General features: G+C 43.2%; 36 protein-coding genes and 3 pseudogenes. 21 read left to right on the top strand and 18 right to left on the bottom strand.

The window, feature by feature from the left end:
* Positions 1-188: 188 nt before the first annotated feature.
* The 5 genes from mtnN to L865_RS0115420 are packed head-to-tail and all read left to right on the top strand — an operon-like array spanning position 189 to position 3,458.
* Entirely contained in the window at positions 189-887 is a 699-nt protein-coding gene (gene mtnN / locus L865_RS0115440; RefSeq protein WP_028774058.1) for a 5'-methylthioadenosine/S-adenosylhomocysteine nucleosidase, read from the top strand.
* Positions 888-895: 8 nt separating this feature from the next.
* Positions 896-1,876: a cobalamin biosynthesis protein CobD/CbiB gene (locus tag L865_RS0115435; RefSeq protein WP_028774057.1), complete on the top strand. Its 981-nt coding sequence runs from the start codon at positions 896-898 to the stop codon at positions 1,874-1,876.
* A gap of 35 nt (positions 1,877-1,911) precedes the next feature.
* Entirely contained in the window at positions 1,912-2,340 is a 429-nt protein-coding gene (locus L865_RS0115430; protein WP_051484647.1) for a DUF2721 domain-containing protein, read from the top strand.
* Positions 2,337-2,963, top strand: coding sequence for a trimeric intracellular cation channel family protein (locus L865_RS0115425; RefSeq protein ID WP_028774055.1), 627 nt, complete (start codon positions 2,337-2,339; stop codon positions 2,961-2,963). Before L865_RS0115430 ends, L865_RS0115425 begins: the two co-directional genes overlap by 4 nt.
* 3 nt (positions 2,964-2,966) lie before the next feature.
* Positions 2,967-3,458 (top strand): nuclear transport factor 2 family protein, encoded by a 492-nt coding sequence (locus tag L865_RS0115420; RefSeq protein WP_028774054.1) that lies wholly within the window; start codon positions 2,967-2,969, stop codon positions 3,456-3,458.
* Between the two features lie 68 nt (positions 3,459-3,526).
* Here L865_RS0115420 and tyrS read toward each other — a convergent pair whose 3' ends face one another.
* Entirely contained in the window at positions 3,527-4,723 is a 1,197-nt protein-coding gene (tyrS, locus tag L865_RS0115415) for a tyrosine--tRNA ligase (protein WP_028774053.1), read from the bottom strand.
* A gap of 126 nt (positions 4,724-4,849) precedes the next feature.
* On the opposite strand from tyrS, the gene L865_RS0115410 reads away from it, so the two are divergent.
* Entirely contained in the window at positions 4,850-6,283 is a 1,434-nt protein-coding gene (locus L865_RS0115410; protein ID WP_028774052.1) for a peptidoglycan DD-metalloendopeptidase family protein, read from the top strand.
* Between the two features lie 12 nt (positions 6,284-6,295).
* Positions 6,296-7,405, top strand: coding sequence for an anhydro-N-acetylmuramic acid kinase (locus tag L865_RS0115405; protein WP_028774051.1), 1,110 nt, complete (start codon positions 6,296-6,298; stop codon positions 7,403-7,405).
* 22 nt (positions 7,406-7,427) lie between these two features.
* On the opposite strand, the gene L865_RS0115400 is transcribed toward L865_RS0115405, so the two are convergent.
* Entirely contained in the window at positions 7,428-9,569 is a 2,142-nt protein-coding gene (locus tag L865_RS0115400; RefSeq protein WP_028774050.1) for a winged helix-turn-helix domain-containing protein, read from the bottom strand.
* 378 nt (positions 9,570-9,947) lie between these two features.
* Between L865_RS0115400 and L865_RS0115395 the strand changes: the two genes are divergently transcribed.
* From L865_RS0115395 to L865_RS0115385, 3 genes are all read left to right on the top strand, one after another.
* Entirely contained in the window at positions 9,948-12,692 is a 2,745-nt protein-coding gene (locus L865_RS0115395; protein ID WP_245608450.1) for a TonB-dependent receptor domain-containing protein, read from the top strand.
* Between the two features lie 80 nt (positions 12,693-12,772).
* On the top strand, positions 12,773-15,202 hold the full coding sequence (locus L865_RS23995; RefSeq protein ID WP_051484646.1) for an alpha/beta hydrolase family protein: 2,430 nt from the start codon (positions 12,773-12,775) through the stop codon (positions 15,200-15,202).
* Positions 15,203-15,218: 16 nt separating this feature from the next.
* On the top strand, positions 15,219-16,562 hold the full coding sequence (locus L865_RS0115385; protein ID WP_157577609.1) for an alkaline phosphatase: 1,344 nt from the start codon (positions 15,219-15,221) through the stop codon (positions 16,560-16,562).
* 244 nt (positions 16,563-16,806) lie between these two features.
* Here L865_RS0115385 and L865_RS0115380 read toward each other — a convergent pair whose 3' ends face one another.
* Positions 16,807-20,340, bottom strand: coding sequence for an amino acid adenylation domain-containing protein (locus L865_RS0115380; RefSeq protein WP_037471325.1), 3,534 nt, complete (start codon positions 20,338-20,340; stop codon positions 16,807-16,809).
* A 248-nt stretch (positions 20,341-20,588) separates the two neighbouring features.
* Here L865_RS0115380 and L865_RS0115375 point away from each other — a divergent pair, with 248 nt between their 5' ends.
* Positions 20,589-20,960, top strand: coding sequence for a DUF2750 domain-containing protein (locus L865_RS0115375; RefSeq protein ID WP_028774046.1), 372 nt, complete (start codon positions 20,589-20,591; stop codon positions 20,958-20,960).
* Between the two features lie 86 nt (positions 20,961-21,046).
* Entirely contained in the window at positions 21,047-21,436 is a 390-nt protein-coding gene (locus L865_RS0115370; protein WP_157577611.1) for a hypothetical protein, read from the top strand.
* A 78-nt stretch (positions 21,437-21,514) separates the two neighbouring features.
* Here the strand turns inward: L865_RS0115370 and erpA are convergent, their stop codons facing one another.
* Both erpA and L865_RS23990 read right to left on the bottom strand, forming a co-directional pair.
* Positions 21,515-21,865: an iron-sulfur cluster insertion protein ErpA gene (gene erpA / locus L865_RS0115365; RefSeq protein WP_028774044.1), complete on the bottom strand. Its 351-nt coding sequence runs from the start codon at positions 21,863-21,865 to the stop codon at positions 21,515-21,517.
* Between the two features lie 126 nt (positions 21,866-21,991).
* Positions 21,992-22,840, bottom strand: a complete 849-nt coding sequence (locus L865_RS23990; protein ID WP_084632557.1) for a DUF6776 family protein — start codon at positions 22,838-22,840, stop codon at positions 21,992-21,994.
* 73 nt (positions 22,841-22,913) lie between these two features.
* On the opposite strand from L865_RS23990, the gene L865_RS0115355 reads away from it, so the two are divergent.
* Complete coding sequence (locus L865_RS0115355) at positions 22,914-24,623, top strand: chloride channel protein (protein ID WP_028774043.1); 1,710 nt, start codon at positions 22,914-22,916, stop codon at positions 24,621-24,623.
* A gap of 31 nt (positions 24,624-24,654) precedes the next feature.
* Here L865_RS0115355 and L865_RS0115350 read toward each other — a convergent pair whose 3' ends face one another.
* On the bottom strand, positions 24,655-24,855 hold the full coding sequence (locus L865_RS0115350) for a hypothetical protein (protein ID WP_028774042.1): 201 nt from the start codon (positions 24,853-24,855) through the stop codon (positions 24,655-24,657).
* Positions 24,856-25,246: 391 nt separating this feature from the next.
* Between L865_RS0115350 and L865_RS0115345 the strand changes: the two genes are divergently transcribed.
* The 6 genes from L865_RS0115345 (at position 25,247) to hemL (ending at position 30,128) form a co-directional block, all read left to right on the top strand.
* Positions 25,247-25,579 carry a c-type cytochrome gene (locus tag L865_RS0115345; protein ID WP_051484645.1) on the top strand — a complete coding sequence of 111 codons (333 nt, stop codon included), beginning with the start codon at positions 25,247-25,249 and terminating at the stop codon, positions 25,577-25,579.
* A complete protein-coding gene (locus L865_RS0115340; RefSeq protein ID WP_028774040.1) occupies positions 25,576-26,796 on the top strand; it encodes a molybdopterin-dependent oxidoreductase in 1,221 nt (406 codons plus the stop codon). The genes L865_RS0115345 and L865_RS0115340 overlap by 4 nt, the downstream gene beginning before the upstream one ends.
* Entirely contained in the window at positions 26,796-27,179 is a 384-nt protein-coding gene (locus tag L865_RS0115335; protein WP_028774039.1) for a hypothetical protein, read from the top strand. Before L865_RS0115340 ends, L865_RS0115335 begins: the two co-directional genes overlap by 1 nt.
* Positions 27,176-27,556, top strand: coding sequence for a c-type cytochrome (locus L865_RS0115330; protein WP_037471323.1), 381 nt, complete (start codon positions 27,176-27,178; stop codon positions 27,554-27,556). Before L865_RS0115335 ends, L865_RS0115330 begins: the two co-directional genes overlap by 4 nt.
* Positions 27,557-27,794: 238 nt before the next feature.
* Positions 27,795-28,814 (top strand): aspartate carbamoyltransferase, encoded by a 1,020-nt coding sequence (locus L865_RS0115325; protein ID WP_028774037.1) that lies wholly within the window; start codon positions 27,795-27,797, stop codon positions 28,812-28,814.
* Between the two features lie 27 nt (positions 28,815-28,841).
* Positions 28,842-30,128, top strand: coding sequence for a glutamate-1-semialdehyde 2,1-aminomutase (gene hemL, locus L865_RS0115320; RefSeq protein ID WP_028774036.1), 1,287 nt, complete (start codon positions 28,842-28,844; stop codon positions 30,126-30,128).
* Positions 30,129-30,198: 70 nt separating this feature from the next.
* Here the strand turns inward: hemL and L865_RS23985 are convergent.
* From L865_RS23985 to L865_RS0115285, 7 genes and pseudogenes are all read right to left on the bottom strand, one after another.
* Positions 30,199-31,354: pseudogene (locus tag L865_RS23985) on the bottom strand (IS256 family transposase).
* Positions 31,355-31,808: 454 nt separating this feature from the next.
* Complete coding sequence (locus L865_RS0115310) at positions 31,809-32,597, bottom strand: polysaccharide lyase (protein ID WP_028774034.1); 789 nt, start codon at positions 32,595-32,597, stop codon at positions 31,809-31,811.
* A gap of 931 nt (positions 32,598-33,528) precedes the next feature.
* Positions 33,529-34,682, bottom strand: a pseudogene (locus L865_RS25155) (IS3 family transposase).
* 868 nt (positions 34,683-35,550) lie between these two features.
* A pseudogene (locus L865_RS23975) lies at positions 35,551-36,732 on the bottom strand (IS4 family transposase).
* 169 nt (positions 36,733-36,901) lie between these two features.
* Entirely contained in the window at positions 36,902-37,096 is a 195-nt protein-coding gene (locus tag L865_RS0115295) for a hypothetical protein (RefSeq protein ID WP_028774033.1), read from the bottom strand.
* Between the two features lie 280 nt (positions 37,097-37,376).
* Complete coding sequence (locus tag L865_RS0115290; RefSeq protein WP_028774032.1) at positions 37,377-38,423, bottom strand: general secretion pathway protein GspB; 1,047 nt, start codon at positions 38,421-38,423, stop codon at positions 37,377-37,379.
* Positions 38,423-40,042, bottom strand: coding sequence for an ExeA family protein (locus L865_RS0115285; protein WP_028774031.1), 1,620 nt, complete (start codon positions 40,040-40,042; stop codon positions 38,423-38,425). Before L865_RS0115285 ends, L865_RS0115290 begins: the two co-directional genes overlap by 1 nt.
* A 162-nt stretch (positions 40,043-40,204) precedes the next feature.
* On the opposite strand from L865_RS0115285, the gene L865_RS0115280 reads away from it, so the two are divergent.
* A complete protein-coding gene (locus tag L865_RS0115280) occupies positions 40,205-41,434 on the top strand; it encodes a multifunctional CCA addition/repair protein (protein WP_028774030.1) in 1,230 nt (409 codons plus the stop codon).
* Positions 41,435-41,664: 230 nt separating this feature from the next.
* Entirely contained in the window at positions 41,665-41,931 is a 267-nt protein-coding gene (locus L865_RS0115275; RefSeq protein ID WP_028774029.1) for an Lpp/OprI family alanine-zipper lipoprotein, read from the top strand.
* Positions 41,932-42,184: 253 nt separating this feature from the next.
* Here the strand turns inward: L865_RS0115275 and L865_RS0115270 are convergent, their stop codons facing one another.
* From L865_RS0115270 to L865_RS23970, 5 genes are all read right to left on the bottom strand, one after another.
* On the bottom strand, positions 42,185-43,051 hold the full coding sequence (locus L865_RS0115270; RefSeq protein ID WP_084632556.1) for an N-acetylmuramoyl-L-alanine amidase: 867 nt from the start codon (positions 43,049-43,051) through the stop codon (positions 42,185-42,187).
* A 38-nt stretch (positions 43,052-43,089) separates the two neighbouring features.
* On the bottom strand, positions 43,090-43,809 hold the full coding sequence (locus L865_RS0115265) for an EAL domain-containing protein (protein ID WP_028774027.1): 720 nt from the start codon (positions 43,807-43,809) through the stop codon (positions 43,090-43,092).
* An 81-nt stretch (positions 43,810-43,890) separates the two neighbouring features.
* Complete coding sequence (locus L865_RS0115260; RefSeq protein WP_028774026.1) at positions 43,891-44,652, bottom strand: F4 family fimbrial subunit; 762 nt, start codon at positions 44,650-44,652, stop codon at positions 43,891-43,893.
* A 1,727-nt stretch (positions 44,653-46,379) separates the two neighbouring features.
* Entirely contained in the window at positions 46,380-47,159 is a 780-nt protein-coding gene (locus L865_RS0115255) for a F4 family fimbrial subunit (RefSeq protein WP_028774025.1), read from the bottom strand.
* A gap of 31 nt (positions 47,160-47,190) precedes the next feature.
* On the bottom strand, positions 47,191-49,774 hold a 2,584-nt coding region (locus L865_RS23970; RefSeq protein ID WP_037471322.1), incomplete at its 5' end, for a hypothetical protein.

Here is a 49,774-nt window from a genome sequence, read left to right as displayed (position 1 = left end):
GAATTAGTTTGCCCAAAGCGCGCTGAGTAGATCAAATTCTTATACTGATTGGTATTAGAGATAATCTCACACTTTTGCCGTTCATTGTTGCGACAGTGGATCTCGCCAGTTGCCGCGTTTATTGCTATATTAGCGCCCATTCGTCATAGGGTTATTCACACGACAGCCCGCAGTCAAAAGGTCAGTAAATGAAAATTGGTATTATTGGTGCAATGGAGCCTGAAGTTGCTCACCTAATCGAGTCAATGGAAGCGCCGCAATCCGTCACTATCGCCGGCATTGAGCTGGTCTCGGGGACATTAGAAGGCAAGCAAGTGATTGTCACTCGCTCAGGTATCGGTAAAGTCACTGCCAGCGTTGCCACCACCTTACTCATTGAAAAGTTTGCCCCAGACTATGTGATTAACACGGGCTCTGCCGGTGGATTTGTCGATAGCCTTAACATTGGTGATATCGTTATTTCTTCTGAAGTGCGTCATCACGATGTTGATGTCACAGCTTTTGGCTATGAAATTGGCCAAATGGCGCAACAGCCTGCTGCATTTATTCCTGACGCTAAGCTCAAAGCTGCAGCCAACAAAGCCGTTGCAGATCTTGGTGAAGTGAAGGCTATTGAAGGCCTAATTTGTACGGGCGATAGCTTTATATGCGACCCTAAACGTACCGAGCAGATGCTAGCCAACTTCCCGACAATGGCGGCTTGCGAAATGGAAGGTGCGGCAATTGCGCAGGTTTGCCATCAGTTTAACGTGCCTTTTGTGGTGATTCGCTCATTGTCTGATAACGCCAATAACGACTCTCCAGTGGATTTCGACAGTTACATTGTTAAAGCGGGCCATCACTCAGCGCTAATGGTAATGTCACTGCTTCGTCAACTGGACGCGTAATTGACCTAATGATCCCAGACTTTGCCCAACAAGTGTTAAATGACAGCAGTTTTTATCAAGATGCCTTGATACTGCTGGTTGCTATTGTGCTCGCTAAAGCGGCCCCGCTGCCACGAGAAGCACAAGCCTTAGTCTGGTTTAGTCACTTAGCTAAGCAATTAGCCCAAAAAGTTAATCATCCTCAGCGCTCTGCTCAGCAACAATCCATTGCAGGCTTTATGGCGCTGCTGCTGATTATCTTGCCCTTCTGGCTGATCATCAGCTTCTTGTTGGAATTAGCAGCTTTCCCCTGGTTTTTTGAGATTGTCATCTTATATCTCTGTCTATGCGATGAGCACTTTAACCGAGTTGCAGAAGAGGTTCAGCACGCGCTTGAAGATGATGATAAAGCCCGAGCGAGAAAGATTTTAGCGCCGTGGTCTTACCGTGACACCACAGAGCTGTCATCCATTGGTTTGGCCAAAGCCACAATCGAGAAAATGATGTCCACACCTATCTATGGTTCGGTGGCGACCATTTTGTTTTTCTCCGTTGGCGGCGCAGCGCTGGTGCTAGGTGCACGCATGGTTAAACAAGTGGAGTATTGCTGGCCGAAAGTTAACTCTCAGTATCAGCACTTTGGCAAAGCCAGCCACTTCTTAAGCTCAGTGCTGTATTTTATACCAACAGCGCTGTGGAACTTCACCCTAGCAATTCAGGGTGGCCCCAAAGCTATCCGTCTACTTTATCAGCTAAAACCTAGCCGTCACCCCATCAATAATCACCTCAAAACCTGTCAGCTGTTTGCGCAAATTCTCAATTTAGAGCTTGCGGGGCCGATGAAATTCAATGGCAATAAGGTGACACTTGAACGGGTAGGCAGCGGCAGATTGCCCGCAGCAGAAGATATCAATAGGGCAATTAAGCTAACTCGCTTTACCACCTTAATCTGGATTAGTACCTTAGTGACCTTCCCTGCAATATGGGCGCTACTGCGGTATTTCACCTAAGCTGGTGACTAGACATAGTGACACTGCTTGGTATCATGCCAGCTACCACCACAGATTTTATTGAGATAGCTAACTTGTTTGACAATCTACACGTATCGCTAACGACACCAGCTCTGCTGTTTCCAGCGATTTCACTATTGCTGTTAGCCTACACCAACCGTTTTTTCTCATTGGCGGCACTCATTCGCAATTTGAGTACCGAGGGCAAACCGGTACACAGTGCTCAGTTAGCCAATCTAAAGAAACGCATTGTCATTATTCGCCGTATGCAAGAAGCCGGGGTTTCAAGTTTTGCCTTGTGCGTCCTGTGTATGATTTTTATCTATATTGGCTTTAACCAAACTGGCTCGATTATTTTTGGCTGTAGTTTGTTGCTGTTATTGTATTCACTGTTGTTGTCAGTGATTGAAATTCGTATCTCTGTGGTCGCACTTAATCATCACTTAGAAGAGCTAGATCAATGAGCCATTGGATCTATTTCTTTGACTTATGCGGCACCGCCGTTTTTGCTTTGTCAGGCGCACTAGCGGCTGGCCGTCACCGCATGGACCCATTTGGCGTAATCGTACTGGCTTCAGTTACGGCGGTGGGCGGCGGCAGTATTCGCGATGCCCTGCTCGGCACCACTCCCGTTTTCTGGATAAAAGATCCCAATTACATCATCGTCATTCTGACCACCGTGTTGCTAACGTTAATCTTTGTGCGTAAGCCCAAACGGGTACCGCAATACACTTTGCCGGTTGCCGATGCACTCGGATTAGCGCTGTTTACTGTTATCGGTGCAGAAAAAGCACTGGGTTTAGGCTTAACAGGCATGGTTGCGGTGATTATGGGCTTGATAACTGGTGTCGGAGGAGGCATTATTCGAGACTTACTTTGTCGCCAAGTGCCAATGATTTTACGAACCGAAATCTACGCCACAGCTTCGATTATGGGCGGGATCTGTTATACCTTGTCTATCTATTGGGGCGCAGCAGATAAAGTGGCGCTGTTGTTAGCGCTAAGTACCGCATTAACCATAAGGTTAGCGGCCATAAAATGGCATTTATCCTTGCCTGCTTTTGACTTAAAAAAGAAAGTTTCATGATTTATGATTGCTAAATATCTACGCCTAATATTGACCTTATTTGCTGCTTGTAGCTGCGCGCCAGCGCTGGCTAACTCAGGCGAAATGCCAAAAGAGCAGCAAATGGCCGTGCGTTATATTAAAGCATTAACCGATCATGATTATCGATTGCTGAGCACCTTTTATAATCGCGAGAGTGTATTTAGCGACCGCACAGCCAGTAAAACCTATACCGGTAAGCGCAATATTCTACAGTTCTTTGAGCGCGCCCATCGCGGTGTCATGGAATACGATTTCAATATTGAACACATGTACAACTCAGGCTCGTTAGTGGTCATGATAGGCAACTACCATTACCGTGGTCCCGGTGCACAATTTGGCAAGCCCGGAAAAATTATCGAACTGGCCATCCCAGGGGTCACAACGGTTAAACTTGATATGAGCAATCACAGAGTCACTGAGCATGAAGACCTTATGGACTATCAAACCATGGCCGATCAGTTATCCACGCAGTAAGCGCATTTAGCCAATTTTGAACACAAAAAAACCCGCTTATCGCGGGTTTTTGTTTATGCAGTGTATCACTACACTAAGGTAATCTTAGCAAACTTACGTTTGCCTACTTGGAATACCCCGGTGGTGCCAGCAGACAGTTGTAACTTAGTGTCTTCAATTTTAGCACCATCAATCTTAGCCGCGCCTTGCTTAATCATACGCATGGCATCTGAAGTTGAGTTCACCAGCCCAGCCTGTTTAAGCAAGTTGGCAATTGCGATACCTTCGCCAGCAGCAATCTCTAGCTCTTCAATATCATCCGGAATCGCCCCTTTTTGGAAACGATTGATAAACTCTTGATGCGCTGCTTCTGCCGCTGCATCATCGTGGAAACGCGCAATGATCTCTTTCGCTAGCGCAATTTTGATATCACGTGGGTTAGCACCGGCTTCTACATCAGCTTTAAACTGCTCAATTTCAGTCAGTGGACGGAATGAAAGCAGCTCAAAGTAACGCCACATCAGTTCATCTGAAATTGACATGATTTTACCGAACATTTCACCAGCAGGCTCACTCACGCCAATGTAGTTATGTGCCGATTTAGACATCTTCTTCACGCCGTCTAAACCTTCAAGCAAAGGCATCATAATCACGGTTTGTGGCTTTTGCCCTTCAGCCTTTTGCAGCTCACGGCCCATCAGTAAGTTAAACTTCTGATCGGTACCACCTAGCTCAACATCAGCTTTAAGTGCCACTGAGTCATAGCCTTGCAATAATGGGTACATAAATTCGTGGATCGCAATCGCCTGACCCGAGCCATAACGCTTTTTAAAGTCATCACGCTCCATCATACGTGCAACGGTCTGTTGCGAAGCAAGACGAATCATGCCTGCGGCCCCAAGCGGCTCTAGCCAGCTTGAGTTGAACTCGATGCGCGTTTTAGCTGGATCAAGAATTTTATAAACCTGCTCTTTATAGGTTTCCGCGTTAGCAAGTACTTGCTCTTTTGTCAGAGGTGGGCGAGTACTGTTTTTACCACTTGGATCACCAACCATACCGGTAAAGTCACCAATCAAGAAGATCACTTCATGACCTAACTCTTGGAAAGTTCTTAACTTATTAAGAATTACAGTGTGGCCAAGGTGAATATCGGGTGCGGTTGGATCTGCCCCGAGTTTAATCCGCAGTGGGCGGCCTTCTTTTAACTTTTCTAGCAGATCTGACTCAAGTAAAATTTCATCGGTTCCGCGTTTTATTTCTGCAAGTGCTTGGTCTAAATCAGCCATCTTGGCAACTACCCCTAAGAGCCTAGTGTAAAATTAAGGACAGTAATGTTACTTGTTAGCCAGCACAATTGAAAGGGTGTACACTAAGGGGAGCAGCACGATTATGCAAAATTGGTATCGAGGTCAATGGGAAAGCTCATAACGTTATTAAAATTATTGCCTAGAATGCATCAAGTTCTACTGAGTGTATTGGTGGTAGTCACGTTAACTATATTGTTATTACCCGCAGACACTGCCCAGGCATCAAAAAACACCAATACCAGCTTATCTGGTCGCATTGAAGGCTTTAACGATGCAGCACCCAGTGATGCTACTCAGCCGCAAGCGCGACCTCAGCAGGTACCTTTAGCTTTTCGCAAGCCCACGCCTCCATCACAAAATCAATCAGACGCGCCGCAAACTGCGTCGGCACCAACTCAGCCCAATGACTCATCAACAGAACTTGATACCGCAGCGAGTCCAGCAGTCACCCCCGCATTACTGATTGATAAACGTTTTGAAGTGAAACGCGGTGATACCTTGGCAGCTTTATTTAAACGCGCCGGCTTAACCCCGCGAGATGTGCATGAAATCACTTTGCTGCCTAAGGCGAAAAAGAACTTACTGCGCATCATGCCCGGCGAAGAGATAGTGATCAGTAAAACTGACACCGGCGAGTTGGCCAAAGTAACCTATCATTTAGATGCAATTTCAACCTTAGTCATTGAACACAATGCTGATGGCTATCAAGAGTCGGTCATCGTCAAAGAGGTTGAAGTAAGAAAAGATTTCGCCAGTGCCACCATAAGCAGTAACTTTTGGAATGCGGGTGTGGGGGCTGGTTTAACCCCGAATCAAATTATGCAACTGGCCACTATATTCGGTTGGGATATCGATTTTGCACTCGACCTGCGTGAAGGCGATCAATTCTCTATCTTATTTGAGCAAGAATATGCCGATGGTGAGTTTCTGCAAAACGGCAATATCTTAGCCGCTGAGTTTACCAACCAAGGCGATCGCTATACTGCAGTACGCTACAGTGATGGTAACTATTATTCAGAAGAAGGCCGCAGTATGCGCAAAGCCTTTTTGCGCTCTCCTGTAGACTTTAAATACGTCAGCTCCAGCTTTAACCCTCGCCGCCTTCACCCAGTGACCGGCCAAGTTAGGGCCCACCGTGGTGTCGATTATGTCGCGGCGGTAGGCACTCCCATTAAAGCCGCAGGTAAAGGCCGCGTGATTAAGTCAGCCTATAACAAGTACAATGGTAATTACGTGTTTATTAAACATAATGACACCTATACCACCAAGTATTTGCACTTGAAAAAGCGTAACGTTAAACAGGGAGCCACCGTAAAACAGGGCCAGATCATCGGTACATTAGGTGCCACGGGTCGAGTCACCGGTGCACACTTGCATTACGAATTTATTGTCAATGGCGTACACCGCAATCCAAGAACGGTCAAACTCCCTAAGTCTATGCCGATTGCTGCAGATCAAAAACAGCAGTTTTTAGCCCTAAGCGAACAACTTATGGCTCAACTTGAGCAGAACAAACAGCTCAGACTCGCAGCACAATAGGATTGAAATCCAATGAGTAAATCATATTATATCGGCCTAATGTCAGGCACCAGCATGGATGGTGTAGATGCCGTGCTCGTTGAATTTGAACAGCAACAACCGCGACTCATCGCCAGCCACAGTGAGCCCATGCCACGCTCGCTGCTTAAAGGCTTAACCCGCTTATGCTTGCCCGGTAATGACGAAATAAACTTGCAGGGCAATTTAGACCGCGCCGTGGGGCAACTGTTTGCCCAAGCGGTAAATAATTTGTTAGCCAATAACGCCATACCTGCTGAGCAAATCACCGCCATCGGCAGCCACGGACAAACCATCCGTCATATGCCTAACTTAGATATGGGCTTTACCCTGCAGATTGGTGACCCCAATACCATTGCCGCGCTAACCGGCATCAATGTTATCGCCGATTTTCGCCGCAAAGATATCGCCTTAGGTGGCCAAGGTGCGCCACTAGTACCAGCATTCCACCAGCAATTATTTGCTCAGCCCGGCAGCCCTAGAATCATTGTCAATATTGGCGGCATTTCAAATATCACCTTCCTGCCTGGTGGTGCCGACGAGGTAGTGGGTTTTGATACGGGGCCGGGAAATACACTGATTGATGCTTGGATAAACCATGTGCACAACAAGCCCTATGATGAGCACGGCGCATGGGCGGCCACTGGCACCACCAACGAGCAATTACTTAATCATCTGCTGTCCCATTCATACTTTGCGTTAGCCGCGCCGAAAAGTACCGGCAGAGAGCTATTTAATCAAGCGTGGTTAGAACAGCAGGTGGCCAACTTTGGCTACTTAAGCGAAGCCGATATTCAATCGACCTTACTCGATTTGACCTGCCATAGTATTGCCAATGACTGCGCTAAGCTGTCAGATAATGCTGAATTATTTATCTGTGGCGGCGGCGCGTTCAACGATGAACTTATGCGGCGTTTAGCTAACTTACTGCCTAATCATAAGATACTGACCACCAAAGATATTGGCATTGCCCCGCAGTGGGTTGAGGGCATTGCTTTTGCGTGGTTAGCTATGCGTCATCATCATGGGCTAAGTGGTAACCTACCAGCGGTAACCGGCGCGAGCCGCGAAGCCATTTTAGGTGGCTTATTTCCAGCACCGTAAATCGATTTCGACGCAACAGCGCTTATTGCAGTAAGCGGTGTTGCAAGCGAATCACATCGCGTTTGTAATTCTCAGACTCTGTTAGCAACAAGCTTTCATTATCAGCCACATAACTAATGGCTCCATGGCGCGGTAAGCTGGAGGGCGGAAGCTTTAAAATAGGCGTAACCAGTTGCGTGCTGAAACGCCAAAATGCAATGAGCTGATGGCTACTGCCATTTTGACGAAAGTACACACCTTTGTCGGTCACATCCCAATTGTATCGCTCAAAAAATTGCTCTGCAGCAATCACCTCTTCAATGATTAAAGGCTTATTAATATCCATCGACCACAGACCCAATTTATCCGCCCGTGAAAACAGTAAGATATTGGCGTTAACCATCTTGCCCAACCGCATATCGACACCACTGATGACTTCAGGAAGGCGATTATCCAGATAAAAGCGAGTAATGCCGTCGTAGGTATTTGCCACTATAAAACTGTCATCCCAGCCCCAGCTAGGACGCTGATGGTCGAGATAAGCGGTGGCCAATACGGTAATATTCCCTGATGCCACATCTAACACATGGATTTTATTGCCTTCACTCTTATCATCAGGGGCAAGAAACGCCACTTTCTTGCCGTCGTGGGACCAGCTCGGATAAGCGACTCGACGTTTTAAAGCAGTATGTTGCTTACGTTCATTACCCTCGATGTTCGCTGACCAAATTTCATTAAAGCCCGTTTCATTGGAAACATAGACAAGCCTTTTTGATATGGTTGAATAATCGGGATTACGATAGCTGTATTCTACTCTCAGCAAGGGAAATGGCGTTGTGGGTACATGTTGGGCTAAATCTAAGCGGCTAAGTCGATGGTCGCGCATATAATTGGCATAAACAATATCGTGGCTAAGGGGCACAAACCTGGGATAACTCAGTCCCTCCACATGCAATGGTTCAACCTTTTTGCTGGCCACAGTCACAATAAATCCGTTGCGCACGCCGGAATTTTCACTACTAAACACTAAACGCTTGCCATCTGGGTGCCAACTTAAGCCCCGCATATCCTCAAACCCGCGGGTCAACCTATGTTCAATACCGCTAGCCCATTCGCGCATAAACAGATCCTCGGAAATGTTGCCAAATCGACGAGCGATAGCTAACCAGCGTCCATCTGGGCTAAAGGCTAAATCGCGATCACGGTAGCTGCATTCAGTATCGCAAGAGATGCGCACAGCCTGCGGCGTTTGCTCCGATAAGTCGAGCTGGTATAACCCGGAGGCAGGTACTTGCTCATCAGCAGAAACAAACACTAAATAGCGGCCATCTGGAGACACATCAAGCCCAGCGCTGTAGGTATCACACGCGGCGAGAGTGTTGGTCTGATTGCTATCAAGTTCTAACCGAGTAATGAAACACTGCTTATTGGCACGCAGCTCAGAGGCAAAATATAAAGCACTGCCATCGGGGCTCCACACTGCGCGAATCTCTTTACTGTTACTCGACGTCAATTGCTTGGGGGTATCACTCGGGGTATGCAAGTCCTTAAGATATAGACTGGCATAACCATCAACGCCACGCGCACCATAGACTAACCAGCGCCCATCTGGCGAGACCACCGGATACAGCTCCGAGCCCGCATCAGACGTCAGCCGCGTCTGCAATTTAGGGGTGTAGCGCACGCTATCTAAATACAGGTGCGTCAGTACAAAGCCAAGGATAACAACCAATAATGCACCAAATATGGCGATGATTCGACGATTAAGCTGACTAAGGTGGGCGATTTTATTATCGGCTTTTTCTAGCAAGTCAGGTTCATCAACTAAGTCCGCGGCATCGAACTCTGGTGCAATCAGTAATCGGTAACCGGTTTTGCGCACGGTATCAATCGCCGCTTCATCACCCGCGACCCCTTTCAATTGCTGACGCAGATGCCAAATAGCATTGGTTAAGGCTTTCGATCCCACATAATGATTACCTTCCCAAATATCTTCTATTAGCTCCTCTCTGGTCACCACTTTTGGATGGTGACGTGCAAGGTAACTGAGCACTTCGATAAATTTAGGTTGTAAAGAGACGCTCTGCAAAGCTTGATTTGTGTCGGTAGCAAAATAGAGACTGTTATCAGCAGGAGACACTCTGCAGCCATTTAGCGCAAAGCTTGCATGCTTAGAAATCTTCATAAATCGCCCCCTAACACCCTCAAGACCAGCCAGGCCCATCACTACAATTAAGACAGATAATACGTTTTTAACCTAAGTTTCACAAGCAGCAAGAAGAGATCTAAAAGATATTTAAGTTACTGATAAAAATCACAATAGATATTTAATAGATAAATAAACTACTAATAAACGACCCCGCATTGATTGCCTCGCAATAACAAAATAGTTACATCTTTAAGCCAGCAACAACGTGGCAATATTCATTGGCGCTAATTCAGGCGTTAGCCCCTAAGTGTCTGCCACTAGAACCTATGATCCAAGCGTTAATCCAAGCGCTAAAGGGACACAAATAGGTCACTAACTACAAAAACTAAGGACTGTATCGAGATGAGATCAACAATGAAATTATCAGCACTCTCCGTAGCCATCACGCTTGCTTCGCTAGGCACTACTCACGTTCAAGCTGCAGAGCAAACTGGCGCGGATGAAAAAATCGAAAAAATTGCTGTCACCGGCTCACGCATTAAACGGGCAGACTTTGAAGGCGTTGCCCCAGTTACTGTCATTACGGCTGACGACATAGCCAGTAGCGGCCTAAGTTCGATCTCCGAAGTCTTGCAATCGTCGGTAGCTAACACCGGCGGCTCGCTCAATGGCGAAAGCGATGGTTTTACCGATAGCGCTAGCTCAGTCAACTTACGTGGCATGGGAGCGAACCGCACCTTAGTCCTCATCAACGGCCGTCGCCAAGCTGCATTTCCTTCTGCAGTAGGTGGTACATCAAACTTTGTTGATGTATCAGATATTCCTAGCGCCGCAGTTGAAAGAATTGAAATTCTTACCGGCGGCGCGTCGGCAATTTATGGTTCAGACGCCGTTGGTGGTGTCGTCAACATTATTCTTAAACAGCAATATGACGGCGCGAAAGTAGAAGCTAAGTATTCAGATACCACCCAAGGCGGCGGTGAGCAGCTGGATCTATCCTATCTACAAGGGTTCAATACAGAAAACAGCCAAACTTTGGTTATGCTTGAATACCGTAAAGTTGAAGAGATTAAAACCTCAGATCGCGACAGCCTTTATAACCCTGGCTACTATGAAAATAGCGACGGTGAATTAACATGGGGAGCAGGCCCATTTGGCGATGCTGCGCCGTCAAGCTGGTCATCGCGGATCACCGATTACAGTGGCATCTATCACGATGACAAATACGTCAACCTCGATCAGCAACAGTGTAGTGATCTGTTTGGCGACAAAGGCATTTACCGACCTGATTATAAGTACGGTTGTTACTACGACAAGTATGCAGATCGCGGCCTTCAATCAGCTTATGATCGCTTAAACTTAGTCGTTAACACCACCTACGATTTAAACGATGATTGGCAACTGTATGCCATGCTTAACGCCTCATACAAAGAAAGTACCAAATACAAAGACGAAAAAGGCTTTGGCACCTACCTCTATGAAGACGAAGTCAGCGGGGCCTACAGCTATGATAGATACGAATTTGAGGATTATAACCGCTACTATCTCGCCCGCCGCATGGAAGAGTTTCCAGGGCCACGAACCTATGACACCCAAAATACCAAAGCCTCGTTAGCGTTTGGCGCCAACGGCACCTTAGGTGACTACGAGCTAGATATCTCATGGTCTAGCGGCTATGCCCTTTATGAAAAACAGAATCACCACATGGTCAATGGTGCCAAGATGTTAGATATCGTCACCATGGATCCCAGCCAAGGTGGCACTGAGAAATGGTACCCTAATCAAGCAATGACAGCCGAGCAAGCTGATTATCTTATGGGCGATTCAACTAAAGAGTCAGACTCGACCATGCATCAACTGCAAGCCGTTTTCTCTGGTGATTTAATGGAAGTTTCAGCTGGGACAATTGGATTTGCGACCACAGCTGAGTGGGCCCGTGAAAGCTATGAAGATACCTTAGATCAAATCACTATGGACGGCGGCTACATAGGTATGGGCGGCACAGGCGGTGAAGGCGACCGTGACCGTGTGGCCATTGCTGGTGAGATCCAATGGCCATTGCTTGCTAATATGCCAGGCGTACGTTCACTGGAGTTATCAGCCGCATTGCGATATGACCATTACCTAGATGACTCTGATGTTGGCGGCGCGACCACTCCGCAGGTTGGTTTGAGTTACCGTCCAATTGATGAAGTCATGGTGCGCGCGAATTGGGGACGCAGTTTCCGCGCCCCAGACATGCATCGTTTATATGCTGGTCAAACTCGTGGATATAGCAGTATCGACGTACCACACCCAAGTGATCCAAATGACATTTATGAAGATGATTACGTTTCATATAACTCAGGTAACCTAAACCTTGAAGAAGAAAAAGGTGAGTTTTGGAATGTTGGCTTAGTGGCGAATGTAACTGACAATGCTGATTTGACCATCGACTGGTGGAACATTGAATTAGAAGGCGCAGTGAAAACCATCTCTAGCTACGATGTGATTAACGACCCTAAATATAACAAAACGGGTCAATACAACGACTGCACTGAGATGACAGAAGTTGGCTACCTCAATGAGTTTGACGATGACGGCATTGAAAATATCGCCTGTATGCGTAAAGGCCCAATCAACAGCGCCTATGAAGCCTCAGAAGGTATCGATGCTAGTTTCAACTATAACTTCCCAGAAACCGCAGCGGGCGAGTTCAAACTGAAACTTGCCGCCTCTTACCTGATTAAGAAAGAGTATTTAGAGCAGGCTGGCGGAGAAGTTGAAGAACAAACTGAAACTGACTACTTCCCTAAATGGAAGGGTAATGCCAGCTTCAATTGGAGTTATGAAGATTTTCGCGCCACTATCGCCTATTACTACACAGGCGAAGCCAAAGGTGTTGACCTGTTTGAGTACACTGACGTCAATGGAGACGATGTCGAATCAATGGAAACGGATACCCTGGACCCGTACCAAACCATTAACCTGACGCTCAGTTACTCAGCCCCATGGAAAGGTAAGTTCACCGCCGGCGTGAGAAACCTAACCGATGAAATGCCGCCACTGTATGACGTACGCAACGACAAACATAACGACTGGCCTTTCTATGAAGATGACAACAGCAGCTATTCTGCAAAGGGTCGTAGTTACTTTGTCGGCTACTCACAGAAGTTCTAACTGCTAGCGCAGCCCTTCCCTTGGCGCCCATCTTGGGCGCCTCTTTTTACTGCTGTCGCACTCTCTATCAGGAGAAACCCATGCAATTTATTTTCATCTTGTTCACTGCCCTGATCTGGTTTTGCAGTGCCCAAGTCATGAGTGGCGAATATCAACATCCAAGCCCTGCCATCGAGCAGGTGCTCAATCAATCCAAATCGGTCACAACACGCTTATCTGCAGATAACCAATATATGGTGGTGCTTAAACCCATCTCTCAGGTTGATATCAAACAGCTGGCACAACCGGAATTAAAGCTGGCTGGATTAAGAATAAATCCCACATCGCTCGCCCCTTCACGCAGTAAGTATCAATACAATGCGCTGGAGATAATCAAACTGGCTGATCAATCTCGGCATATCATTAAAGCGGCACAAGGCCTAAGTTATCATGCCATCAAGTTCTCGCCCGATAGCCAATATTTGAGTTATATCGTAAGCAATCAGCAAGCAACCTATATCGAACTGTTTGATCTGCAGAAAAAGACCACTTTTAGACTGACTAATCAGCGTTTAAACGCAACACTCGGGTTTAACTATCGCTGGCAATACGATAGCCAAGCCATCGTCACTAACTTAGCCATCAGCACGAAAACCCGTGAAAATAGTCCTACTGTATTGAGTCCAAATATCAGTGCTACAAACGGTAAAAAAGCCCCTAGAAGAACTTATCAAGACCTGATTAAAAACCACCAAGATGAGATAACTTTTGCCAATATAACCACAGCTCAACTCAGCAAAATTGCCCTAAATGGCCAAATCACTGCCATTGGCAAACCGGGTATTAACATCAGTTATCAAGTCTCTCCTAGCAATCAATATATTTTGGTTAAGCAAATTGATAGGCCTTTTTCTCGCATTGTTAAATATCGAGACTTCGCCCAAACAGTCAGCCTGTTTGACCATTTAGGTCACCAGGTCATCGCCTTTGGCCAACTTGAAAGCGGTGAATTTAGGCCCAGTGGTAGCGACTCTGTTCGCCGAGGACCGCGTCTTATCCATTGGCGCAAAGACCAGCCACACACCATCGCTTTTGTCACACCACTTGATAACGGCGATGGCAACAGTCAGCCGCAATATCGAGATGAAATAAGCACCCTCAGCGCACCTTTTACCGGTCAAGGTGAGCCTCTAGTCAAAACCACTTGGCGGATCAGTAAGCTCGCTTGGGGCGAGGACAACACGCTTTTCATTACCGAAAAAAACAGCAAGCAGAAACAGCTCAGGGTGAGTTTTTATCAAGATAATCATAGCGCCAAGCCTACTCTGTGGTACCAGAAGTCCCAGCGCGATACCTATAACGACCCAGGGAAATTGCTCTATAACAGGCAAATTGCAGCGCCATTAGTCAACATCGAGTCTGGTCATTTTGTGCATGCTGGGCTCGGTGCATCGCCACAGGGTTATCGCCCCTTTGCTAAACAAACCAATATGGCGGATTTATCCAGCAACATTATTTGGCAAAGCCAGCCGAATAAGCTCGAAAAACTGATCCACCTTATTAGTCGCTCGCCGCTGACTATGGTCATTAGTCGCGAAGATAGTGCCACTGCCAAACAGTACTGGCTAGTTAAGGGTGACAAGCAGACGCTGTTATACCAAACCCAAAACACATTAAGCCAGTATGACGGGGTAAGCAGGCAACTGGTTCATTATCAGCGTCAAGATGGCACACCACTTTCGGGTATGCTTTATCTGCCTAAAGGTTATCATCCAAGTCAAGGGCGGCTACCAGTGCTGATGTGGGCTTACCCCCGTGAATACAAAGATGCCCAAGTCGCTAGTCAGGTCAATTTCTCTAAACATCAGTATCAAAAAATCAGCGCCAAAGGGCCGGTAGCAATGGTCGCTCATGGCTTTGCAGTGTTTGATAAGGTCGCAATGCCAATCATAGGCGAAGGTAAAAAACGCCCCAACGACAGCTTCAGGCAGCAGTTGGTCAGCAATGCCCAAGCCGCCATTGATGTGTTAGTAGATATGGGAGTGGCAGACCCTGAGCGTGTTGCCATTGGCGGCCACTCTTATGGCGCTTTTATGGTGGCAAACCTTTTGGCCCATTCAGATCTTTTCAGTGCTGGTATCGCCCGCAGTGGTGCCTACAACCGTTCACTTACGCCATTTGGTTTTCAGTACGAGAAACGTAACTACTGGGAAGCGCCGGACTTGTACCAACAAATGTCCCCCTTTACCCATGCCGACAAGATTGATGAACCGCTGTTATTGATCCATGGCGAAATGGACGCGAACTCCGGCACCTACCCCATGCAGTCAGAACGACTTTTCAAAGCCATACGTGGACTCGGGGGCACCGCGAGATTAGTCACCCTCCCCTATGAAAGCCATAGCTATGTTGCCCGACAATCGTTAGCCCATATGTGGTGGGAGCAAGAAAACTGGTTGCTGCGATACCTAGGCAAGGCTGACAGCCATAGCGCCCAGACATCTAGCCAATATCAATCACTAGTGCGTTGATTTAAAGGAATATGCAATGAAGTTAGCTCGAATCTCCCTCACCATGACACTAGTGCTAGGGCTTGGTACCTCGCTCGGTTTAGCCCAGGCTAGCACACCGCGCAATATCATCTACCTAATAGGCGATGGCATGGGACCCGCCTATACCACAGCTTATCGATACTACCGCGATGACCCCAGTACCAAAGCGGTGGAAAACACCATTTTCGACCAGCTGTTAGTCGGGTTGTCGAGTACTTATCCCGATGACGATACCTATGTCACCGACTCTGCGGCGGCAGCCACAGCCCTGGCAACCGGCCATAAAAGTTACAATGGGGCGATAGCGGTCGATCATCAACATAGTCCACTTGTTACCATGATGGAACAAGCCAATGAAGCAGGCTATAACACCGGTGTTGTGGTCACCTCTCAAGTGAATCATGCAACACCCGCGAGCTTTTTAGCGCACAACAAAAGCCGGCGAAACTACAATCAAATTGCCGATAGCTATGCCGATAATTTGCTCAAGGGACTTGGTAGCGCAGATATCCTCCTCGGCGGTGGCACTGAGTATTTTCAACGCCAAGACCGCAATCTAGTCGAAGAGTTTATCAACTACGGCTATCAATACGTTGATGACTTGAATCAGTTAACGCAATTGACTGAGTTGCCCGCACTGGGCTTATTTGCCCCCTCCGGACTGCCACCAGCATTGGGCTCGACTAACCCCAATAGGTTGCAAATGATGACCGATAAAGCCTTGAACTTACTCGACAAGCAGCCACAGCCCTTTGTGTTAATGGTCGAGGCGAGTCAAATTGATTGGTGCGGACATAGCAACGATATTGCCTGTGCCATGGCCGAGATGCATGACTTTGCCCTCGCCCTTGCCAGCGCTAAAGCGTACGTTGATAAGCATGCAGATACTTTGCTGGTCGCCACCGCAGACCACTCTACCGGTGGACTCACATTAGGACGCAAAGGTGACTATCAATGGCGAGGTAAACAGCTACCGCAGATCAATACTTTACCTAAAGCCTATGCCAAAATACTGTTAGAAAACCCCAATACTCTGCGCGACATAAAGCAGTTTAGTGCCAGTTGGGTTAAGCATATTAACTTGTCATTAAGCGATAACCAGCTCGCTATTTTGCAACAAACGCTACTGGATGCGAGTCAGTCTAAAACCGCAGTGAAAAAAATGGCCTCGGCAATTAAGCGTCGTATCGATGCGCTGAGCTACACTGGCTGGACGACCACAGGACACGATGGCATTGATGTACCAATATTGGCTTATGGTACTGGCGCTAACCAGTTTGCTGGCCACTTAGATAATACCGAAATAGCCAATAAAATTATCAACTTCATCGTCAAATAATAGCAACTACAATAAAACCGACTATGCTCAAATCAGCGCTGACTCATTAACGTAGTCTCTCTGATTTGAGCAATTTGAAGGTATACGATAAACGGTTGCATTCCCTTTTTATTCAAAATAATTTAGAAAAAACTTTGTCACTATCATCATGGTTGTTTTCTGTTTATAAAGTACATGCACTGCTAAGCAGACATGTACTTTATGAGGTAAATCAACAACTAACCCAAAACCTTTAAACGCTTGTTTAAATAGCTACCATATTATTATCTCGACACTCTACAAAACGAGCAATAAACCAAACAAAAGGCTCAGTCTGGCCATTCAATTCAATAGTCCCCTCAATTATACAGTTTAATATAGCCCGAACATCGTAACTACACAAAGCGGAAATAGCTTCCATTGTTTTCAAATTTATTATACATTCGGATAAATTAAGCTTGGGGCTATTTGTAATAACAACACCATCATTTGTTACCTCCAGTGAAATTAACTCATTACAAAAATCAAATTTCAAAGATAAAACTAACTCAGGGGTTAAAACAGAGTCTTCTGCCAACATACTTTTCAAATAATTAAAAAAACTTTCACGCCAGCCACTTAACAATTTAACAATGTATTCGCTTTCCTTTTCATTAATACTATTGCTCTTTTCTGCTACTGCATACAACTTATTTACTTCAATTTCTGCTTCTATCAATGCCTCTACAGTTTTATCTATATCAGCATGACTATGAGCAGCAGAGCAAATAAATCTCAACCGGCCGCCACCCATTTCAACAATAGGGTAAGTTACTGCTAGTGTTTGAACCCCTTTCTGATACAAACTATGCACGATTGCATAAAGTTTATCTTTATCAGCAAAGTGAGGTGTTACAATGGGACCATCGCCGGTTCCCAAATCAAATCCAGCGTCTTCAAATCGTTTACGCATATATCGTGTTCTATCCCATAATTGCTCACGTAATGACTCATCCGCTTGCAATATCCTCAACGAAGCTAAAGCTGCACCTATATCCGCAGGACTGATTGAGGCTTGGAAAATGTACGCTCGAGATGACGACTTCAACAAATCGATATGTTCTTGACTTGCTGCTATAACTCCTCCAATACTACCTAATGCTTTACTTAGTGTGGTCATTATAAAATCTACATCTTTCGTAACACCTAACTCCGCGCATACGCCTGCCCCCTTTGCACCATAAAAGCCGAATGAATGAGCTTCATCAACTAGCACTAGCGCACCGTATTTTTTAGCAGAAGACACAATATCTCTAACAGGAGCCAGCCCTTCACCCATGCTATAAACACTTTCAAGTACCACAAGCACCGTTTTATATATTGAAATCTCAGATTTCAAAACTGCTTCTAAATCCTCAACATTATTATGTTGAAAAGTTCTAATTGTCGCTCCGCTTAATCTAGCACCATCAACAATTGAAGCGTGACAAAGTTGATCTATTACCACGACATCATTTGTTCCTATAATTCCTGAAATACCACCAAGATTAGCTGTATATCCAGTAGGAAAAAGACAAGCACTAGGCTTTCCAACCAGTTCAGCAAAATCTCTTTCAAAATCCAAATGTTGATTTGTCATACCTGTTGCCGCAGCAGATATTCCCATACCAGTTCCATATTGGCATAATGCATGTGATGCTTCAGAAATAACACGAGGATCACGATTCAAACCAAAATAAAGATTTGTTGACCAGATAATAGACATCCTATCTATATCTTTATTATAAGAATCACCAATAATACCTGTAGCAGAACTCCCAGTTCTCAATACTTTTCCATAGGGGTTTCTGCATGCATCATTAACCATAACGGTCACTTCATGCACTAATACGCTCTTATCTGCTACACTCCAAGAAATAACGTTAGCGCATTGAAAAGTTGGATGAGATGATTGCAACAAAGTCTGGAAACTTGCCAAAGTATCGGGGAAATTCACTGTTTCCATAGAACTTTCTCTCACTTGAACACTTGGTGAGGATAAGCTCGTTACATACTTCGCTAGGCTTACAGGCGATTCATAGTCTAAAAAAACTTGTGGCGAAAGAGAACAATGTAAAACTTTTGTTAACCGGCTACTTAATTCTAGTGAGCTTAATGAGTCCAATCCCAACCTTTCAAACATCAAATTACCATTAATCTGCTTGATATCGCTAAAACCAAATAAAGATGCAATTTCAATTTGAATTTTTTCCAAAATAGCCGCATAGGTATTTTTAGCACTAGCGTTATCTACCAGCATCAAGCTTTCTTGAGAGGATATAGCTAGTTGCACTTCCCTCAAACTTGGCAAATTATTACGATCCAATTTTCCATTAGGTAAATAGACAAGTGAATCCATATGCATTAATAATTTCGGCACCATATGCTTTGGTAGCTTTTTATTAAGATAAGTTTTAATATCTTCATCAAGAACACACCTATCTTGTTTTACTATATACGCCACTAAAATTTTTTGTTCATTATTTGTATTTTTGACAGCCACTGCGGCCGTAGCAATAGCAGGCATACTTTCCAATGCAGCCTCAATTTCACCAATTTCTACTCTGAACCCTCTAATTTTTACTTGTAGGTCTACTCGTCCTAAGAATTCAATTTCATTACCTTCTGTCCATTGCACCAAATCCCCAGTCCTATACAACCTTTCCTCTGGAATATTCGAGCTTGGTTTAATATCTATAAACCTCTCTTTAGTTAACTCTGTTTCATATAAATAACCTCTAGCCAACTTCCCCCCAGCAAGATAAAGTTCCCCTGGCACACCTTTTTTGTCTATTCGCTTTAATTTCTCATCAAGAATATATGAGCGAGAGTTAATAACTGAGCACCCAATTGTTACTATTTTTGTATGAGGTCTAATCTCGCCAATCGTCGAAAAAACTGTGTCTTCAGTTGGTCCATATGCATTTAAAACTCTTAGTTTAGCGTTTTGCCTGTAGAGCTGCTCTACTAATGAAGACTTAACTTCCTCACCACCAAGCACAATACAGCGAAGACTGTCTGGCAGCGATGAAGAAGAAAGTAAACTCTTCATAGAAGAAGGCACCATGACACAGGCTTTTACTTTACATGCATAGGGTAAATTAGGTAACTCAAGAGCATTCTTGGCCAAAATAATTGTGCCACCTAACATCAATGTCCCCAAAATTTCCATAACAGAGGTGTCAAAACAAACAGAAGCTGCTGCTAAAACTCCTTTCAGTTCTTCAGTAGTATAAAGACAGCGTAAAGCTAGACTCATTGCAACAACATTTTTATGCTCAACCGCAACTCCCTTAGGTTTTCCTGTTGAGCCCGATGTATAGATAACATAGGCCAGATCTGAGGCAGAAGGAAAACGAATACTGTCTTGTTTTTTCCTTTGTATCTTGTTAACCCAAATAACTTGTTCTACTGTATGACACAACTTCGCTTCAACCTCACTCTCAACAAAAACAGCTGAAACACCCGCATGCTTCAACATATATTCTATCCGTTCATTTGGATATGATGGGTCCAAGGGAACATAAGCACAGCCAGCCCTTAAGATACCTATCAAAGTAGCTACTAGCATCCAAGAACGTTTCATGCAGACCCCTATTAAGGCACCTTTATCAACTCCATGAAACAACAATTCATTTGCAATCAAGTCAGCCTTTTCCATTAGCTCTTCATAACTAATTTCCGAATAGCCATCTATTATAGAAATTTCATTTCTCTTATTTTGCTTATTCAGGATACTAACAATTGTTTCTTTTTCGTCACAACACCAATGTTCATCCATTTCCAGCTCCAAATCTATCGATATTAAAACCAACATAAAACTAATAATAATTTCAAAAGCAGGAACCAGCGAATTAATATAAATTAAAAAAACAACAAAGAGGTTAATAACCTAGTTCATCGCTGAGAATATTTACCTACTATGATTCATAGCCAGAACATTAAATCAATAAATACAACTTTGCCCACCTTGATACTGATGTTATTATCTGCCACCAAGCAATCACGCCTATTTAATGAGTATTCGCCATGAGCACAAGCGCCAAAGATCCAAGCCAGATGACCCCAGAAGCCCGTTATGACTTTTTAGTTGAACAAGCTAAATCCGAAGAGGTGTTGTGGACACTTCAGGATGCAGATGGTTGTGTCATGCTTACCACCGAAGAGGAAGATTGCATTCCTATGTGGCCCACTGCTGAAAGCGCGCAAGCATGGGCAATTGATGACTGGAAAGACTGCACAGTTTTGGCTATTCCCTTAAGCGAATGGTTGGAGCGTTGGGTACCAGGCATGCAAGATGACGACCTCTTCGTTGCTGTTTTCCCTGTCCATGATGATCTAGGTGTGGTGATCCCACCTTATGAACTTGAGCAGCGCTTAGCACCTAAAAAACGCCACTAAATCTGAAGGGGGAAATTGTGAAGCAACCCAGTTCAGCACAACAACCTGCTGTAGAGGCGGAGCCGAAACAAAACGTTAAACTAGCCATGCCTAAACGTTTAATTGCCTTATTGCTGTTCTTAACCGTCGCCTCAATCAGCGGTTTAATTGCTAATCAAGGCGTGCTATTTTGCGTATTGACCCTATTTATTGTGGTTGCGGTTGCCGGCAAACAAAAAACTGGTTTACTTATGCTGCGGCTTTACACCGTTTTACAGCTCATGTTAGTCAGTATGCTCCCCGTCATGTTGCACGAACCTGACAATCTTGCCAACGGCCCTTCGAGTTTCGACTTGGGTGCTTGGCAAGGTAAATTACCTGATTGGTTAATCTTTTCGGTGTTAATCGTCATTGCGTTGCTGCAAGTATGGATTGCTTTCACGCCGAAGGTCAGTGCCTATTGCAGCACCAAAGTAAACATGAATATTATGAGCTAGAGCCGATAAAGCCCAGCAACAAAAAAACCAGCGCTAAGCTGGTTTTTTATGGGTAACACTAAGTTTAAAACTTAAGCTTTACACTGAGAAGCTAGCACCACAACCACATGTTGTGGTGGCATTTGGGTTCTTAACAAAAAAACGCGAACCTTCAAGGCCTGAGGTGTAATCTACTTCACCGCCAACTAAATACTGTAAGCTCATAGGGTCAACTACTAGCTGCACACCTTGCTTTTCTACAGTGAAGTCGCCTTCATTCACTTTCTCATCGAATGTAAAACCGTACTGAAAACCAGAGCAGCCTCCACCTGTTACATAAACTCGTAACTTAAGCGCATCATTTTGCTCTTCATCAAGCAGTGTTTTTACCTTTGAAGCAGCTTCATCGGTAAACTTGATTGGCATTGTATCTTCAGCTTGTTCTGTCATTACTACCTCTAAACATCAGTTTGCTGAGCGGAATTATCCGATACCTGACCAATTTGTTCAAGTAATATGCGCAGCTATCGAATAATCTGTGAACTCTATGAGTATAAATGTGCCACCTGGCACGCATTACGGCTGTGGTTCTTCAGTTACCTCGCTCTCAGGCTCGGCTGACTGCACGGGTACCAGCTTGCTAAGCTCATCATCTTCAGCTAACTCACCACTACCAATATCAACATGACTGACATCAATCGATTCTAAATCGATGGGGAGAATATCATCTCGCTCAAAAGTCTGCTCAGTTTGAGCCCGTTTAGTCCATCGCGTCGCGGGGACGGTCACATCTACCGTGACCCGGTTTAGTTCAAAGCCCGCCGGTAAAATCACCTCGGTCTCTAACACCTGAAAGTAGCGAAACTGAAAAGCAAACGACTGCTCACTGAGTTCCGTCAGCGGTATATTAACCACTTCGCCCTCTTGCAAGCCGGTAAACACCAACTTAGCCTGACCTTTCAATGACTGTTTACGTTTTTGCAGCTGGGTAAGAATAAGTTTGAGGCGATATTTATTAGCCAACTGACTAGGAATAAGCTCAAGCCCATGTATCGCAACGCCTTCAGCATTATTCTCTGGCGCCATGATACTGCGGTAAAATGCTAATTCACGCTCCAATTGTTGCTGCTTGTTGTGTTGTTCAGCGAACAGCTGCTGCATATTCTTATTGGCTTCTTGCTCGAGTGTTAAAGCTAGATTACGCGCCGCCAAAACTTCCGCTTGTTGCTGCAATTGCCCACGAAGTTGCACTTCGCGACTGTCATCGACTTCAACTTGGGCTGCTTGATACTCTTGCCAGGTTTGCCATACCAAGCCCCCTAATAGGAAAGCCACCATAACCAGTAACAAAAGATAAACACTGGATGGGCGAATTTTTCGCTCATTAGCTTGCATGCGATTCGCCCAGCGATGATAATTTGGCATTAAGTTAAAGCCCCTTATACTCTTTTTAGTCCAGCATCAAAATTAACTTACATGGAATTTGTCGACAGTGACTGTGCAGCGCCTTGTTAAGAAAACTTATCTACAAAGCTGTAAATATCTCCGAACAACTCTCAGAGATAAATTGTCACAGGCAAAAATCAGTGGCCAACTGTGCTTAATTGCACTGCTATTTGCCCTTGCTGCCACCAGCGTCATTCTACTATTTCGCCTATTACTGCAGTGGATGACGGCCTACACCCAAATCCAAAGTCTGAATACTACTGAGTTCATTGATGACTGGCGAGTGTTACTACCACTATTTGGTGCAATTTTAATCTGGCTCGTGGCACAAATGGGATCTTCACGCTATAAACGGATGGGAATTGCCTACGTAATGCACCGCATCAAGATGCATTATGGCAAAATTCCGCTCCCCTCAGCACCGGCGCAATTTTTTCAGGCACTGCTTGCCTTAGCAAGTAATTTTTCGGTGGGCAAGGAAGGCCCTGCCATTCATTTGGGCGCGGTCAGTGCCAGTTATTTGGCCGAAAAATTTAATCTTCCCGACAACAGTGTCCGCATCATGTGTGCCAGTGGCATTGCTGCGGGTATTGCTGCAATTTTTAATTCGCCATTGGCTGCGGTGATATTTGTGTTTGAAGTGTTCCTTAGGGAATATAAGGTGCACTACTTCTTCCCAATAATGATTTCTGCTATTTGTGGCGCGCTCTCTAGCCAACTGGTATTTGGCAACATTCATGAATATGAGCATATTGGTGTTTTGCATATTCCACTGTCGCAATACCCTATTTTAGCGGTATGTGGTATCGCCATTGGCTTTGTTGCTGCCATTTTTAATCGCACCTTACTCGCAGTTACCGATACAGGCCAGCAGTGGCCACTGATATACCGACTCGGCCTAGCTGGCATCGTCACTTGCATTATAGGTATGGTATTGCCACAAGCACTAGGTAGCGGTGAACTGGCCATTGCCGCCAGTATTACTGAGCATCCATCAATGCTATTACTGTTTGGCCTGCTAGTGGGTAAAATCATTGCCACTGTAGCAGCGCTCGGACTGGGTATTCCAGGAGGGATAATTGGGCCACTGTATGGTATTGGCGCGGTATTAGGCACATTACTGGCCATGCTCGCAACTAGCCTATTTCCAGATGTGGCACCTTATATCGGTTTGTACACCATTATCGGCATGAGTGCGATGATGGGAGTTTGCCTTAATGCACCGCTAGCCGCTTTGGTGGGTATGCTAGAACTGACCAACAACGCGTCGATTATTTTGCCTTCAATGGTCGTGGTCATTCCCGCTTTTCTGATTAGCCACCAAGTGCTGCGAACCAAGTCTATCTTTTACCGGCAGATGGAAATCATGGGACTCGACTATAAAGTCTCACCCATAAAGCTCGGCCTACAAAAGCTTGGTGTTAGAGCGATTATGGATCGGCGTTTTGTCATTGTCGGTCACAATGATGAATTACTACTCGAAGTACTAAAACGTGCTGAAGGGCGTTCGGTGCTGAGCCGCGACCAGCAGGGCAATATGCAGATGTTGCAACTGGAATTGCAGGTTAGCAACGAAGTGAGCACCTTAACCCGCCACCCTATTCAAGGGGTCGCAGATACTGCCACATTAAAGGAAGTCTACGATATTCTCTCAAGAGAGCGGCGTGGGGAAGTCTTTATCTATCAAAATAACATCAGCGAAATTGTCGGCGTGATCAGCTGGGCAAGCTTACAAAAACAGATCCGCTCTGGTCAGGTATAGGCAAGCCAACTGATATTCGCTGCGTTGTAGTTTACTTAAGCTTCTCTTGGCGTGCTCGTTCAGCCTTTTCAGCTTCACGTATTTTTTGGTCAATTTGTTGCGACTGACCACCATTAGCATTAGCCATGACATCTTCATCTGAACTGGCGCTCACATGATAGCTGGCACCCGACCCACATCCTACCGCACCCCAAACGAATAATATCATCGTCGATAACTTGATTAACTTCATCACAAAAGTCCCTATTGTTAATATTATTGTGCCAATCATTGGCCATGAAAACAGCCACCAAGATGCCTAAATCTAAATCAAAACTCAAATCAAATGGCATCTTTGTCAAAGCTATCATTTGACAAACTGTACGCTTATCCAACTCAAACACCCACAAACCTTAGCATCTACGAATATTTTTAAGCACCTAATTTAAAAGAAAATAATCTGAGTTTTTATATCTTTTCACAACTTTTTACATGCCTTTGGTCACAGTTATCCGTAAATTGCCACCTACAGCAAGGTCAGCCATAAAACCTTGACCTGAATCAACAACAATAAGATTGACACAATCTGTCGCTATTCAATACCCAGTGAATTTTCTGACTGGGTTGCAACGAAGGAAATCGCTATGTCCGCTTGGAACACCAGCGCCATACCACCAAGGAAATCTTGGCTGCTTTTATTGCTATTACCCTTAGGTATTGGCCATGCCAATGACCAGCCCGAACCTCAGCTGCTTAACATGTGCAAAGCCTGCCACGGTGAGCAAGGTCTAAGCCAATTTGCCACAATCCCCAATCTTCAAGGCCAAAGTGCGCAGTATTTAATTGAGCAACTCAAGCAGTTTAAAAGTGCGCAGCGACAAGACCCCACCATGACCAAAGTAGCCAAGCTACTCAATGAGCAACAAATTAATGCGATTGCTCACTATTTTGCCAATACAGAGGATGAATCCAAATGAGCCTAGACAGACGTAGTTTTCTTAAAGGTGCTGCCGCCACTTCAGTTGCTGCCATGCTGCCAGTCAATTGGGTATTTGCCCGTCCTACAGGTGTAGAACCATTAGATCTCAGCGCAGTAAAATGGTCAAAAGTAGAACACTTACCAGCGCATTTCAAAGTGCTTAACAGCAGCCCATTGAATGCTTTCCCGCCAGAGCATCTGCTCGACCCTGCCACTACGCCATCGGATATCGCCTTTATTCGCTGGAATGGTCAAATGCCAGACTTTGACAACATCGATGCAGATACTTGGGAGTTTACCGTAGACGGAGAATCAATCGAGACCCCAAAGACCTATACCATTGCCGAGCTAAAAAACAAATTCAAAACCCACACACAACAGCTGGTACTAGAGTGTGGTGGTAATAGCCGCGAGAATTTTTACCCCAATGCCAAAGGGAATCAGTGGAGCAATTCGGCGGTATTTTGCGCCGAATGGACCGGCGTGTTAGTGAAAGATGTATTGGCTGACTGTGGCGTTAAATCTGATGCAGTATATACCGCACATTATGGGGCTGATAAGCATATTAGCGGCAAAGGCGCGGCCATTTCTCGCGGCGTACCCATTGCCGCTGCTATGAACGAAAACGCAATGATTGCATGGGCAATGAACGGCGAAGATATTCCTTATATGCATGGCTACCCGCTACGCATTGTCTTTGGAGGTCGTCCGGGTTCAGTCTCGCAAAAATGCGCGACCGGCATCGGTGTCAGAGATCGCGTTCACGACGGTAAGAAAATGGCTGCCCCCGCATACCAAGTGCCAAAGAATCCAGTTGCACCGGGTGAAAAGGTAGCCAACAAAGACTTTAAGATCATTGAAGAGATGATCGTCAAATCACTGATCACCGCCCCTGCCACTGGCGGTGAAATTAGCCTAGGTGAAGAGATTGAAGTGCGCGGTCATGCTTGGGCAGGAACCCGCGATGTGGCAAAAGTAGAAGTCAGTTATGACTACGGCACCACCTGGCAGACAGCATCGCTAAGCAAACCTGTAAACCCAATGGCATGGCAACAATGGCAGCTCAAAGTGAAACTCCCACAGGTGGGTTACTATGAGATTTGGGCGCGAGCAACGGATAGCAAGGGCGATAGCCAGCCCATGGTACAACCGCAATGGAACCCTAAAGGTTACCTATTTAACGGCTGTCATCGCATTGCGGTTAGGGTGGCTTAATGAGCATACGCAATCTCGTTATCGTCCTCGGTTTTAGCACCGCTGTTAGCGTGAGTGCTGCCGAGCCGCAATATCCAATCGATCCTGTATCAGGGCTTATTATGGCACCGGGCTGGCAAGTGGTTAACCAGCAATGTAATGCCTGCCATACCAGCCATATTATTCCGCAAAACCCGGGTAGCAGAGCCGTTTGGAAAGACACTATCGACTGGATGATTGACACCCAAGGCTTATGGGATCTCTCAGAAACTTGGGATCCGGTATTGGATTATCTATCGACATACTACAACGAATCAGGCATCGATATGCGCATCTTCCGTCGGAAACCCTTGTCAGAATCGCAAATGCCACCGATGCCAAGTACCAATAAGGAGCCACTATGATGCGAGCATGCATGTTGATCCTCATCGGTTCGGGCTTACTCAGCGGACAAGTCGCCGCCACACCAACGCAGTTTAATCAAGACCTAGGTAAACTAGCGATATCAATCACTGATGAAGCTACCAATTATCAAGCCGATATCGCCAAAGGTGAACAACTGGCGAACACGCGCTGCGTTGCCTGCCACGGTGAAGCGATGCTGAAAATGATGCCAGCCTATCCAAATCTGCAGGGGCAAAAAGCGGCCTATTTGTTTAAGCAATTGTTGGACTTCAAACAGGGCCGGCGACAAAACCCCTTGATGCAAGGGCAAGCAGCCATGCTGAGCGAGCTTGAGATGAAAGATGTGGCCTATTACTACTCAACACTCACCCCTTAATCATCCATTTTTGCTGTTTTTACTAGGCTAAAAGTTAGGCTTTTAGCCTAGCTTTTCCTATCTCTCCAAATTGCTAACATGAGAATGCTAACTGTGTCGCTATTTCTCTATACTAGGATTTCCCTAATATAGTGTTTCGGGTATAATGCCGCCTCAGCCACCCTACATAATATCTGGGCCTGTATAACACCTAAAACGGTTGTGCAGTTTGCCCCATTGCAATTGGAAATAAAGGCTGATGACTCAGTTTCAAGGTTCTCACATCCTGTCAGTAAACCAGCTCAACTTAGATGCTGTTCAACAAATCTTTAGTGTTGCCACTCGTATGACGCCCTATGCCCTGCGTCAGAAACGCACCACTGTGCTTGATGGCGCCATTTTAGGTAGCTTATTCTTTGAGCCAAGTACCCGCACACGCATCAGTTTTGGCTGTGCCTTCAACTTGCTTGGCGGTAAAGTCAATGAAACCGTAGGTATGGGATCATCTTCACTATCAAAAGGTGAGTCGCTATACGATACTGCGCGCGTGCTCTCAAGCTATTCCGATGTGATTGCCATGAGACACCCTGATGCCTTTTCGGTAAAAGAGTTTGCCGAAGGCAGTCGAGTGCCAGTGATCAATGGTGGCGATGGCTCCAACGAGCATCCAACCCAAGCACTGCTAGATCTTTTTACCATTCAAAAAGAGCTGGCAGCAGGCGGTCGAGATATTAGTGGTATGCACATCGCCATGGTGGGTGATTTGAAGTTTGGACGTACCGTACATTCATTATCACGCCTATTATGCATGTACCAAAATGTCAGTTTCACTTTAGTCTCACCAAAAGAGCTAGCAATGCCTGACTATGTGATCAGCGACATTGAAAATGCTGGGCATAAGATCACAATAACAGACCAACTTGAAGGAAATTTAGATCAGGCTGATATACTCTATCTAACTCGAATTCAAGAAGAACGCTTCCCATCACAAGACGAAGCGAATAAGTATCGTGGCAAATTTAGATTGAACCACAATATTTATACACAACATTGTAAATCGAACACAGTGATCATGCACCCACTGCCACGCGACTCACGCGAGCAAGCGAACGAGTTAGACAATGACCTAAATAGTCATCCTAACTTAGCCATTTTTAGGCAAGCAGATAATGGGTTATTGATCCGTATGGCACTATTTGCACTGACATTAGGTGTTGACTCACAACTTGAGCAATACGAATGCCCAGTGAACTGGTATTCACGCAAAGCCGATTTTTAATTTGGCGACTGACTTAAAGGATTTAGCATGACCCGTTCTGAAACGCTATTTGAACAGGCGAAAAAAACCATTCCTGGCGGCGTTAACTCGCCAGTACGTGCATTTAACGGTGTAGGTGGCTCGCCACGCTTTATCGAAAAAGCAGATGGTGCCTATATCTATGATGCAGATGGTAAAGCTTACATTGATTATGTAGGTTCGTGGGGCCCAATGATTTTAGGCCACAACCATCCAAAAATTCGTGAAGCGGTATTAGCTGCAGTAGAAAACGGCCTGTCTTTTGGCGCCCCAACTGAACTAGAAGTGACCATGGCTGAAAAAGTCATTGAAATGGTGCCTTCAATGGAACAAGTTCGTATGGTGAGCTCAGGCACAGAAGCCACTATGAGTGCCATTCGTCTAGCACGCGGTTTCACTAACCGTGACAAAATCTTGAAGTTTGAAGGTTGCTACCATGGCCATGCTGACTGCCTACTCGTTAAAGCGGGTTCTGGCGCACTGACCTTAGGTCAACCAAGCTCTCCGGGTATCCCTGAAGACTTTGCTAAGCACACATTAACCGCCGTTTATAACGAGCTTGAATCGGTTAAAGCCCTGTTTGAACAGTACCCAGAAGATATTTCTTGTATCATTCTTGAGCCTGTTGCTGGCAACATGAACTGTATCCCACCAATCCCAGGTTTCTTAGAAGGTCTACGCGCATTGTGTGATGAATACGGTGCCCTACTGATCATTGATGAAGTCATGACCGGTTTCCGCGTTTCGAAAAGCGGTGCTCAAGGTCACTACGGCATCAAGCCAGACCTAACCACGCTAGGTAAAGTTATTGGCGGCGGCATGCCAGTTGGTGCTTTTGGTGGCCGTAAAGATGTCATGCAGTTTATCGCACCTACTGGTCCGGTTTACCAAGCAGGTACACTTTCAGGCAACCCGATTGCCATGACTGCAGGTTTGGCACAAATGGAAGCCCTATCAGCACCAGGTCTATATGAAGAGTTGGCAGCAAAAACTAAACTTATCGCCGAAGGCTTTAAAGCTGCAGCCAATAAGCATGGTGTGCCAATGTCTATCAACTATGTTGGCGGCATGTTTGGTTTCTTCTTCACTGATGAAGCGCAAATCACGCGTTTTGACCAAGTTACTCAGTGTAATGAAGAGCAGTTCCGTGTCTTCTACCACGGCATGTTGGACGAAGGCATCTACCTAGCACCAAGTGCTTATGAAGCCGGGTTCTTATCTATGGCTCACGGTGAAAAAGAGCTAGAAGCAACCTTAGCTGCAGCTGATCGTGTATTAGCCAGCATGGCTAAGTAACCAGCGAAGCAACGACACAAAGAAGGAAATACAACGAGGGCATTTAGAACTTTGTGTCAGCTAATTTGAGCTAGAGTCCTAAGACGTCATCATCCAAGCGTCCCCCGAAGTGAATCGCCAGAAGAGACAATGTCATATTCCAGTTCTGAATTGGCATTGTCCATTCCTTGGAAGAATTCCATATCCCAGCGCAAAGCAGCTTTAGCAAGTTATTTTCGTTCGGGAACCTTCCATTAGTTTTAGTCAGTTTACGGAATTGAAGATAAACTGCTTCGATTACATTAGTCGTATAGATGGCCTTACGAACATACTAGGGATACTTAAAGTAAACCGACAAATTAACCCATTTATTACACTAGGAACGCAGCACAATTGGGTATTGCAACTCCACTTGGTCTAGTTCAGCTTCTGCCGTATCTTTACTTACTTCTCGATAAACTGGCTTTAAATCAGCCATAAACTCTTTCTGATACTTAGAAGCTGCGTATTTGAGTAAATTTCAGATTTGATGGATAACACAGCTGAACTTCAGTCTCAGAGCAAATCGTTGCAAAAGCTCTAGGGGAACCTGTTAGGCCATCTACACGGTCAATCAACATATCTTCAACACTACGGTTATGAAGGTTGGTCAGCACAGCAAGCTAGTAATTTCCCCCTTCGGACTCAGAAAGATAAAGCTCGAGTATCTCTTTCTGTCCTACGATAGTTAATCCTAGGATTGTGTAAATAGCCTTGCTAACGTAGCGCCCACCTTCTTTGGTTTTATAATGGATAGTTATCGCGCCAAACAAAGAGGTAAATAGCATCTAGTAACCGCAGCTCAGGTATCAAACGTCTGTCACACCGGTGATAGCGATAGCTGCTTCAGAGACATCAATCCATACATATCTTCGCGAACATCACGGTAGATCATGCCGAGAGAAAACATGGATAAGATTTTATGGTCGCTCTCATCAGCTAGCTTGGTTTAATTTTTCCTAATTAACTTTACTCAAAGAAGCCTGAGCGGTCGTGTGGGTATCCAATTCAAAACGCCCGCTGAAAACTTATGGTCTTTTGGCTAGAACCATGCTTATCAGTCAGGCTGCTCATCATCTTTCAGATGTTGCCCAAGCTCCGCCTTCAAGGCAGCTTTGATGAGCAGTAAGAAAGCACTCTTTACCTGTTAGGTCTTGTCCTGACTGAAGTGCTTTATTGACTTGTGCTAAATCGAAGTCTTTGGTCATGTGTCATTGGTTTATACATATGACTGAAATGACACAGACTCCTAAACAAACTTTTCATACTCAGCCATTATTAAACAATAGCAGCAGATAAAATGTCACACATTAAATACAGCCACTGACAGGGATGATTTTCTAAACTCGCCTCTAAGACTAAAAGCAACAAAATCATCTATATACCTTCTTACAACTACAGATTGAATAAATTCATAACTCCAATTTTACATTCATTAAAAATAAAGATAAAACTCCCGCCTCACTTATATTTTAATCAACTTTATTAACTCAATAATTTCTCATTATAATTTCGTATTCATACATGATTGTTCTAAAAAACATGAAGCCTGTACACAAATATTTTTAAATGGCAATAATTATTTAAAACCTAACAACAGTCACACAGAATTTCGCCACAAGCAACCAAATAAAAGGATTTAACTAATCACAAAGACTAAAATCATTCCATCACTATGTTTTTTCCTTCCATGATTAAAAAGTTATCAAAATATGTAAAGACATTTTTTGTTGGGCTGTAAGAGCTATTAGACCCACCGTGAAATGTATGAAATAAAAATTTATCAATCTTTACATCACTTCGACCTGATAACCTTACTCCATTTGCCGACGCTATTTTTACTCCATCAACATATAGCTCAATAATACCATCTGCAACATTAGGTGCGGAATTCAACGATACGTATAGGCTAACTCTATACGTTTTTCCTGCTTCAAACCGAAAATCTTGAGCAGTCCATCTATCTCCACAGGAACTTACTCTATTTTGATGATACACATAAATACTAGCAACACCATTCACATCCCAAATCACTCGAGCACTCCAACCTCTACTCGTTTTAGCATTACATCCAGTAGTCGCCGAACCTCCACCGAGCCCATGAAGTTTTCCGGTTCTAACAAACTCAAACTTGGAATGAAACCTCACATCATAGTTAAGAGTAGCTGACCTCACCTTTGAACTAAGATTCACCTCATCAGTAATTCTCTCAGACCCTCTAGAAGATGGAACATATTTAGCCTGAAGCTCCCAATTATTCGTACGTTCTTTCAGCGCAAGGTATTGTGTTGACCACCCTGCACGTTGTGATGCATTCTCAAAATGATTGTAGTATAAAACATCCAATGTTCCAGCCTTAACTGTATCTGCAAGTCCTACAAACCCAACGGCAAAAGCAATACACAAACAACAAGATTTATAGACATTTTTGCCTATGTCACGTTTTTTCATTATCGCTCTCCACTCTCCATATTCATATTGACTACACGTTTCAAACTTACATTACCCGTTCATGTGACTCGTCACATCAGGCTCATCATGCAATGCTCAATTCAGTCATTATACTGTCTCATGGAGTGATATTACATAAACTCATTAAAACAAAAAAACACCAAACAATTAATTATAATAATTAATTATTATTAAACCACCTAATTAACACTCTAGTTGACCTTATAACTTCAACACCTCTACTTCACCAGCTACTATCATTACTCCTCGACACCAAATATCTTATAAGAATACTGATTGGTATAGGTGTTTACATTCATGACAGAATTTTACATCTAAGCAAACACAGTTAAACTTCTTAAAGTGATATATAAAAATGCACTTTTTATGAAATAAGTTGATGTTCTCCAACAGCGACAATAACTTTCTAAGTTGATTTGATGGGAGAAAATTGTAACCCACTGCTTATTAACACTCTCTATAGCAGCACCCGGAGTATACGCCGCATGGCAAGAATCAGCTGGTGGGAATTTACTGGCCAGACTAACATTTCAAGATGCAACAACCGATAATGAAACCTTCTAGGTATGGGAAACAACTTAAGGCTTAATCTCAGATAGAAGATGGCAACTATGATGCGAATAGTGCTCCCCCCTTTATGATTGATTTTGAAGGCATGTATGAAATCTTTTAGGGTTGATAAGACAGTAAGCCTAACCGGTAAAACAGGGGTAAAACCTCAAGTGACATTAGAGAAACAGTGAGTGGACTGAATTTATTTTAGCTGAAATAGATACAGTTATGGGTGGCACTGCCTATCCGCACTCAATTTATAGTCAAGAGCCTTACCACTACTGGAATGCCTCTATCTAATGGACTATTTAAAATAAACATTATTGCTCATAGTGCTGTTGCCATGATTATCTAGCAGTCAACTAATATTGGCCACGATCGTAGAGTTTAGCCAGAACAATCGCTCCGACTCATTGGCGTCAGCCCACCATTATATTGGTGCAAGCGAAGCTGGCAGTAATATCCAATAATGTATCTTGTAATTTAGATCTGTACTTCTGTAAAATAACGATACCTTGATCTTCTTGGTATCCATTCTGTCTTAAGGCTTCTAAAAAAGCGTTCCATATGGCTATTACCCCAGCAATTACCACCTCGAGATAAACTTTGTTTAAGCTGGTATAGCCATAATAGTTGCCGAAATTTTCTACTTATATAGTGAGTTCCTGGATCGCTATGGTACATAACACCTTTAGGTTTTCCACGACCATGATAGGCTATTGAAAGTGCTTTATCAGTTAAACTGACTATATGGCGATAATGACATAGCCTGGCCAATAACTTTACGAGCAAATAAATCAACCACAGCAGCTAAATACATCCAGCGGTTACCAGCCCGATATCACCAATCCAGACTTTATTTAGAGTAGTAACAGCGAATTGTCGACCTGGGTGTGATTAGGAATTTCAATATGTCCAGTGTCACTTCTAGATATTTGTGCTTATGATACCTCAAAGCTAACTATAGCAAACTCTTTCATCCGATTATTGACTAATAACGGCTGAGTTAGACACCTTGCTGGCTAACCATATCAGCAATCTATCTAGCACCTCCGATCCATTACTTGCAGTATGTAATTCACTGACAATGCAGTGAGAATTAACCCTCTATGTGTAATGGTAATTGATATTTTCTCCCATACTTGTAGCGGCTGCGATGAGTTCTGAACACTTCGCACAATGTTTTTATGTTGTAGCGCTACCTGAGTTTCTCAATCATTAAGAATTGTTCAGTGAATCCAATATCAACAGAGCTGCGGCACTCTTACATTACATTATGCTCCTGCCGGCGTGTTAATTGCTTCTTCAAGTCACGAATTTCAATCTGTTCTAGGGTGGTAAGAGATGTTTTCAGTATGTTATCTTGACTCTCTTCTCTCAGCTGTCTAACCCATTAATCCTAAATTCATGGCTTGAGCCACTTCAACAATTAAGTAATTTTGATCTAAAACTAATTGAACTGATTCGAGTATAAATTCTGCACTAATAAAGTCTTCTTGTACATTTTGTCATAATGTCACCTCTAACTAGACCAAATTAACCGTACCACTATATTAACTCTAATGGAAATGACGGAATAGTTAGAACTTACCAAGCCATATCTCAGTTTCTAATGAATAGTGTTAAAAATCCCGGCACTCTCTACCTAGCTCCATCGCAAAGAGATACGACATACTCCCTACATATTTAGTCACTACCACGACATGGTCAGCCACTTTTACTTAAAATACAGTGGAAATGATAAGCAAGTAATCTAGGAGAATTCAAAAAATATTAATGAAAAGTATCCCGCTATTTTTATAAAACCGACTACTCAATCAGATTGACACTCAAAATTAATATTATTTATTTAATGTAAAAGCACCGAACCTCATGAAACAATGAGAACATTGACTTCAACATCGATTTAGGTAAACAGCCGTCACTTCATCTAATTACTATTGTGGTTTTAGAAGTGATCTTAAACAAACCTTTGTTTTATCGCAGCAGCTTCTAAACATAAAATAGTTAAACGATTCGGTAACAATTTCCTTTATCGATGTTGAAGTTAATATATAACACATTAGTATTGAGTCGTTTGACTCACGCAACAACTTAACTCTATATGCAAGTCGTAAAAATAGACTTCGATTTCAATAAGTAGACTAACACTTACTAAATAGTGCTGACTTGATTGTTCTTTATTTTAATAACAAAAAATAAAGCAGAGCCAACATTAATAACACAGAAAGAATACAGAAAGAATACAAATGAGCTAAAAAACTTACCTTTGCATTTACATATATTACACAGTTCAAAGATAAATGGAGAGTTAATATATTTAGAAAAACTAAGTAAAAGGGCCCCGTGCTGAGGGATCTCCACGAATTTAATAACATGCTTATGGCTCCTTGATTAACCCCATCAATGATTTGATTGCTGCTTCCCAATGTGCCTTGAGTAACTTCAATTTTCTGTCTTTGTATGCTCGCAAGCCAATAAACTGGCTTGAAAGTAGGTTACGCGATACTTGATTGAATTCGCTTGGCATTGCCGATGTTTGTTTGCGGCTTTTACGGCTAAACCAAGCAAGTAGAGAGTAAACTGAGATAGACAAGCAATAAGCAGCAACACATTGAGCTTGGTGGTGATTCGTGTTCCGCTAGCATTCATCTTTAAGCCGGTTTTAACCTCTCTAAAACTTTCTTCTATCTGCATTCTAGTTGCATAGATTTGAACAATTCGCTTAGCGGTAACATTTGATTGGCAAAGAGAAGTGGCTAATGACCAAGGCTCCTTCTCACGTTCAGCATTGGCGCGAGAGTACTTGCTACTTCGAGATTTATTACCAACAGCATTTTTATCTTTTCGCCCTCTCGGTGTTCGCTTAAAAAGCACTAATCGAGATTGAAATGGTGAGTTCTCACCTAATAGAAATTCACCAAGCCATTTGGCTCTCGAGTTCGCCTGAGTATATAACGCTTTGACGGGATACCAGCTTGATTCATCGAGTTGTTTACAGTGAGCTCGATTTCTAAAGCTTCCAACGTAATCCCAATTCAATGACTGTATCTGCCTGAACCAGGGTATCCGAAAGCCAGCATCGGTAACAATGATTGGCTTACAATCACTAGGCAAGATAGCTTTAAGTCTTTGCATGAATAACAAGTGTGTTTTCGGCTTCTCTTTCATATTCACGAGATGAACTTCTTCATAAAGAGTTAGCGAGCGACCTTGAGCAGCGAGTGAGGCACGGATGAGAAAATGTTGCTTACGCTCATCTAAATCAGACCAATCAATATGGATGATAGGCTGTTTTATCTTCCCCACGAGTAAATAGGCCATGCGGGTGTAAATAAATGCGATATCTGTGTAAATTGTCATTACTGCAAAGCCTATCAACACCTTTGATTTTATGCTTTTCAAGTGTTTTGCTATTAATCTCACGTCCTAACCCTGTAATAGAAAGTACAGCCCCATTCATCGAGCTTTGGATTGCAGCGAATAGGCTCTGTCGACGAGTTTTGTGCATTGATGGGGTGACAAGGGAAAGGCATTTTGATAAAACTTGGTTCGCATTCATGGCATTGACTCGTGATGATTTTTGTTTGGCGATAAATTTGATCACCCAATGCCATGAATGTTCCTCAAATATTTTATCTCATTATTTTAACTTATCTTTTTGTGGGGATTCGTTAAGCCCCAATGTACCTCTTTAATGTCACGATTCGCAGCGCCATCTAGCTTAAATACTAGTATGGGTCGCGTTTACCGCCCATATTCATCCGTAAAATAATCAAAGCCACTACTACCTGCATAAGCAATGAAGTGTGTTCGAATATGACACTAGGGTTATCCATTACGCCCATGTTCAGCAAGCTTTTAGCGCTGATAATTAACCAGATTAATGCGCCCATTAACAGGCCACTTCTGAAGATAAAACTCATAGCGATTCCCAAAACCGAGCGGCAAAAGTGTGCAGCTCAAAACAATATCAGCCGCAGATTACTGTTTATTTATTGCCCGGTCAATATTTTGACTTAGTCAAAATATTGTTTGCTGTAAGCGTTTTAATACTTAGGAAAAAGTTATACAAAATCCAGCAGATTAAGTGGCTATTTTTTCGGATATTTATCCCCGTTAAACAATACAGTTCAGTAGAAAAAATAATCCATAAAAAAACGGATACCTAGGTATCCGTTTCATCATAAAAGCGGCAAAGCTTAACTATATTGCCGGTACTTTAAACTCTGTGCCTGCCACCTCTAACACTACATCGCGCGGACGGATCTCTACAATGGTCATCTTGCCACCAATAAGATCGCCTTGTTGCAGCTCTGCCCCATCAACATTAAGCCACCGATTATTAGGATCGCTAGCATAAACATGGGCCAAGATAGTAAATTCAGGCACCTGTAACTGCACCCCAGCAGGCAACTCTCCATAACGCGGCAGTTCATCGCTTGGGGTTGCAGGGATTGGGTCAAGCTTGGGCTCAGTGACCGGCGTCGCCACAGAGTTTTCCCGCTCCAGCTCTAGCAGCGCGGCTTCAAAAGCAGCGACTAAATTATTGTCAGGCTGCGCTGTTTGACCGCCGCTACTGACCGTCTGTTTCGCGTTATCTTGGCGACGGGCACTATTGACCGTTTCGTCAAATCCCACATCATTGGCAGCGGCTTCCACCTGATACTTCAACGAATCGAGAAGTTGCTGACCACGTTGGTTGCTATTAGCACCTAATATGACGGGCTCTTCGGCAGTGACTGTTTGATCACTCGCAGATGGGGTATTGCGGCTTGAGTTCGACACGTTTAACTGACTGGACATTGACTCACCACCGACTCGCAAGGGTTCATCAACAGCATTAGCCGCGCTAGCTGACTGAGGCACATAAGCCTGGTTGTTAGCCACATAGGGCTGCGCAACTGGCAGTGCAACTTTACCGGCTAAACGCACTGATTGCTGCTGAGTTGGCAAAGCAGGTTCAGCAGCTAAACTATCACGCTTTGGCGCGGTTAGCGGTGTCTTTTCACTCTCAACTTGCACTTGAAGCTTGCTACTCTGCGCTGCGCTGCCTTTAAGTTCAAAAAACTGGCTAAACAACCACGCTCCGCCAATACTCAGTGCTATCGCACCAGTAAGTAATGCCACTTTACCCCAAGGCAAGGTTCGCTCATTCGCCAGTGTCAATTGTGCACGCGGCGCCATAACCGGATCAATTTGACCATCTTGTTGCTGCTTAGAACGTGTCACCGCATCGAGTAGAATCGACATTAGTAACGTCCTCGATTTTCAACCAACCTAGGGCCTTGATCACTCAAATACAAATTAAGCTGCACTAAGGTTTGGCTACCTGCAATCGCATCGGCACGCAGTCCATGAGTACGCTGGAACTCACGCAGTGATTGTTCAAGTTGCTGATCGAAATAACTCACTAATCGAGGCGGCTTGCTGGCAATGGTTGCTAAACTATTTTCAAGCCATTGCAACTGTGCTTGACTGGCATTGCGGCCGATTTCGGTAACATTAGAATTGGGCGACTGCCAGAGTAGTTCAAAGGTGCCGCTAAAGTGACGATTAAACCAATCACGATCAACCCAAAGCTGCTGCTCATTGAGCTGAATTAACATCTGCTCACCTTGACGAGAGACCAGCGTGCCGTAAAAAGGCTGACCACTGTCATCTTGCAGGTAAACCACCGCAGGAAAGTTTAGCTTCACAATAGTATGCCAATTGCCCTGCTGCTGAAAACAGTCAAGACCTTGTTGCTGCGCCGATTGGCACGCCGTTAACCCAACATAAGGCGCTTTGCCCCACAGACCAAGAATGCTGGCATAGGCACTATCGATATCACGACTGGCATTGATGGCGTTTTGCAGCACACGCTGGCTTGCAGAAAGCTGCTGGTTACTGGCAGATTTAGTCACTTGCTGCGTTATAGGCTGTGTTGTAGGCTCGCTCGCTGCTGTTGACGTTTGCTTTACTGGGCCGTCGCCGCCTTGGCTGAACCAGTAAAGCGCACCACTAAAGGTGGTCACAACCGCTAGCCCTGCCACCGCAGGCCACAGGTAGTTAGTTTGCTTAGTCTCTTCACCTAACACTTCACCAGAGGCGGTACGCACCATCTTGGCATCAATCGGCACTTTTGATTGAGCGTAACCCGCCATCAAGGCGCGTTCACACAACAAATTGATTAGCCGCGGGATCCCGCCACTGTGCTTATGCAGGGCTTTTATTGCGCCGCGATTAAATAGTGGCTCATGTCGACCCGCGACCTGTAACCGATGTTGCACATATAACGCGATTTCCTGCTCAGTCAAAGGCAATAAATGGTAACGAGCTGTAATACGTTGGGCAAGCTGACGCAGCTCTTGGCGTTTAAGCAGCTGCTGTAACTCTGGCTGACCGATTAAGATCACTTGTAATAGCTTTTTGGTGTCGGTTTCTAAATTGGTTAATAGCCTTAACTGCTCTAACACTTCCGCACGTAGATGTTGTGCTTCATCAATGATCAGTACCGTATTACGGCATTTCTCATGATTAGCCAATAAGAACGAGCTAAGTAGATCGGTAAGCTGTTTGAGAGTGGGTGAGTCACCAGATTCAATGCCTAACTCATCACATAAGGTGGCGAGCAACTCAAGTTCCGTCAGCGATGGGTTAAGAATGAATGCGGTATCGGTATTGTCAGGCAGCTGGTTCAACAAGGTTCTCGATACTGTGGTTTTACCGGTCCCCACCTCGCCCGTTAGCAACACAAAGCCACCGGTTTCACCCAGTCCGTATGTCAGGTGTGCTAGTGCTTCACGGTGACGATCACTGAGAAAAAGATAATGCGGGTTGGGTGCGATAGAAAACGGGTTATCGCTTAGTCCATAAAACGCCTTATACATGCAGCCTAGAGTCCAATTCAATAAATGAGGCTCCAAACTAATCCCTAGGCCAATCATTGTCAAAAATTACCCCAAATTAATTCTAGCCAATCACAGTTCAGCGCACGCTTTGCTATACAGCCATGCTAAGATATCGCCAAGCAGTTAAAGAGGTGAATCAAGGTGAAAATCTACCTAGTAGGCGGTGCGGTGCGTGATGCTTTGTTGGCGTTACCAATAAAAGATCGCGATTATATGGTGGTGGGGGCAACCCCAGAACAGATGTTGGCACAGGGCTACCAACAAGTCGGCAAAAACTTTCCGGTATTTCTGCACCCCAAAACACAACAAGAGTACGCCCTTGCGCGTACCGAACGAAAAACCGCAAAAGGCTACAATGGTTTCAGCTGCTACGCTGCGCCAGATGTAACGCTTGAGCAGGACTTGATTCGCCGAGACTTAACCATCAACGCCATAGCCCAAGACGATGAAGGCAAGTTGTACGATCCTTACGGCGGCCAACAAGATCTGGCCCGTAAACAGCTGCGACACGTATCAGCGGCATTTATTGAAGATCCATTGCGGGTGCTAAGAGTGGCACGCTTTGCCGCTCGGTTTGCTCACCTAGGCTTCACGGTAGCCGAGGAAACCCAAACGTTGATGGCAACCATGGCCAGCAATGGCGAACTAGACGCCCTGACACCAGAGCGAGTATTTCAAGAACTAGACAAAGCATTAGCCACCCAGTCACCGCAGGTTTTCTTGCAGGTATTACGAGATTGCGGCGCCTTAAAGGTATTATTTAAGGAAATTGATCAATTATTTGGTGTACCGCAACCGCAAAAGTGGCACCCAGAAATAGACAGCGGAATTCACACTTTACTGGTATTAGAGCAAGCCAGCTTATTAAGTGACGATAAAGCAGTCCGCTTCGCTGCATTACTGCATGATTTAGGTAAAAGCGTAACGCCTGCAGCCATGTGGCCGAAACACCATGGCCACGGGCAAAAAGGCCTGCCTTTAATTAAACAATTGTGTGCCAGAATTAAGGTTCCAAACGAATACAAAGACTTAGCTTTACTTGTTAGCGACCAGCATCAAAACATCCATAATGCATTCGAGTTGCGTGCAGAGACTTTGTTAAAAATACTCGATAAAGCCGATGTTTGGCGCAAACCACAACGATTAGCACAATTACTGCTTTGTTGCGAAGCTGATATGAAAGGCCGAACAGGCTTTGAGCAGCAGGACTATCCGCAAGCAGGTTATGTTATCGCCGCCTATGAAGCCGCTAAAAATGTGCCAGTAAAAGCCATTATCGAAGCGGGTTATCAAGGGGCTGATATTAAAACCCAGTTGCAAATTGAACGCATCGCTTGCATCGAAAAAGTTAAAGCCAAGTTAGTCACTTAGGCATCAGAACAGTCGAATAAACTGTAGATATATGACTTTTATGTGAAGAAAACGTCAACTTAGTTTAAAAATGCGGCTTTCGACTTGCATTTGGGCATTTATTAGTTAATGTATTAATACCTTAGGGTGAAAATAAATAGCAAATTACGCTATCTATGACATAATTAACAAGTTGCAGTTGTACTACGCATCTGCTCCATTCAATCCAACTGATTTAAAGGGATTTCCCAATGAACAAAAAAGTACTGATGATTGCTGGTGTAGCAATGACTGCCCTACTTGGTGGCTGTGCAAACACTACTGCTCTTGAAGAAAGCGTTGCTAACCTAGGTAACAAGGTTGATCAATTATCAGCTGAAGTTAGCTCTCTGAAGTCTGAGCAAGGTTCTCTAGCTTCTGATGTTAAAGACGCTAAGTCTGCTGCGATGGACGCACAAGCTGAAGCTAAGCGCGCTAACGATCGTATCGACAACATCGCTTCTTCTTACAAGAAGTAATGTGTCTTATCGGCAACACGCCTGTGTTGCCGATATCCTTCTTCCCTCCTATTCCACTCGCTGACCTAAAGCGATGACAAAGCAGTCTCAGTCAATTTCACCAACTGTTTTACTATACTCAACGCTTTTCTGTCTAAAGCCGTGCAAAAGGCAATCGCTTTAGCTAAACGTATCCCCTGTTTCACCAAAAACGGACACAAAAAAGCGCCCTTACCTTTTAAGTAGAGCGCTAGTAAAACTAACAAGCACCATTCTAGCCCGGCTCCAAACTATTTTTTGAATCATGGCCTTTAACTTGTCCAGTTACTTTAGGTTTTAGCGATGCCCAAGCAGCTTCATAGTCAGATTGTTTATATTTTTTCAACAAAGCCATCGCCACAGCCATGGTATATGGACATGCCTTACCTGCTATATGAGTCGGTGTAAAATGTGCCTGAAATGCTCTAATAACGGTTTCCATATCATCAGTTTCACTGTAACCATACCTAACGATAACTTGAAACAAATCACTTTCATCAAAGCCGATATTTTTAATACTACGATATTCGTTAAAAAAATCCTGTTCATCATACCAAGCACCGTAACCCTTACTATATAAGTACTGCCAAGGAAATCTAGGGCCTGGATCTAGTTTGCGACTTGTTGCAATATCTTGATGACCAACCACATTAATGGCTTCAATATTGGGATACCGTTCATACACATGTGCCAATACTTTTTCTAAGTTGATGATTAACTTCGGGTCATAATCCTTAAACATACAAACAGAGTCGAAGTCATCATTTCCACACTGTATTTTTTGTACAAGTTCTATTCCTATCGATGTATCATTTAAAAAAGAACGTCCATTCCAACTAGAATAACCAGCATGAAAAGTTCTTTTACTTTCATCAGCTAACCGATAAATATTTTTTTTGCTGACTAAAAAATGTGAACTGACTTCAGCTTCTGCATCCATAAATCGTGCTAACGTCTCATCCTCCTGTATTGCGGTATAATGTATTATAATAAGCTTTACCCTATCGTTCTGGTTTGGTGTTTCCAGCTCCACAAAAGAACCACATGCCGTAGACAAGACTAAAACTACACACAAGATAACTAAACTGTTCAATCTTCTCATTTGACCTCCAAAGGCTAAACATACTCCCTACCAGAACACTAAAAAACACTTAACGCAGATACCTTTTGCGGTTCCCCAAAAAAATGCCCTTGCACATAGTCACAGCTCAGCATATCCAAACACAATAACTCTTTAAATGTTTCGACTTTCTCTATGACTACATCAACGTTTCTAGCCTTTATTTCATTGACCAAAAATAAGAAATCATGTCGACTTTTGCTAACATAGGAAAAATCATTTGGCAAAACTAATTTGACAATAGAGATCGCGCCGGTAAGAAGCCATCCACGCCTTACATCTCGGAAACCTGAAAAATCATCCATAGCAAAGCATATTCCTTCGTCGCTTAATTCAAAAAGTGTCTCAGATATATCTCTATACTTCTTATCAAACTCCAAAGTCACCCTTTCAGTTAACTCAATCACAAGTTTTATTCCATACATCTTTAGCATTGCATGAAACTCAACTATCTCTTTTTTTATTTCAGGAAGTAATTCTGGTTCAACATTAAAAAACAACTGACAAATTTGCTCACCAGATCCTGCAATCATGCTCATATCTGAAAAATCTAAATTCAAAATTGAAGTCATTGAAGCCAAGATGATTTTTTTTGCCTTACTTTGACTTAAAAGATCATAATACACACTGGTTGGTAGGCTGCTTCCTATAGGGCGAACCAATACCTCTACACTCACGCCTTCTGGGCGACCACTTGTTGCCACGATCTCTTGGACATAAACATCTAAACTAAGCTGCATATCTGACCCCTTATATATCGTACAAACAAAATTGCCCATCAAATTGATGGGCAATTTCTATTATTAATGCAAAGTTTTACCTTACATCATGGTTACAGTAACTGGCACATCGGCAGTCCATGTGGCAGGAACTGAAGTAGATGGGAAACTAAGTTTGATATCAGACATGGTTGAATCAAACGCGCCTGACGCATTCAACGAGGTATTATTTAGATAATTATAGTTCCAAGAAAAAGCTCTTTCCTCTTCCATATCAATTTGCGCGTAAACAGTGGCATAATTTTCTACATTACTCTGAAGCAATGTACGAGCATTAGCACCAGCTGTTCCACCGCTATACGCCAACCACCATAAACCAGATTCTGGCCAGAAAAACGCGACCGCATTACCGCCACTGATACTAAATGATAACTGTCCATCGGCTGTTGCCGCGCCATCACTACCAACACCACTTGCAACAACAGAAATAGATTTAACTGTGTCATTAATTTCTTGTGCTGTATCGCCTTCACCAACTGTGACTATAGGACGAAAGCCAGGTTGACCACCAGCAGCTACAGATTTTGTATATCCGTGAAGAAACTCAAACGTTCCCTTATCAGCGAAGTCAAATACGGCGTTTTCACCTTCTAGAACGCCAGCAGCTTTGTCAACATTCCAATCAGTTACACTGTTGATTGTCACTTCTGGGAGTTCCCACATCCAAGCAGGTTGTGTATCTGTAATGGAGCCACTAAAACTCAAAGAGCCCGTAAACGTACCATCAGCTGACTCAGTAAACGCAGCATTCGCACTAGCTGCCATAAGTACCGACACCATACCTGCGATCATCGTCTTTTTCATTTCATCAATCCTTATATACATATTCAAAGTAGTTTCACATTATCGTGCTACTTACATACTTACAAAAGTGACCTAAATTGAGTTTCGTCTCTATTAAAATACAGTCACATTTTCGTTAAGCGAATATCGAATGAAAATGAAACATACTTTAGTAAAATAAATTGCCTGTTCTCATTTTTGTACCACAGCGCAATGAGCAACATATACACTGTTCATAAAAACGTGTTAATCCACTTACTACTTTATATTTCAAATATTTCAATTCAACATCCACATTCCCTCAGTCAACGGCAAACTGCAAATAACGCAACAACACACTTCATATAGGAACGCATAATCAGTTTACAAAAGTACAAAATGACATGCGATGGTGCTAGCACAAAAACAAAGGCGTGTTTAAGTTAAAATCGCAATCATATATTATGTACCATTTCAAATCAGAACGTTCTTTGCTCGCTGTATATAGTATATCCGCTCGCTGAATATCCCGTTTGGTTTGTCTACATGATATTTTGCATTCCTCCTGCATATGTATGTTTAATAACGTTACAAGCGTCTGCCGATGCCGACAACCAAACTTTAGATGAGACAAAGCAAATACCAAAGACAATAAAAAAAATTAAAAAATATTAAGATGACAAAGCCTTAAAATTTACTTTTTACCGCTCAGCAACCTAAAACAAAAAACACTAGCAAATCAAAAATCAACTTACCTACTAGACACTTAAGCAAACAAAGAGCTTAAAAACGGAATTTATAAGATTATAAAAACAATATTAGTTAAGATGTGAATTTTAGTAGGCCAGTTAACAACAGTATTAACCTTCTACATAGCTCAACAAGCATCATCATTGGGCTAATTTAGAAAGACCTTGCGATTGAAAACTAGCACCCGTCATTTAGAAATTTATGACTCCAAACTTCATAAATCTCATTCCACTAAATTTTTCTCCCAAAACCAAGTACCCCTTGCATAGCTAGCCGAATCAAATCACGCCTAGATTAACGCGACTAAAAACCTGTTTCAAAATGAAATTAGCGCAATATTTATAGAATAGATCGAAAAATTAAATTAACTAAATAACAACGAAAACAAAGCATTAGCACCGTGACCACGGTCTAAAAATAAAACATTACTGTGCTCGTAACAATTTAAATTTATTACTTTGCTTAACCTTAACCAAAAAAGTGATAGTGCAGTACAGCAGGTAAAAAGGAACTTGGATATCTTTTATCAAAACAACGACAATTTATTTATCCTGTGACATTTACTTTTACCTCAGTAAATACATAGATAATCAATACAAAAAAGAATGAGTCTAGATTTCTTAATATGGAATTTATGACCGTTCACTAACAACATAGCCTCCTTATCATGATTGTACATCTTGACTAAGATAAATTGTTGCCATCAAAACATTTCAAGAATTAAAAAAGTATAGATAGATAACAAGGATAGTTTTAACTTAACAATAAAAATATATGAATTGATAATCCCATTAATCTAAAGGCAATCAAAAATATGCAAAACCAAATTATCCTAAAATTGAAAAACGACACTAAAAAAATCCACTAATGCAAAGTATTTACAATGCAGCATAAATCATATTAGCTAATCGCTTGATTTGTGTAAAAGCACCATAATAGAAAGATAAAAATTCGGAATCCTTTCCGTAAAATAAAGAAATCCTTTTCTTATCCAAGGTGGAAACTGTTTACCGATAATATTACTGAAAGGTAACTGTAATAGGAAGCTCAGCACTCCAAACTACAGGGACTGCTGCTATTGGAAATCTGAGTTGGTAGTTTGAAATTTTTGAGTCAAATGCTAACCCCAACTGTAATGCCCCCTCCTCACCTGCCATATTATATATCCACTGATAAGGCTGAGTTTTTTCTTCATCAATATGACTATAATAACTACTAAAATTCTCTACATTGTTCTTCAACAAAGCTTTGGCAGACAGTCCTAGCTCACTATCACTATTAGCCAACCATTTTTTTTGCGTATTCTGCCAATACAAAGCAATAGCATTTCCAGCTTGCACTGTCATGGTTAATGAGCCGCTTATAGTTGCTTCGTTGGAAAAATAACCTAAAGCAGCAACTTCTACTGTTTGGATAGTACCGTCTACAGTAACTTCGTCAGTTGCATTACCTAAAACAATATTAGGACGTATTGCTAAACCGCCGCTATAAGCTAGTCTCTTGGTATATCCCTGTAGCAACCTGTATGCAACTTTATTATCAAATTCATAAAGCGCATTACTACCTTCTATGACCATATCATCTTTTTTCATAACCCAATCATTCAATAACCCTTCTTGAGTATGATCAGGTATATCCCACATCCAACTTAGAGGTTGTTGCGATATGTTTCCACTAAGTGTTAATTCAGTAGAAAACCCTCCATCAACAGATTCAACAAACACAGCATTCACCAAACTACTGTAAAAAATCAAAGCACCATAGAATGCTATTGGCTTAGAAAATCTAAATATATTCATTATTCCTTTCCTATTAAAACCACACACTTTTCTAACGACATAATACTAACTGCCCTTTTTTTACATATTCAATAAAATACTCATCATCATTAGAGCGAGCTACAGATAAAGATAATGCTTCTAACGATATCGGGTCTAAGCCTACCATTGATGCATTAGATAAATATTTATTTTGAATTTCAATAAGGTTTTCAGCTTTCAAATCAGGAAAAGTTGCAAGTGTCATATTATTCTTTTGACAGAATGCCTCTGCTTCATCTAAAGAAAAAAGGCGATATTGAGAAACATTAGAACCGCTCAAACTAGTCGAACTAACTGCCTCTAAAAGAACATGGTAATCGTGTCTATCCTCGAAAAATCCAAAACTGCTTCTCTTAAACTTGCTGCTTATACTATTACTATTTAATTCACTAAGATTACCACGACTAGGATATCTAACAATTAAATTACCTGAACGAGATTTGTCATCGCTACCACTGGCTACTAGAAAATTCACAGATTCACTAGGCTTAGAAAACACAGCATATAAAGCTGGATAGTTCTGCAAGTTCCCATTAATTTCAGCAAGAGTTAAAGGCTTAAAATCGCCACTGTTAAAAGCCCCAACTGTTTTACCTTGATCTGCATTAACATCGAAGCTAAACGGTGAGAAAGTCTCATTATCAAACACTCCAATCTCTTTAAATTTAATCTTATTGGAATTAAATATAAACTTGTTCAAATGATGTTTATCCAGAATATCCCTATCGTACAAATCTCTCCCACCCCACCATATCAATACAGCGATATTATCTTGGTCATAGTCAACAAAACGATATCTAGCAATGTAGTTTTTATCACTTGACAAATAGTTATAGCTATCAGAGTAAAAATCATAATAGTTATTTCTAATTAGCTTAACAAACTGATCCGACCAGCCGTATGTCATCCCTCCATCATGCCCAAAACCATGATTATGCAATTTTTCATGCTCATAAGTCGATTTTGGATATTTACCTGTAACTAATTGGTTATGTAAAACCGAAAGCCAACCATTACCTACCGTTGCAAGCCCTAATGAATTGGAGTTAAGGATACGGTATACAGAACTTGGCTTATGTGCCAGTAAACTAAACAGTTTGACAGAATTAGTGGACTTATCATTAGCTGTAACAAAAACTTCAACCTTATCAGCTTGAGATATACTCCCATCCATAAAAGGAACTTCAACATTTAATATTCCATCACTACCATCATAGGTGCAAGCATCATTGTAAACGTCAACATCGAATCCATTAACATTACCTTTTTTCGTGCTATTCATATTTTTATAGTCAAGAAATCCGTGGACAATTTCAAAGCGGTTATCAAAATACTTTTGAGCCCTTATTTGCTTAAGATACTTCTCAGCATATGCTTCAGTTGTTCCTCTGAATAAACTACTCGATTCATTATTTTTGAAGCTTTTAACTTTAGCCTTAAAGAATGGCGTATCGTCGATGAAACTAATACTAGCAATATTCCCAATACCTAAAGATATAGGTATAGTAGCTTCGACAATTGAAAATGCTTCAACTCCAGTATCCAAAACCAATATTGTACCATTGACATTTATCATAGGGCGTTTCAACTTCCTAGGCGTATAGTTTTGAATTCTAAAAGTGTCATTTGTTACTTTTACAACCCTAACGTCATCCAAATCAAAACCGTCATAATACCTTCTTGCTATAGATTGCTTATTAAGTATATTTTCAGATGAAATTAGATATTTTTTCGAGTCGACGCCATATTTTACTTTAATTGAACATGGCCCATAAACTTTTCCAGTCGTATACACTAGATCAATTAGTGTTCCACCACACCCATTCACTGACTCCACGGTCCAGCCAGCAGCTGGTTGTAATTCGAACGTACCACTACCTTCGTGATCAATAAATTGCTCAACTGGCGATATGGTGCCTACTTGAGGATTTTCAATTTCAGTAGAAATTAAATAAGTTTGAGGTATAAAGTCTGCGGTAATATTGCAAGGAGAATGAATATTTTCAGTTGTATATATGTTAGAGGCTAACAAGCCATTACAACCTGTTACCTCATTAATTAGCCACCCATCATCTGGTGTGACAGTAAACGAAAATTTCTCATCATTTGCCACTTGTACAGACGTTGGTGAAATACGACCTCCTCCATTAATACTTAGAGCAGCTGTAACCGTATGCTTCAGATGCTTAAGTAAAATACTAATTTGACAACTTTCAGTAATCGCCGACGTACTATATATGCCATTTACTAGACTTCCATTACAACCACTAGCTCTATCTACAATCCAATTATCACTAATAGCAACATCAAAAAAGCCTTGTTCTCCATGTAATACCATTTGTTCAACAGGGGAGACAGTTCCCCCTTGAATATCGTTTAACTCTATCGATACTAGATAACTTTCTTGTTCAAACTTGGTTTCTATGTGACAAGCTTCTGTCACTGGCGCTGTGATATAGCTGTCACCGGTTAATGTCCCGCCACACCCGCTCACTGAAACTATGTGCCATCCACTAGTTGGTGTGAGCTTAACCACACCTGCCTCACCCGCGGCCACACGCTGACTCGCCGGCGTCACCTGCCCGCCTTCTGGC

The organism is Shewanella waksmanii ATCC BAA-643, assembly GCF_000518805.1.
Taxonomy (GTDB): domain Bacteria; phylum Pseudomonadota; class Gammaproteobacteria; order Enterobacterales; family Shewanellaceae; genus Shewanella; species Shewanella waksmanii.
The sequence above is the reverse complement of the archived record's forward strand: the minus strand, read 5'-3'. Positions and strand labels throughout refer to the sequence as shown.

Bases quoted from the DNA above. Each gene is read 5' to 3' on its own strand.
- mtnN (WP_028774058.1), top strand. From the start codon at position 189: ATGAAAATTGGTATTATTGGTGCAATGGAGCCTGAAGTTGCTCACCTA.
- L865_RS0115435 (WP_028774057.1), top strand. From the start codon at position 896: ATGATCCCAGACTTTGCCCAACAAGTGTTAAATGACAGCAGTTTTTAT.
- L865_RS0115430 (WP_051484647.1), top strand. From the start codon at position 1,912: ATGCCAGCTACCACCACAGATTTTATTGAGATAGCTAACTTGTTTGAC.
- L865_RS0115425 (WP_028774055.1), top strand. From the start codon at position 2,337: ATGAGCCATTGGATCTATTTCTTTGACTTATGCGGCACCGCCGTTTTT.
- L865_RS0115420 (WP_028774054.1), top strand. From the start codon at position 2,967: ATGATTGCTAAATATCTACGCCTAATATTGACCTTATTTGCTGCTTGT.
- tyrS (WP_028774053.1), bottom strand. From the start codon at position 4,723: ATGGCTGATTTAGACCAAGCACTTGCAGAAATAAAACGCGGAACCGAT.
- L865_RS0115410 (WP_028774052.1), top strand. From the start codon at position 4,850: ATGGGAAAGCTCATAACGTTATTAAAATTATTGCCTAGAATGCATCAA.
- L865_RS0115405 (WP_028774051.1), top strand. From the start codon at position 6,296: ATGAGTAAATCATATTATATCGGCCTAATGTCAGGCACCAGCATGGAT.
- L865_RS0115400 (WP_028774050.1), bottom strand. From the start codon at position 9,569: ATGAAGATTTCTAAGCATGCAAGCTTTGCGCTAAATGGCTGCAGAGTG.
- L865_RS0115395 (WP_245608450.1), top strand. From the start codon at position 9,948: ATGAAATTATCAGCACTCTCCGTAGCCATCACGCTTGCTTCGCTAGGC.
- L865_RS23995 (WP_051484646.1), top strand. From the start codon at position 12,773: ATGCAATTTATTTTCATCTTGTTCACTGCCCTGATCTGGTTTTGCAGT.
- L865_RS0115385 (WP_157577609.1), top strand. From the start codon at position 15,219: ATGAAGTTAGCTCGAATCTCCCTCACCATGACACTAGTGCTAGGGCTT.
- L865_RS0115380 (WP_037471325.1), bottom strand. From the start codon at position 20,340: ATGGATGAACATTGGTGTTGTGACGAAAAAGAAACAATTGTTAGTATC.
- L865_RS0115375 (WP_028774046.1), top strand. From the start codon at position 20,589: ATGAGCACAAGCGCCAAAGATCCAAGCCAGATGACCCCAGAAGCCCGT.
- L865_RS0115370 (WP_157577611.1), top strand. From the start codon at position 21,047: ATGCCTAAACGTTTAATTGCCTTATTGCTGTTCTTAACCGTCGCCTCA.
- erpA (WP_028774044.1), bottom strand. From the start codon at position 21,865: ATGACAGAACAAGCTGAAGATACAATGCCAATCAAGTTTACCGATGAA.
- L865_RS23990 (WP_084632557.1), bottom strand. From the start codon at position 22,840: ATGCCAAATTATCATCGCTGGGCGAATCGCATGCAAGCTAATGAGCGA.
- L865_RS0115350 (WP_028774042.1), bottom strand. From the start codon at position 24,855: ATGAAGTTAATCAAGTTATCGACGATGATATTATTCGTTTGGGGTGCG.
- L865_RS0115345 (WP_051484645.1), top strand. From the start codon at position 25,247: ATGTCCGCTTGGAACACCAGCGCCATACCACCAAGGAAATCTTGGCTG.
- L865_RS0115340 (WP_028774040.1), top strand. From the start codon at position 25,576: ATGAGCCTAGACAGACGTAGTTTTCTTAAAGGTGCTGCCGCCACTTCA.
- L865_RS0115335 (WP_028774039.1), top strand. From the start codon at position 26,796: ATGAGCATACGCAATCTCGTTATCGTCCTCGGTTTTAGCACCGCTGTT.
- L865_RS0115330 (WP_037471323.1), top strand. From the start codon at position 27,176: ATGATGCGAGCATGCATGTTGATCCTCATCGGTTCGGGCTTACTCAGC.
- L865_RS0115325 (WP_028774037.1), top strand. From the start codon at position 27,795: ATGACTCAGTTTCAAGGTTCTCACATCCTGTCAGTAAACCAGCTCAAC.
- hemL (WP_028774036.1), top strand. From the start codon at position 28,842: ATGACCCGTTCTGAAACGCTATTTGAACAGGCGAAAAAAACCATTCCT.
- L865_RS0115310 (WP_028774034.1), bottom strand. From the start codon at position 32,597: ATGAAAAAACGTGACATAGGCAAAAATGTCTATAAATCTTGTTGTTTG.
- L865_RS0115295 (WP_028774033.1), bottom strand. From the start codon at position 37,096: ATGAGTTTTATCTTCAGAAGTGGCCTGTTAATGGGCGCATTAATCTGG.
- L865_RS0115290 (WP_028774032.1), bottom strand. From the start codon at position 38,423: ATGTCGATTCTACTCGATGCGGTGACACGTTCTAAGCAGCAACAAGAT.
- L865_RS0115285 (WP_028774031.1), bottom strand. From the start codon at position 40,042: ATGTATAAGGCGTTTTATGGACTAAGCGATAACCCGTTTTCTATCGCA.
- L865_RS0115275 (WP_028774029.1), top strand. From the start codon at position 41,665: ATGAACAAAAAAGTACTGATGATTGCTGGTGTAGCAATGACTGCCCTA.
- L865_RS0115270 (WP_084632556.1), bottom strand. From the start codon at position 43,051: ATGAGAAGATTGAACAGTTTAGTTATCTTGTGTGTAGTTTTAGTCTTG.
- L865_RS0115265 (WP_028774027.1), bottom strand. From the start codon at position 43,809: ATGCAGCTTAGTTTAGATGTTTATGTCCAAGAGATCGTGGCAACAAGT.
- L865_RS0115260 (WP_028774026.1), bottom strand. From the start codon at position 44,652: ATGAAAAAGACGATGATCGCAGGTATGGTGTCGGTACTTATGGCAGCT.
- L865_RS0115255 (WP_028774025.1), bottom strand. From the start codon at position 47,159: ATGAATATATTTAGATTTTCTAAGCCAATAGCATTCTATGGTGCTTTG.